The sequence below is a fragment of the Staphylococcus pseudoxylosus genome (assembly GCF_003697915.1).
Taxonomy (GTDB): domain Bacteria; phylum Bacillota; class Bacilli; order Staphylococcales; family Staphylococcaceae; genus Staphylococcus; species Staphylococcus pseudoxylosus.
The window spans coordinates 1-57,671 of sequence record NZ_RCVN01000010.1 but is presented as its reverse complement, the minus strand read 5'-3'; the positions used below and the strand labels follow the sequence as shown (position 1 = coordinate 57,671).

At 33.2% G+C, this 57,671-nt stretch carries 49 protein-coding genes and 2 pseudogenes (1 of these 51 running past the window's edge); 48 read left to right on the top strand and 3 right to left on the bottom strand.

Annotation, left to right across the window (positions count from 1 at the left end):
- From nusA to D9V42_RS10075, 5 genes are all read left to right on the top strand, one after another.
- On the top strand, window positions 1–809 hold the 3' portion of the coding sequence (gene nusA / locus D9V42_RS10095) for a transcription termination factor NusA (RefSeq protein WP_122064807.1). The gene continues 364 nt to the left of window position 1, outside the view; 809 of the gene's 1,173 nt are visible here — the last part of the coding sequence; its start codon lies beyond the left edge, outside the window; it ends in the stop codon at window positions 807–809.
- 17 nt (window positions 810–826) lie between these two features.
- The gene (rnpM, locus tag D9V42_RS10090) at window positions 827–1,111 is read left to right on the top strand and encodes an RNase P modulator RnpM (protein ID WP_038678381.1); all 285 of its coding nucleotides are present in this window, start codon (window positions 827–829) and stop codon (window positions 1,109–1,111) included.
- Complete coding sequence (locus tag D9V42_RS10085; protein ID WP_101094237.1) at window positions 1,108–1,425, top strand: L7Ae/L30e/S12e/Gadd45 family ribosomal protein; 318 nt, start codon at window positions 1,108–1,110, stop codon at window positions 1,423–1,425. The genes rnpM and D9V42_RS10085 overlap by 4 nt, the downstream gene beginning before the upstream one ends.
- Window positions 1,426–1,429: 4 nt before the next feature.
- Complete coding sequence (infB, locus tag D9V42_RS10080) at window positions 1,430–3,562, top strand: translation initiation factor IF-2 (protein ID WP_122064805.1); 2,133 nt, start codon at window positions 1,430–1,432, stop codon at window positions 3,560–3,562.
- 399 nt (window positions 3,563–3,961) lie between these two features.
- Complete coding sequence (locus D9V42_RS10075; RefSeq protein ID WP_122064803.1) at window positions 3,962–4,960, top strand: hypothetical protein; 999 nt, start codon at window positions 3,962–3,964, stop codon at window positions 4,958–4,960.
- Window positions 4,961–5,406: 446 nt separating this feature from the next.
- On the opposite strand, the gene D9V42_RS10070 is transcribed toward D9V42_RS10075, so the two are convergent.
- The gene (locus D9V42_RS10070; RefSeq protein WP_122064801.1) at window positions 5,407–6,279 is read right to left on the bottom strand and encodes an HTH domain-containing protein; all 873 of its coding nucleotides are present in this window, start codon (window positions 6,277–6,279) and stop codon (window positions 5,407–5,409) included.
- A 610-nt stretch (window positions 6,280–6,889) separates the two neighbouring features.
- Between D9V42_RS10070 and rbfA the strand changes: the two genes are divergently transcribed.
- The 18 genes and pseudogenes from rbfA (at window position 6,890) to rny (ending at window position 27,707) form a co-directional block, all read left to right on the top strand.
- A complete protein-coding gene (gene rbfA / locus D9V42_RS10065) occupies window positions 6,890–7,237 on the top strand; it encodes a 30S ribosome-binding factor RbfA (RefSeq protein WP_026113574.1) in 348 nt (115 codons plus the stop codon).
- Between the two features lie 260 nt (window positions 7,238–7,497).
- A complete protein-coding gene (gene truB / locus D9V42_RS10060) occupies window positions 7,498–8,415 on the top strand; it encodes a tRNA pseudouridine(55) synthase TruB (protein ID WP_107554845.1) in 918 nt (305 codons plus the stop codon).
- A gap of 13 nt (window positions 8,416–8,428) precedes the next feature.
- A complete protein-coding gene (gene ribF / locus D9V42_RS10055; protein WP_122064800.1) occupies window positions 8,429–9,400 on the top strand; it encodes a riboflavin biosynthesis protein RibF in 972 nt (323 codons plus the stop codon).
- 103 nt (window positions 9,401–9,503) lie between these two features.
- Entirely contained in the window at window positions 9,504–9,773 is a 270-nt protein-coding gene (gene rpsO / locus D9V42_RS10050; protein ID WP_017724310.1) for a 30S ribosomal protein S15, read from the top strand.
- 340 nt (window positions 9,774–10,113) lie between these two features.
- Complete coding sequence (gene pnp, locus D9V42_RS10045) at window positions 10,114–12,207, top strand: polyribonucleotide nucleotidyltransferase (protein ID WP_017724311.1); 2,094 nt, start codon at window positions 10,114–10,116, stop codon at window positions 12,205–12,207.
- Window positions 12,208–12,621: 414 nt separating this feature from the next.
- Window positions 12,622–14,295, top strand: coding sequence for a ribonuclease J2 (gene rnjB / locus D9V42_RS10040; protein WP_122064798.1), 1,674 nt, complete (start codon window positions 12,622–12,624; stop codon window positions 14,293–14,295).
- 308 nt (window positions 14,296–14,603) lie between these two features.
- Window positions 14,604–15,281: pseudogene (locus D9V42_RS15705) on the top strand (DNA translocase FtsK 4TM domain-containing protein); the annotation flags it as partial.
- A 330-nt stretch (window positions 15,282–15,611) separates the two neighbouring features.
- Window positions 15,612–17,066 (top strand): annotated as a pseudogene (locus tag D9V42_RS15700) (DNA translocase FtsK); the annotation flags it as partial.
- A gap of 2 nt (window positions 17,067–17,068) precedes the next feature.
- Window positions 17,069–17,782 carry a GntR family transcriptional regulator gene (locus D9V42_RS10030; protein WP_107554847.1) on the top strand — a complete coding sequence of 238 codons (714 nt, stop codon included), beginning with the start codon at window positions 17,069–17,071 and terminating at the stop codon, window positions 17,780–17,782.
- 10 nt (window positions 17,783–17,792) lie between these two features.
- Window positions 17,793–19,082 (top strand): EF-P 5-aminopentanol modification-associated protein YfmF, encoded by a 1,290-nt coding sequence (gene yfmF, locus D9V42_RS10025; protein ID WP_107554848.1) that lies wholly within the window; start codon window positions 17,793–17,795, stop codon window positions 19,080–19,082.
- A complete protein-coding gene (gene yfmH / locus D9V42_RS10020; RefSeq protein WP_122064794.1) occupies window positions 19,082–20,374 on the top strand; it encodes an EF-P 5-aminopentanol modification-associated protein YfmH in 1,293 nt (430 codons plus the stop codon). The genes yfmF and yfmH overlap by 1 nt, the downstream gene beginning before the upstream one ends.
- Before the next feature lie 2 nt (window positions 20,375–20,376).
- A complete protein-coding gene (gene ymfI / locus D9V42_RS10015; RefSeq protein ID WP_122064792.1) occupies window positions 20,377–21,081 on the top strand; it encodes an elongation factor P 5-aminopentanone reductase in 705 nt (234 codons plus the stop codon).
- A gap of 131 nt (window positions 21,082–21,212) precedes the next feature.
- Window positions 21,213–22,043, top strand: coding sequence for a YmfK family protein (locus tag D9V42_RS10010; RefSeq protein ID WP_017724318.1), 831 nt, complete (start codon window positions 21,213–21,215; stop codon window positions 22,041–22,043).
- A gap of 31 nt (window positions 22,044–22,074) precedes the next feature.
- Complete coding sequence (locus D9V42_RS10005) at window positions 22,075–22,467, top strand: helix-turn-helix domain-containing protein (protein WP_107554851.1); 393 nt, start codon at window positions 22,075–22,077, stop codon at window positions 22,465–22,467.
- Between the two features lie 51 nt (window positions 22,468–22,518).
- Window positions 22,519–23,094 carry a CDP-diacylglycerol--glycerol-3-phosphate 3-phosphatidyltransferase gene (pgsA, locus tag D9V42_RS10000; protein WP_107531837.1) on the top strand — a complete coding sequence of 192 codons (576 nt, stop codon included), beginning with the start codon at window positions 22,519–22,521 and terminating at the stop codon, window positions 23,092–23,094.
- Window positions 23,095–23,299: 205 nt separating this feature from the next.
- On the top strand, window positions 23,300–24,442 hold the full coding sequence (locus tag D9V42_RS09995; RefSeq protein WP_122064790.1) for a CinA family nicotinamide mononucleotide deamidase-related protein: 1,143 nt from the start codon (window positions 23,300–23,302) through the stop codon (window positions 24,440–24,442).
- A gap of 173 nt (window positions 24,443–24,615) precedes the next feature.
- On the top strand, window positions 24,616–25,665 hold the full coding sequence (recA, locus tag D9V42_RS09990; protein ID WP_039066722.1) for a recombinase RecA: 1,050 nt from the start codon (window positions 24,616–24,618) through the stop codon (window positions 25,663–25,665).
- A 482-nt stretch (window positions 25,666–26,147) separates the two neighbouring features.
- A complete protein-coding gene (gene rny, locus D9V42_RS09985) occupies window positions 26,148–27,707 on the top strand; it encodes a ribonuclease Y (RefSeq protein WP_122064785.1) in 1,560 nt (519 codons plus the stop codon).
- Window positions 27,708–27,926: 219 nt separating this feature from the next.
- Here the strand turns inward: rny and D9V42_RS09980 are convergent, their stop codons facing one another.
- Window positions 27,927–28,142 carry a hypothetical protein gene (locus tag D9V42_RS09980; RefSeq protein WP_029377442.1) on the bottom strand — a complete coding sequence of 72 codons (216 nt, stop codon included), beginning with the start codon at window positions 28,140–28,142 and terminating at the stop codon, window positions 27,927–27,929.
- Between the two features lie 166 nt (window positions 28,143–28,308).
- Between D9V42_RS09980 and D9V42_RS09975 the strand changes: the two genes are divergently transcribed.
- The 21 genes from D9V42_RS09975 (at window position 28,309) to hfq (ending at window position 52,097) form a co-directional block, all read left to right on the top strand.
- Window positions 28,309–29,097: a TIGR00282 family metallophosphoesterase gene (locus D9V42_RS09975; protein WP_017724325.1), complete on the top strand. Its 789-nt coding sequence runs from the start codon at window positions 28,309–28,311 to the stop codon at window positions 29,095–29,097.
- Between the two features lie 115 nt (window positions 29,098–29,212).
- Entirely contained in the window at window positions 29,213–30,973 is a 1,761-nt protein-coding gene (locus D9V42_RS09970) for a 2-oxoacid:acceptor oxidoreductase subunit alpha (RefSeq protein WP_122064783.1), read from the top strand.
- Window positions 30,974–31,840, top strand: a complete 867-nt coding sequence (locus D9V42_RS09965; RefSeq protein WP_122064781.1) for a 2-oxoacid:ferredoxin oxidoreductase subunit beta — start codon at window positions 30,974–30,976, stop codon at window positions 31,838–31,840. It begins immediately after the preceding gene.
- Between the two features lie 487 nt (window positions 31,841–32,327).
- Window positions 32,328–32,960, top strand: coding sequence for a poly-gamma-glutamate hydrolase family protein (locus tag D9V42_RS09960; RefSeq protein WP_122064779.1), 633 nt, complete (start codon window positions 32,328–32,330; stop codon window positions 32,958–32,960).
- Window positions 32,961–33,076: 116 nt separating this feature from the next.
- The gene (locus tag D9V42_RS09955; RefSeq protein WP_122064777.1) at window positions 33,077–33,703 is read left to right on the top strand and encodes a poly-gamma-glutamate hydrolase family protein; all 627 of its coding nucleotides are present in this window, start codon (window positions 33,077–33,079) and stop codon (window positions 33,701–33,703) included.
- 69 nt (window positions 33,704–33,772) lie between these two features.
- Entirely contained in the window at window positions 33,773–34,162 is a 390-nt protein-coding gene (locus D9V42_RS09950; protein ID WP_107554857.1) for an RrF2 family transcriptional regulator, read from the top strand.
- 65 nt (window positions 34,163–34,227) lie between these two features.
- Window positions 34,228–35,124, top strand: coding sequence for an NAD(P)/FAD-dependent oxidoreductase (locus D9V42_RS09945; protein ID WP_122064775.1), 897 nt, complete (start codon window positions 34,228–34,230; stop codon window positions 35,122–35,124).
- A gap of 108 nt (window positions 35,125–35,232) precedes the next feature.
- Entirely contained in the window at window positions 35,233–35,529 is a 297-nt protein-coding gene (locus D9V42_RS09940) for a thiamine-binding protein (protein ID WP_107530919.1), read from the top strand.
- A gap of 474 nt (window positions 35,530–36,003) precedes the next feature.
- Entirely contained in the window at window positions 36,004–37,545 is a 1,542-nt protein-coding gene (gene miaB, locus D9V42_RS09935) for a tRNA (N6-isopentenyl adenosine(37)-C2)-methylthiotransferase MiaB (protein WP_122064773.1), read from the top strand.
- The gene (locus tag D9V42_RS09930) at window positions 37,545–37,904 is read left to right on the top strand and encodes a YlbF/YmcA family competence regulator (RefSeq protein WP_122064771.1); all 360 of its coding nucleotides are present in this window, start codon (window positions 37,545–37,547) and stop codon (window positions 37,902–37,904) included. The genes miaB and D9V42_RS09930 overlap by 1 nt, the downstream gene beginning before the upstream one ends.
- A gap of 41 nt (window positions 37,905–37,945) precedes the next feature.
- On the top strand, window positions 37,946–38,434 hold the full coding sequence (gene thiW / locus D9V42_RS09925; RefSeq protein ID WP_107554861.1) for an energy coupling factor transporter S component ThiW: 489 nt from the start codon (window positions 37,946–37,948) through the stop codon (window positions 38,432–38,434).
- Window positions 38,435–38,870: 436 nt separating this feature from the next.
- Window positions 38,871–41,525: a DNA mismatch repair protein MutS gene (gene mutS, locus D9V42_RS09920; protein ID WP_122064769.1), complete on the top strand. Its 2,655-nt coding sequence runs from the start codon at window positions 38,871–38,873 to the stop codon at window positions 41,523–41,525.
- A 12-nt stretch (window positions 41,526–41,537) separates the two neighbouring features.
- The gene (gene mutL, locus D9V42_RS09915) at window positions 41,538–43,535 is read left to right on the top strand and encodes a DNA mismatch repair endonuclease MutL (protein ID WP_122064766.1); all 1,998 of its coding nucleotides are present in this window, start codon (window positions 41,538–41,540) and stop codon (window positions 43,533–43,535) included.
- A gap of 11 nt (window positions 43,536–43,546) precedes the next feature.
- Window positions 43,547–44,080, top strand: coding sequence for a glycerol-3-phosphate responsive antiterminator (locus tag D9V42_RS09910; protein ID WP_122064764.1), 534 nt, complete (start codon window positions 43,547–43,549; stop codon window positions 44,078–44,080).
- Between the two features lie 169 nt (window positions 44,081–44,249).
- Window positions 44,250–45,290, top strand: coding sequence for a S66 family peptidase (locus D9V42_RS09905; protein ID WP_122064762.1), 1,041 nt, complete (start codon window positions 44,250–44,252; stop codon window positions 45,288–45,290).
- A gap of 171 nt (window positions 45,291–45,461) precedes the next feature.
- Window positions 45,462–46,280: an MIP/aquaporin family protein gene (locus D9V42_RS09900; RefSeq protein WP_122064760.1), complete on the top strand. Its 819-nt coding sequence runs from the start codon at window positions 45,462–45,464 to the stop codon at window positions 46,278–46,280.
- Between the two features lie 182 nt (window positions 46,281–46,462).
- Window positions 46,463–47,965 (top strand): glycerol kinase GlpK, encoded by a 1,503-nt coding sequence (glpK, locus tag D9V42_RS09895; RefSeq protein ID WP_107530911.1) that lies wholly within the window; start codon window positions 46,463–46,465, stop codon window positions 47,963–47,965.
- Between the two features lie 144 nt (window positions 47,966–48,109).
- Window positions 48,110–49,783 (top strand): glycerol-3-phosphate dehydrogenase/oxidase, encoded by a 1,674-nt coding sequence (locus tag D9V42_RS09890; RefSeq protein WP_107530910.1) that lies wholly within the window; start codon window positions 48,110–48,112, stop codon window positions 49,781–49,783.
- 194 nt (window positions 49,784–49,977) lie between these two features.
- Complete coding sequence (locus D9V42_RS09885; RefSeq protein ID WP_107554867.1) at window positions 49,978–50,904, top strand: alpha/beta hydrolase; 927 nt, start codon at window positions 49,978–49,980, stop codon at window positions 50,902–50,904.
- A gap of 19 nt (window positions 50,905–50,923) precedes the next feature.
- A complete protein-coding gene (gene miaA, locus D9V42_RS09880; RefSeq protein WP_107554868.1) occupies window positions 50,924–51,871 on the top strand; it encodes a tRNA (adenosine(37)-N6)-dimethylallyltransferase MiaA in 948 nt (315 codons plus the stop codon).
- A 1-nt stretch (window position 51,872) separates the two neighbouring features.
- On the top strand, window positions 51,873–52,097 hold the full coding sequence (gene hfq / locus D9V42_RS09875; RefSeq protein ID WP_107554869.1) for an RNA chaperone Hfq: 225 nt from the start codon (window positions 51,873–51,875) through the stop codon (window positions 52,095–52,097).
- A 517-nt stretch (window positions 52,098–52,614) separates the two neighbouring features.
- Here the strand turns inward: hfq and D9V42_RS09870 are convergent.
- Complete coding sequence (locus tag D9V42_RS09870) at window positions 52,615–53,088, bottom strand: glutathione peroxidase (protein ID WP_107554870.1); 474 nt, start codon at window positions 53,086–53,088, stop codon at window positions 52,615–52,617.
- A 104-nt stretch (window positions 53,089–53,192) separates the two neighbouring features.
- On the opposite strand from D9V42_RS09870, the gene hflX reads away from it, so the two are divergent.
- The 4 genes from hflX to glnA all read left to right on the top strand — a co-directional run.
- A complete protein-coding gene (gene hflX / locus D9V42_RS09865; RefSeq protein ID WP_122064758.1) occupies window positions 53,193–54,428 on the top strand; it encodes a GTPase HflX in 1,236 nt (411 codons plus the stop codon).
- Window positions 54,429–54,444: 16 nt separating this feature from the next.
- Complete coding sequence (locus D9V42_RS09860) at window positions 54,445–55,683, top strand: methionine gamma-lyase family protein (RefSeq protein ID WP_122064756.1); 1,239 nt, start codon at window positions 54,445–54,447, stop codon at window positions 55,681–55,683.
- A 262-nt stretch (window positions 55,684–55,945) separates the two neighbouring features.
- Entirely contained in the window at window positions 55,946–56,314 is a 369-nt protein-coding gene (locus tag D9V42_RS09855) for a MerR family transcriptional regulator (RefSeq protein ID WP_017724349.1), read from the top strand.
- Window positions 56,315–56,334: 20 nt separating this feature from the next.
- The coding region (gene glnA / locus D9V42_RS09850; RefSeq protein WP_122064754.1) for a type I glutamate--ammonia ligase at window positions 56,335–57,671 on the top strand (1,337 nt) is incomplete at its 3' end.

Sequence of the window (57,671 nt, the reverse complement as noted above, 5' to 3'; positions counted from 1 at the left end):
CAGAGCGTGAAATTTTATATGATGAATTTATCGATAAAGAAGATGATATTGTAACAGGCTTAATTGATAGAGTAGATCATCGCTATGTTTATGTGAATTTAGGACGTACTGAAGCTGTTTTATCTGAAGCGGAAAGAAGTCCAAATGAAAGCTATATTCCGAATGAAAGAATTAGAGTATACGTAAACAAAGTTGAACAAACTACAAAAGGTCCACAAATTTATGTATCAAGAAGTCACCCAGGCTTATTAAAACGTTTATTTGAACAAGAAGTTCCGGAAATATTTGACGGTACAGTAATTGTTAAATCTGTAGCACGTGAAGCAGGAGATCGTTCTAAGATCAGTGTACACTCTGACAATCCTGATATTGATGCAGTCGGAGCATGTGTAGGTGCTAAAGGCGCTCGTGTTGAGGCTGTAGTAGAAGAACTTGGTGGAGAAAAAATTGATATCGTTCAATGGAACGAAGATCCAAAGGTATTTGTTAAAAATGCTTTAAGTCCATCACAAGTTTTACAAGTTATTGTTGATGAAGCAAACCAATCTACAATTGTTGTCGTACCAGATTACCAATTATCATTAGCAATTGGTAAACGTGGTCAAAATGCTCGTTTAGCTGCAAAATTAACAGGTTGGAAGATTGATATTAAATCTGAAACTGATGCAAGAGAAGCAGGGGTTTATCCAACAGACGAAGGTATCATTGAAGAAACTGATACGGCTTCAAAAACAGTTGATACAGAAGTAGCACATTCTGAGGATACTACAAGCGAAATCATTGAAGAAGATGTAGATACTGAAAAATAAATTGGAGTGATTACTTTATGAAAAAGAAAAAAATTCCAATGCGTAAATGTATACTATCAAATGAAATGCATCCGAAAAACGATATGATAAGAGTTGTGATAAATAAAGCAGGCGAAATTTTTGCCGATGCAACTGGAAAACAACAAGGTCGTGGTGCATATGTATCAAAAGATGTTAAATTAGTAGAAGAGGCACAGCAAAAAGGTGTATTAGAAAAATATTATAAAGCTGATGCTGAAACACTAGAACCTGTTTATAAAGAAATTATACGTCTTATTTATCGTGAAGAGATTCCTAAATGACCAAGGAGAACATCGTAAATTTTTTAGGTTTAGCAATGCGTGCTGGAAAAGTTAAAACAGGTGAATCTGTCATTTTAAATGATTTAAAAAAGAACAAGTTAAAGCTCGTAATCATTGCAACAGATGCTTCTGATAACACAACTAAAGTGATACAGAACAAATGTGAAAGTTACCATATATCATTACGCATATTTGGAACGAGAGCTGAATTAGGACAAGCTTTAGGGAAAGCAGAACGTGTAAACATTGGAATCACTGATCAAGGCTTTGCTAAAAAGTTATTGTCAATGATTGATGACTATCGTAAGGAGTGACTATATGAGTAAAAAAAGAATTTACGAATACGCAAAAGATTTAAAATTAAAAAGTAAAGATATTATAGATGAGTTAGCTAAAATGGACGTTGAGGTAACTAGCCACATGCAAACGTTAGAAGACGACCAAATTAAGGCTTTAGATAAAATTTATAAACCAGAACAAGCACAGCAAGCTGCTAAATCAGAGCAGAAAAGTGCTCAAAATAAACAATCAACGACGAATCATAAAAACAACCAAGCCAACAAAGGTAATCAAAATAATAAACCAAACAACAAGAAAAATAACAAAAATAATAACAAAAATAATAAGAACAATAATAAAAACAATAATAAAAACAATAAAAATACTAAACAACCTAAACAAGAAGAGCCGAAGGAAATACCTTCTAAAATTACGTATCATGATGGTATCACTGTAGGTGAACTTGCTGAGAAATTAAATATAGATTCATCAGGTATTATTAAAAAATTATTCTTACTAGGCATAATGGCTAACATTAATCAATCTTTAGATGATGAAACATTAGAATTAATCGTAGATGATTATGGTGTAGAACTTGAAAAAGAAGTTATCATTGATGAAGAAGATTTATCAATTTATTTTGAAGATGAAGCTGATGAAGAAAATGGAATTGAACGTCCAGCTGTTGTTACAATCATGGGACATGTTGACCATGGTAAAACAACATTATTAGACTCAATTCGTCATACTAAAGTAACTGCTGGTGAAGCAGGCGGTATCACACAGCATATCGGTGCATATCAAATTGAAAATGATGGTAAAAAAATCACTTTCCTTGATACGCCAGGTCACGCGGCATTTACAACAATGCGTGCTCGTGGTGCCCAAGTTACTGATATTACAATTTTAGTAGTAGCAGCGGATGATGGTGTAATGCCACAAACAATTGAAGCGATTAACCATGCTAAAGAAGCAGAAGTACCTACAATTGTTGCTGTAAACAAAGTTGACAAACCAACAGCCAATCCTGACCGTGTAATGCAAGAATTAACAGAATACGGTTTAATTCCTGAAGCTTGGGGTGGCGATACAATTTTCGTACCACTTTCAGCTTTAAGCGGAGATGGTATTGAAGACTTACTAGAGATGATTGTCCTAACTTCTGAAGTTCAAGAATTAAAAGCAAATCCAAGTAAACATGCTGTAGGTACTGTAATTGAAGCTGAATTGGATAAATCACGTGGACCATCTGCGTCATTATTAGTTCAAAACGGAACGCTTAATGTTGGAGATTCACTCGTAGTAGGAAACACTTATGGTAGAATCCGTGCTATGGTCAACGATTTAGGTCAACGTATTAAGTCAGCTGGCCCTTCTACACCTGTAGAAATTACTGGTATCAATGATGTACCACAAGCTGGCGATAGATTTGTTGTCTTCAAAGATGAAAAACAAGCAAGACGTATTGGTGAAGCGCGTCATGAAGCAAATGTGTTGCAACAGCGTCAAGAAAGTAAGAGCGTTTCATTAGATAACCTGTTCGAACAAATGAAACAAGGTGAAATGAAAGATCTTAACGTAATTATCAAAGGTGATGTACAAGGTTCAGTAGAAGCACTTGCAGCATCATTAATGAAAATAGATGTTGAAGGCGTAAATGTAAGAATTATTCATACTGCAGTAGGTGCGATTAATGAATCAGATGTTACACTTGCTAATGCTTCGAATGGTATCATTATCGGCTTTAATGTACGTCCTGATACTGGTGCGAAACGAGCTGCAGATAATGAAGGCGTAGATATGCGCTTACACCGTGTTATTTATAACGTTATCGAAGAAATTGAATCTGCAATGAAAGGTATGCTAGATCCAGAATTTGAAGAAAAAGTTATTGGTCAAGCAGAAGTTCGCCAGACTTTCAAAGTTTCTAAAGTAGGTACGATTGCTGGTAGTTATGTGATAGATGGTAAAATCACACGTAATGCTGGTGTTCGTGTAATCAGAGACGGTGTAGTACAATTCGAAGGTGAATTAGACACATTAAAACGTTTCAAAGATGATGTTAAAGAAGTAGCTCAAGGCTATGAATGTGGTATAACAGTTGAAAAATTCAATGACCTAAAAGAAGGCGACATTATTGAAGCATTCGAAATGGTTGAAATTAAAAGATAACTTTTAAGCTTTTATGATATTTTCTTTTTGGGAATAAACTTATATATTAGAAACAAAGCAAACTTTTATTACGTTGTTTGCTTTGTTTTTTTGTCCTAATTTCTTAAATTAATTTCCAGTGATATTCTGTAAACAATTAATAAAAAAGGCTGTTAATTTTAACAATTAAATAAAATTAGATTATGTACAATACACATGCTTATACTTTTCTTTTTTGAACAATAATAAAATACAAAAATTGAATCTTGCAAATGTTGACGTATTAATTTATATAAATTATATACCTATTTATAGTTGTAAATTAGATTAAAAAATTATTGTAAATATGCACTTGTTGAGATGGGCTGACAATAGTTGTCTATCCTTTTAATTATAATCAAGTTAAATGGGAGGTTATAAATGATGAGTGAATATTTAAAAGATATAAATGAATTTTGGGAACAATATTTTAGTCAGTATAACTCTATTTATGACGAATCAACATTAAAGGCAATTATTAAAAATAATGATACAACAGCGTTTTTACATCCTATGGATTATGCTTATTTTCAAGAACACTTCGGAGATAATTTTACTGACATACCAAGGTTTAAAAAAATGATAGACTTTGCGAACGGCAAAGTTACTTTAAATAAAAATAGACAAAGAGTTACATTTGAGAATGCTGATTTAAATCCAGCTATTGCAAGACCTTATTTTGGTAATCCAGAAACTGCAGATATAGTCATATTAAAGAAGCAACCAGAAAATGATTTTAAAACATACCAACTAAATCTAACTGATGATGAAGCGATTGAATATAGAAAAAGAATTTTATTAGACATTAAAGGCAAATTATTGTTTGATGGACAAAAATTATTTTTACCTTATATAGATAGACATAGATGGTTTGTGAAATATTTATATAGTAATGCGTCGACATTAAAGCAATTTAATATCGATCCTAACAGGGTTATGGTACTCAATTTCTTTCCATACCAGACTGGACATTCTGCAGGTATACCTAAAGATTTTTTAACATTTAATCATAAACTTCCATCACAAGTAAAAACTTATGAGTTATTAATAAAAATGTTGAAAGATGATAAACCACGAATCTATATCGTTAGTGAGGAAGAACTATATATTTCTATATTTAAGAATTTTGCAGATAGTGAATTATGTCAGTATTTAATTGACCATTTATTCGTACTATCATCGAAGCAAAATCGTCATCTTACAGTATGTAATGTGTTAAGTTATAGGGAACAACGTATTCGTATTAAGAAAAAGCAGGAACTTAGTAAAATCGAATATTATAAATGGAATCAAGAACAAAAAATAGCACGTGAAAATGGCAATTCTGATTTTCATGAAAAAATAAAAACTTTACAACATACATTGGAAAGACAACATTAATACACGGATAAAGTGTCCTAAGGAAAGTACTATTATTAATCAATAAATGTATGAGTAGTAAAATCGTTAATACCTGGATACTTGCATTAATACGAGTCATCTAGTGATCATAATAAATATAAATATGAGAGATGAGTATTTAAATATCTCGTACAAAGAACAAACGTCAATTTCTATTGAGATTATAGAAATTGACGTTTTCTTATTTTTATGACATTTGTTGATTGTTCAACGGAGAATTTGGAATATTATCGTACGCTTGTAACTTAAAAATCTTTTTAACATAACGTTGCCATTTGGATAAACGTATCTTTTAAAGCTTAATTGTCTATAATTTAAACCAAAAAATCATCGTTAATCTACCATAAATAGTGGACGCTTATTAATTAAATTAGCACTAGCTATTAATTAAAGCGCTTTAGTTAATATGTTCCTTATTATCTAATTTAAATATTGTAAGAGTTGAACAATGATTTTAAAATTGCTTTGAAATCATCGACATAATGTTGAGGTTTTAGTAATGTGATTTGAGTTGGATGCTCATAAGCAATGTGCATACATTCTTCTTTTGAAATAATGATATCTGCAATTCGTCCATTATCTACAGATTTCGTATTTACAATGATAAATTGGCGTTTAATTTTTGGCCAAATATGATCTTGAATAAGCATCGTTACACTATTGATATCTTCAAATACAGATTGATCATAAACATCGTTAAGTTGATCTACTTCTTTTACAGCAGATAAATCAAGCGTATAAATGATTCCGTTAGCTAAATATGTGAACCAATATTTATCGGAAAAATAACGTGTATAAATAGGGATAATGTCTGTAAGATGTGTATTTTGTAATTGAATCGAAATCTTATGATTGTTTTCAATCGCTAACTGTATTCTGAAAATTAAAGTTGATTCACTAAATTCACGATGTATATTGAATTGACTTAGCATTTTATTAGACAAAAGTTTTTCGGCTAAGTTTGAATTAGCATTTAGCCCTCTTATAAGATTATATGTATCTTCATGAATGATAGGTGTGAAGTTTTTCATACGAAAAATCAAATTAAGTAATCTATTATTCTTAAATTTATACCTATCAATTTTTAAACGATGCTTTTCTATGGTATTGTCGTATACAATTTGACCTTCTAGTCCATGCCATTCTTGATCTTCGTATAAAAAATTATTTATATCACTTATGTCTCGTTGGATAAATCTTACATTTACATTGAGTTGTTGTGCGAGTTCTTCTTTATTTAATGCTTTTCCGTTTAAAAATCGTGTATAAATGTACAAAAGGCGTTCTGGTTTCTCCAATAATATACGCTCCTATGGTTTTGAAAATAAGGTCGAGTTATTAAAAAGCTTCGACCAGTAAAGTGGCGCTTAAGCATAAGTAATATACATGTAATCTGCTAATTAAAGCGAGAGGTGCTCATATATTTATGTGTAAGACCATTAAATTAAGTCATGCATTTGAGGAAAGGCAATAATATATATTTGAAAATATATAGGTACTGTCTCGCTCCCTAGAAGTATACCATTATAAATTATGGAATGTGTAATATTTTATTTTTTAATCACATAAATAGTGAGAAAATGTTCTATTACAAAGAGTTACTGAACTAAATTTAACACTAAGGCAAAAAAATTAACAGTTAGGCAATTTAAAATGAAATTTATAGCGTTTTCATGAAAAAATATTTCATAATTTAACAGTTAGGAAATAAAATTATGCCCAACTGTCATAAGATGTTTAGATTTTATTGATAATATACAATTTATCTTTTCAACGATGATATCTAATTACAATATATTATTTTAGGCACTGAATAAGTGAAATTTGTTTGACGTTACGAAATAAACTGTCATATAATCTGTAAGTAAGGGAAAGATTAACGGACTTATAAACAATGAGAGGTGAAATATAATGAATATGAGAGCAGAGCGTGTAGGCGAACAAATGAAACAAGAAATCATGGATATCGCTAATAATAAAGTTAAAGATCCGAGAATAGGATTCTTAACAATTACGGAAGTTCAATTAACTAATGACTTATCTATTGCAACGGTTTATCTAACTGTTTTAGGAAATGAAAAACAAAAAGCAGACACATTTAAAGGTTTAGAAAAAGCGAAAGGTTTTATTAAATCTGAGCTTGGTTCTAGAATGAGACTTAGAATTATTCCTGAGTTAAATTTCGAATATGATGAATCAATCGATTACGGTAATAAGATAGAACGAATGATCCAAGATTTGCATAAGAAAGATTAATCTTTCGTAATAACTAGTACATCCTTACAGCATGAGATATTCATGCTGTAAATTAGAACTTGCGTATTTGTCGAACTAATTTTCTAAATTCTAATTAAATGAGCCTAATTAGATGTTTTGACAAAATTGTGGGGCGGGAATACGAAATCAAATTTAGTTTTGATTTCTGTCCCGCTCTTTTTACATAACTTTTTATTACTTATTACATGTTAATATGAAATTAAAGATTTAAAAAAACAGACTTTGAAGGTGAAATAAGAATGTATAATGGTATATTACCTGTATTTAAAGATCGTGGATTGACAAGTCATGATGTGGTTTTTAAATTGAGAAAAATATTGAAGACTAAAAAAGTAGGACACACTGGAACATTAGATCCGGAAGTTTCTGGTGTGTTACCAATATGTATAGGAGCTGCGACAAAAGTTAGTGATTACATAATGGAAATGGGTAAAACTTATGAAGCGACAGTTAGTTTAGGTAGTGCAACCACTACTGAAGACCAAACTGGTGATGTTATAGAAGAGAAAGATATATTAAATGGTGAAATTACTGCGGAAAATGTTGATTCAATACTCCAACAATTTGAAGGTGTTATTACACAAATACCACCAATGTATTCTTCAGTCAAAGTAAATGGGAAAAAATTATATGAATATGCTAGAAATAACCAAGAAGTTGTTCGACCTGAACGTCAAGTGCATATTTATAAAATCAAGCGTACATCTGAACTACGTTTTGACAACAACAACTGCCAATTTGATATAATTGTAGAATGTGGTAAAGGTACATATATACGCACACTTGCAACAGACATAGGTAGATCATTACAATTACCTGCACATATGTCAAAGTTAACACGTACTAAGAGTGGTGGATTTGACATTAAGGACAGTTTAACTTTAAAAGATGTAGCAGCATTACATGAGCATGAATCATTACAAGACAAGTTATTTCCTATAGAATATGGTTTGAAAGGATTACCACAAATTATAATTTCAGAAGAAAATATTAAGTCTAAAATTTTAAATGGACAAAAATTTGAAAAAACAATGTTCAAGCAAAATATAGACGATATGGTTACAATGGTAGATGAGCACACACACAAAGTGTTAGCAATTTATGAACCTCATCCAGAAAAACAAGATGAAATTAAACCTAAAAAGGTGTTTAACTAAAGGAGAAATACGCATGAAAGTGATAGAAGTAACTCATCCAATTCAGGAAGAACAATATATAACAGAAGATGTTGCTATGGCTTTTGGATTTTTTGATGGGATGCATAAAGGCCATGCAAAAGTATTTGATATTTTAAATCAAAAAGCAGAAGCGGCGAATTTAAAGAAGGCAGTAATGACATTTGATCCACATCCTTCGGTTGTATTAAATCCTAAACTAAAGAGAACTGATTATTTAACGCCGATTCAAGATAAAATAGAAATTCTAGAATCCTATGATATTGACTATTGTATAGTCATTAATTTTTCATCTAAATTTGCAGAAGTAAGTGCTGAGGATTTTATACAAGATTATATTATCAAGAATCATGTTAAAGAAGTCATTGCTGGTTTTGACTTTACTTTTGGAAAATACGGCAAAGGCAATATGATGATTCTAGATGAGATGACTGAATTTAAATCGACAGTAGTAAGCAAACAAGAAATTAATTCTGAAAAAATTTCTACTACTGATATCAGAAAATCATTGAAAACTGGAGAGTTACAAAAAGCTAATGATGAATTAGGCTATCGCTATCGTATTAAAGGTACGGTTGTGCAAGGGGAGAAACGAGGTAGAACGATTGGTTTCCCTACAGCAAACGTACAACCAAGCGGTGATTATGTATTACCTAAGAATGGTGTTTATGCAGTTAGCATGGAAATAGGTGCTGATAAACAGATTTATAGAGGGGTTGCTAATGTAGGGGTAAAACCAACATTTCATGATCCTTCTAAAGCGCAAGTTGTCATCGAAGTGAATTTATTTGATTTTGGAGAAAATATTTATGGTGAACGCGTAACAGTATTTTGGCATCATTATTTGAGACCTGAAATTAAATTTGATGGTATTGATCCGTTAGTGGAACAAATGAATAAAGATAAAGAAAAAGCGAAATACTTGTTATCGGTTGATTTTGGTGATGAAGTATCATATAATATTTAAGTCGAATGTGTATAGCACATTTTAGCACCTTTACCTTGGCACATCGAAACTCCGACGATTTGCTCGGATAAAGGCGAATAAAAATTAAAGGAGGAAATTGACAATGGCAATTTCACAAGAGCGTAAAAATGAATTAATTAAAGAATATCGTACACACGAAGCGGACACTGGATCTCCAGAAGTTCAAATCGCTGTATTAACTGCAGAAATCACTGCATTAAATGAACACTTACGTGAGCACAAAAAAGATCACCATTCACGTCGTGGATTATTAAAAATGGTAGGTCGTCGTAGACACTTACTTAACTATTTACGTGAAAAAGATGTTCAACGTTACCGTGAATTAATTAAATCATTAGGTATCCGTCGTTAATTTTAGGGCGTATATTGATAGAGGCTGGGGCATAATTAAATGTCTCAGCCTCAACTTTGATATAGGCACTGACAGATTTGAAAAGCATTGGTTAAACATACTACTGTTAATGTAAACGACTTAATTTATGATATGAGTAGTGTTGATACAAGAATTCAAACGCTTTTTTACTCATCTTTGCTTGGGGTGGGATAATGAAATCTTATTTGAATTATTAGATTTCTGTCCTGCTCCTTTTTTATAATTTGAAATGAGCATTTTTAAAAAATAATATACTAATATAAATATTTTCTAAGAAATGATATGATAGTACTATTAGATATATGAGAGGAGATTTGTAATGTCTCAAGAGAAAAAAGTTTTTAAAACTGAATGGGCAAACAGATCATTGACGATTGAAACTGGTCAACTTGCTAAACAAGCCAATGGTGCTGTACTCGTTCGTTATGGTGATACAGTTGTCTTATCAACTGCGGTAGCTTCAAAAGAGCCGCGTGATGGTGACTTCTTCCCACTAATGGTTAATTATGAAGAAAAAATGTATGCTGCTGGTAAAATTCCAGGAGGATTCAAGAAACGTGAAGGTCGCCCAAGTGATGAAGCGACGTTAACTGCACGTTTAATCGATAGACCAATTCGTCCATTATTTCCTAAAGGTTATAAATATGACGTTCAAATCATGAATACTGTATTAAGCGCAGACCCTGATTGTTCGCCTGAAATGGCAGCAATGATAGGGTCATCAATGGCATTAAGTGTTTCTGATATTCCATTCCAAGGACCAATTGCTGGTGTAAATGTTGGTTATATTGATGGAGAGTACATTATCAATCCAACAGTTGCACAAAAAGAAGTATCACGTTTAGACTTAGAAGTTGCTGGTCATAAAGACGCTGTAAACATGGTTGAAGCTGGTGCGAGTGAGATAACTGAAAGTGAAATGTTAGATGCCATTTTCTTCGGACATAGTGAAATTCAACGTTTAGTTAATTTCCAACAAGAAATTGTAGATCATATTCAACCTGAGAAGAAAGCATTTGTTCCTGTTGAAAAAGATGAATCACTTGTAGAAAAAGTGACTCAATTGACTGAAGCGAATGGTTTGAAAGATGCTGTTTTAACTTTTGATAAACAACAACGTGATATTAACTTAGATAATTTAAAAGAAAAAGTGGCAGCTGAATTTATCGATGAAACTGATGCTGACAATGAAGCTTTAATTAAAGAAGTTAATAGCATTTTGAATGATTTAGTTAAAGAAGAAGTAAGAAGATTAATTGCAGATGAAAAAATCAGACCAGATGGCCGTAAGACGGACGAAATTCGCCCGCTAGAATCTGAAGTTGGTGTGTTGCCGAGAGCACATGGTTCGGGATTATTTACACGCGGACAAACACAAGCACTTTCAGTATTAACGTTAGGCTCTATGAGCGAATATCAAATTTTGGATGGTTTAGGCGAAGAAGAACAAAAACGCTTTATGCATCATTATAATTTCCCTAACTATTCAGTGGGTGAAACGGGACCAGTACGTTCTCCAGGACGTCGTGAAATCGGACATGGTGCACTAGGTGAACGTGCATTAAGTCATATTATTCCTGATGTAAAAGATTTCCCTTACACTGTGAGAATTGTAAGTGAAGTTTTAGAATCAAATGGTTCTTCATCACAAGCGTCAATTTGTGGTTCTACGTTAGCATTAATGGATGCAGGTGTACCAATTAAAGCGCCAGTAGCAGGTATTGCGATGGGCTTAGTAACACGCGATGATAGTTATACAATCTTAACTGATATTCAAGGTATGGAAGACGCATTAGGAGATATGGACTTTAAAGTTGCCGGAACTTCTGAAGGTATTACTGCTATTCAAATGGATATCAAAATTGATGGTTTAACAAAAGAAATTATTAAAGAAGCTTTAGAGCAAGCACGCGTAGGTCGTCTTGCAATTCTAGATCATATGTTACAAACAATCGATACACCACGTAACGAATTAAGCGCATTTGCGCCAAAAGTAGTAACTATGACAATTAAACCAGAGAAAATTAGAGACGTCATTGGACCTGGTGGTAAAAAAATCAATGAAATTATTGATGAAACTGGCGTTAAATTAGACATTGAACAAGATGGTACAATATTCATTGGCGCAGTTGATAAAGACGCGATTGATCGCGCGCGTAATATTATAGAAGATATCACGCGTGAAGCAGAAGTGGGCCAAGTATACGAAGGAAAAGTAAAACGTATTGAGAAATACGGCGCTTTCGTTGAATTGTTCCCAGGTAAAGATGCACTTGTTCACATTTCACAAATTGCTAATGAACGCATTGAAAAAGTAGAAGATGTGTTGAAAGTCGGAGACACATTTAAAATAAAAGTAACTGAAATTGATAAACAAGGACGCGTTAATGCATCACATAAAGTCTTGTTGTAAAATCAAAATCTAATATGCATTGAATTTTTAATTAGAGGCTAGTCATTGATTTGTGCTTTTATAGTAGAATGCCGTTAATTCTATTGTAAAAGCATGCTTAAAATCAGTATAAACTAGTTTCTTTTTTATTATATAAAAGGCTATGATTACATCTTTAACATAAATTTATACATAAAATCACAATATTATGAAATTATTACCATACAATATAGGTTTATAATAAATATTTATTACTATTATGAAATTTAAACTTATTTTTCTCTATGAACAATTTAAGTTAATTGAATTGTGATTACATTTATAAGTTTTTAAGCTATATCAGTTATTACTTTAATAGTGTACATAAAGCCTATTTTAACTTATAATAAATTATGAGTTTATATATGGACGGGAATTTAAATAGGAGGTAACATTTTGAGTTTAATAAAGAAAAATAATAAAAATATTCGCATCATTCCACTCGGCGGAGTTGGAGAAATAGCGAAAAATATGTATATCGTCGAAGTAGATGACGAAATGTTCATGCTTGACGCTGGCTTGATGTTCCCAGAAGATGAGATGTTAGGTGTAGATATTGTTATACCAGACATTCAATACGTTATTGAGAACAAAGATAAATTAAAAGGGATCTTTTTAACACATGGACATGAACATGCAATTGGTGCTGTTACGTATGTATTAGAACAAGTTGATGCGCCAGTTTATGGATCAAAGCTTACGATTGCTTTAATTAAAGAGAATATGAAAGCGCGTAATATTAATAAAAAAGTGAGATATTATACAGTTAATAACGAATCTATCATGCGTTTCAAAGGTGTTAATGTAACATTCTTTGATACAACACATAGTATTCCGGATAGTTTAGGTGTATGCATTCATACTTCATACGGTGCGATTGTATATACAGGTGAATTTAAATTTGACCAAAGCCTACAAGGTCATTATGCACCAGACTTAAAGAAAATGACTGAAGTCGGTGAAGCAGGTGTGTTTGCATTAATCAGCGATTCTACTGAAGCAGAAAAACCTGGATACAATACACCTGAAAATGTAATTGAATCACACATGTATGATGCCTTTACAAAAGTGAAAGGTCGATTGATTGTGTCTTGTTACGCATCTAATTTTATTCGTATTCAACAAGTTTTAAACCTTGCACAAAGATTGAATAGAAAAGTATCATTCCTAGGTCGTTCATTGGAGAGTTCTTTCAATACGGCTAGAAAAATGGGGTACTTCGATATATCAAAAGACTTATTAATTCCGATTAATGAAGTTGAGAATTATCCTAAAAATGAAGTTATTATTATTGCTACTGGTATGCAAGGTGAACCTGTAGAAGCTTTAAGCCAAATGGCTCAGAAAAAGCACAAAATAATGAATATTGAACCAGGAGATTCTGTATTTTTAGCTATTACTGCTTCTGCTAATATGGAAGTTATTGTCGGAAATACGCTTAATGAATTAGTACGAGCTGGTGCAGAGATTATTCCAAACAGTAAAAAGATTCACACTTCAAGCCATGGTTGCATGGAAGAATTGAAGATGATGATTAATATAATGAAACCTCAGTACTTTATTCCGGTTAACGGTGAATTTAAAATGCAGATTGCACACGCTAAATTAGCAAATGAAGCAGGCGTGCAACCTGAAAAAATCTTTCTTGTTGAAAAAGGCGACGTAGTTAATTACGATGGGGAAGAAATGATTTTAAATGAAAAAGTTCACTCAGGTAATGTCCTGATTGATGGTATCGGTGTCGGTGATGTCGGCAATATTGTACTAAGAGATCGTCACCTGTTAGCAGAAGATGGTATCTTTATCGCTGTTGTAACACTCGATCCTAAAAACAGACGAATCGCTGCTGGTCCAGAAATTCAATCTAGAGGTTTCGTATATGTCAGAGAAAGTGAAGCCTTATTAAATGAAGCTGAAGAAAAAGTTCGTGAAATCGTTGAACTAGGTTTACAAGAGAAACGTATCGAATGGTCTGAAATCAAGCAAAACATGCGCGATCAAATTAGCAAACTTTTATTTGAAAATACAAAACGTCGTCCAATGATTATTCCAGTAATTTCTGAAATTTAATAATTTCTGTACTAAACAAAGAGGTTAAGACAAGCGCTTAGGTAAATATTTTGAAAGGTAAAATGCGGTTGAATGTTTTGAAGTGAAATGACATTCACGCGACCTTTGAAATAGCTATAGGCGTTAAATGTCTTACCTCTTTTATGTTATTATAGATGGAAGGATTAAATATTAATCATACATAAATTTATATATATTTAACTGATAAAATTATTATTATTGCCAATATGAAATGATTTATTTTATACAGTAATGTGTGAATATATATAAACTGATTTTGAGCACAGTTGAAAAAGAAGGTGGTAAATTTGGCACAAACAAAAAAGAGACAAACAACAAAAAGAAAACCTACTAATACAAGAAAGAAAACGACTAACAATAAGAAAAAACAAGGGGATAGTCCATTAAGGTATATTGTGGCAATCGCTATATTTGTAATAGTGACGTTAGGTGCCTTTCAACTCGGTATTATTGGAACGATGATAGATAGTTTCTTTAATTATTTATTTGGTACAAGTAGATTCTTAACTTACATTCTTATTTTAATAGGTACAGTTTTTATTACATATTATAAAGCACTACCTAAAACAAGACGTACGGTTGGCGCTTTTGTATTACAAGTAGCCTTACTATTAGTTACTCATATTATCTTTTACTTTACACATAAAGTTCAAGCCCAACGTGAACCAGTTTTATCTTTTGTATATAAATCTTATGAGCATTCTAATTTTCCAGTATTTGGTGGTGGTTTAATAGGTCATTACCTGTTAGCACTGTTTATACCGCTTATATCTATTGTGGGTATCATTATAGTGACAATACTACTAATCGCTTCAAGTATCATTTTATTACTTAAGCAAAAACATCGTGACGTATCTAAGTTATTATTTGAAAAGCTGAAAGTTAAAGGTAAGGATGCTTCGGAAAATTATCAAGAACGTCGTAAGCAGAATAAAGTGAAAAAAGAAGCTAAAGCGCGTGTTAAGGCTGAGAAAAAAGCGGAACAACAGGCAGAACAACAAGCAAGATCTGAAGCGCAACAATCGGATGACAATGTTACAGATGTTAGCGATTTAAAAGAAATTCCTAGTTCAAAATCTGAGCAGCAATTATCTATTCCTATATATGGACATAGTGATAGTGAAGATGACCACAAGCAAACCTCAGAAAAGCCTATAGGTAAACGTACTAAGCGCATGTTTGATCAAGAAGGACAGCTAGATCAAACAGCAATACAACAAAACGCTAACTTAAATCAGGCATCACTCGATCAACAAATAGATGACATGGAGCCCGAACAAAGTGAACAAGGTGAAGCGATTAATTCAATTTCTGAAGCAGGAGAAGTGGAAAATGAAGCCTATACTCTACCTCCACTCACTTTGCTAAAGCAACCAGCAAAACAAAAAGCGACTTCTAAAGCAGAAGTTCAGAAAAAAGGACAACTATTGGAAACGACGCTTAAGAATTTTGGTGTCGATGCAAGAGTTACGCAGATAAAAATAGGACCCGCAGTAACACAATATGAAATTCAACCAGCACAAGGGGTTAAAGTTAGTAAAATTGTTAACTTGCATAATGATATTGCACTTGCACTTGCAGCCAAAGATATTCGCATAGAAGCGCCAATCCCTGGTCGCTCTGCTGTTGGTATTGAGGTTCCTAATAATAAGATTTCTCTTGTTTCATTAAAAGAAGTTTTAGATGAAAAATTCCCTGCTAAAAATAAATTAGAAGTAGGCTTAGGTAGAGATATATCAGGTGATCCTATTACAGTCGAATTAAACAAAATGCCACATATGCTTGTTGCTGGTTCAACAGGAAGTGGTAAGTCTGTTTGTATCAATGGCATAATTACAAGTATTTTACTTAATGCTAAACCACATGAGGTAAAACTTATGTTAATTGACCCAAAAATGGTAGAATTGAACATATACAATGGCATTCCACATTTACTGATACCAGTTGTGACTAATCCTCACAAAGCATCACAAGCACTAGAAAAAGTAGTTGCTGAAATGGAACGTCGTTATGATTTATTCCAACACTCTTCGACTAGGAATATAGAAGGTTATAATGAGGCAATTAGACGTCAAAATGCTGAATTAGAAGAGAAACAATCTGAATTACCATATATTGTTGTTATTGTCGATGAATTGGCAGACTTAATGATGGTTGCTGGTAAAGAGGTAGAAAATGCTATTCAACGTATTACGCAAATGGCACGTGCAGCCGGCATTCATTTAATTATTGCCACACAAAGACCTTCTGTAGATGTAATTACTGGTTTGATTAAAAATAATATACCATCTAGAATAGCTTTTGCAGTAAGTTCGCAAATCGACTCTCGTACGATTATTGATAGTGCTGGCGCCGATAAATTATTAGGTAAAGGTGACATGTTATATGTTGCTAACGGTGGCTCTACTAGAACACGTGTACAAGGTGCCTTTTTAAGTGACCAAGAAGTACAAGATGTTGTTGATTATGTCGTAGAACAGCAAAAAGCCAATTATGTAAAAGAAATGGAACCAGATGCACCAGTTGATAAATCAGAAATGAAAAGTGAAGATGCACTTTATGATGAAGCATATTTGTTTGTGTTAGAACAACAAAAAGCGAGTACTTCTTTATTACAAAGACAATTCAGAATTGGTTATAACCGAGCTTCAAGATTAATGGACGATTTAGAACGTAATCAAGTTATTGGACCACAAAAAGGTAGTAAACCTAGACAAATTTTAGTGGATATTGATAGTGATGAGGTGTAAATATGGAACTAACTTCAGTTTATAAAGTAAAAGAATGGATGATTCAACAAATTAAAGAAGGCAAATTACAACATGGGGAGCCACTTCCGAGTAATTTAGCCATAGCAAGAACCTTAAATGTAAAAACAGATGATGTTTATGATGCAGTAGACGAACTAATTACTGAACAAGTATTATCCAATAATTTAGAAGAAGGTGCACGTGTTAAATCACTGCACCCATTCTATTACCCATTAGGAGAAGTTGTGAGTATTAGTAGAATGATTAAAGATCAAGGTTACACACCGGGGACAGAATATATTAGTTTTGATGAAAAACCAGCGACCTCTTTAGATTCTAAAAGATTAAATATTACAGACAAGGCGCCTGTAACAATTATAGAACGTTTAAGAACTGCAGATAGAAAGCCAGTCGTTTATTGTTTAGATAAAGTGCCTGCAAATTATCTAACTTGTGCACAATATCAAAGTAGCGATGAGTCACTTTTAGGTGCAATAGAAGCTTATACCAATAAAAAGGTTTCATATGCAGATACTGAAATGGAAGCGATTAGTTATGAACCCCATATCTCTGATATCTTAGGAGCTTCACCACACGAAGGACTCATGTTATTAAAATTAGTGCATTACGATACAGATGATCAACCCATATTATATTCATTCAATTATTTCAAAAGTAGTTTAGTTACGTTTAAAACGGTTAAAAATAGATTATAATAATAAATTTATGAAAGTGAGGTATGACAATTTGAAAATAGAAAATTCACAAAAAGATTTACATGTTAAAGTATTGCCAACAACAAAGTTTAAAACCACAACGATTACGCTAAAATATATGGCACCGTTAGACAGTGAAACAATGACTGCGCGATCTATTTTAAGTAAGGTTTTAGTACGTGCTACAAAACAATGGCCGTCAGACAAGGATTTTAATCGACACTTATCACATTTGTATGGTGCGTATGTTAATAGTTTTGTTTCCAAATTTAAAGATAAGCATGTTATTACCATATCTTTAGAATTAGTAAATGAACGTTATTTAAAAGATCAAACGCCGCTTTTTGAGAAAGGCTTAGAATTGCTCAAAGAAATGATATACAATCCTTTAATATCAGATAATAAATTTGATGAAACATTTGTCGCTCAAGAAAAATCATTATTATCTAAAAAATTAAACGCTATGATCGACAACAAATCACAAATTTCATTTTTAAACTTATTGAAATATATGTTTGGAGAACAACCATATCGACATTTAGCAACTGGGCAAGTTGAATACATAGCTGACATTACATCAGAAAATCTATATCATACATATCAATCTATGTTGGAAAATGACTACTGTGCAGTATATGTGGTAGGCAACGTAGATGAACAACAGGTGAAATCCCAAATTCAAACATATTTTAATATTAATCCATTCTCTTTTGAATTATCACAGTCTAATCCAGTAGGACAAGACCATCATACACCTCAAGTTATTGTAGAAACAGACGATGTTGACCAAGCTAAATTAAATATGGGCTTTAAATTACCAGCAAAATACGGAGATCCAGAATATTTTGCGATGATTGTGTTTAATGTTATGTTTGGCGGCGACCCATCTTCTGTATTATTTAATGAAGTACGAGAAAAGCAAAGTTTAGCATATTCTATCCATTCCCAAATAGACGCAAAAAATGGTTTTTTATTTGTATTAAGCGGTGTTTCAACTGATAAATATGAAGTTGCTAAAGAGACGATTGTGTCTGAGTTTGAGAAATTCCAACAAGGTGATTTTGAAGAAGAGAAAATTGCACTTGCCAAAAAAGTGATACTATCTCAAAGACAAGAATCTCATGATAGAGCTAAAAGTATTATAGAAATTATGAATAACAATATATTATTAGATGAACCGATGTCGGAAGAAAGTTATATTTCGGGGATTCAAAACGTTAAAAAATCAGATATCCAACAGCTAGCACAGGCAACTACATTAGATACAATATATATTTTGACAAAAGGAGGCGATGACTAATGAATGAAACCTACTATGATCAAATAGACGAACGCGTATTTGAAGCTGAATTAAAAAATGGTCTAAAATTATTCATAATTCCTAAAAAAGGATTTCAGAAAACCTTTGTGACTTATACTACGAAATTTGGGTCGTTAGATAACAAATTCAAGCCACATGGTAGTGATGATTTTGTTACGGTTCCTGATGGAGTGGCACACTTTTTAGAACATAAATTATTTGAAAATGGTGACGACGAAGAAGATTTGTTTACAGCATTTGCTGAAGACAATGCACAGGTCAATGCTTTTACGAGTTTTGATAGAACAAGCTATTTATTTAGTGCAACTGATAATATAGAACGTAACATCAAACGGTTGTTAACTATGGTAGAAACACCTTATTTCACTAAAGAAACAGTAGATAAAGAAAAAGGTATCATTGCTGAAGAAATCAAGATGTACCAAGAACAACCAGCCTATAAGCTAATGTTTAATACTTTAAGAGCTATGTATGATACACACCCAATACGTGTTGATATTGCTGGTAGTGTTGAAAGCATTTATGAAATAACTAAAGACGATTTATATCTATGTTATGAAACATTTTATCATCCTTCGAATATGGTATTGTTTGTCGTTGGTGATGTGGATGTGGACCATATTTATAATGTCATTGAAGCACATGAGAATCAACGTGATAAAGAAGCACAGCCGCAAATTGTAAGAGACCCATTGATTGAACAAGCTTCAGTGAAAGAACCAAACATTTCGGAAACGATGAAATTACAATCACCAAGATTAATGTTAGGTTTTAAAAACGAACCATTATCCGACGAGCCTAATGAAGCTTTTGTTAAACGTGATTTAGAAATGACTTTATTCTATGAATTGATATTTGGTGAAGAAACAGATTTTTATCAGTCACTTCTCAATGATGAATTAATAGACGAAACTTTTGGATATCAATTTTTATTAGAACCTACATACAGTTTTTCAGTTATAACAAGTGCGACGCAATATCCAGATAAATTGAAAACGCTATTATTAAATGAAATTAAAAATAATTTAGGGAAACTTGATGATTTAGAAGCCTTTAGTCTGTTGAAGAAACAGTTTATTGGAGAATTTATTTCAGGGTTGAACTCTCCGGAATACATCGCGAACCAATATACAAAATTATATTTTGAAGGCGTAAGTTTGTTCGACTTATTAGATATTGTTGAAAGTATCACTTTAGAAAGTGTGAATGATACAGCACAAACATGCTTGAATTTAACACAAGTAGTAGATAGTCGCTTGGAGATGAAATAATAGTGAAAGCATTAGTTATAGGTGGTTCCGGAACGATTGGCAAAGCAATTGTTAACAGATTATTATCAGATGGTTTTGAAGTAATTGTACATTATAATAGTACGAATATTGAAACACTTCAAAGTGATTATATTGGAAAACCAGTTGAATTTTTACAATGTGATTTAAATCAAGACATTGATTTAGAATCATATTTTTCTTGGATCACAAAACTGGATTGTTTGGTTTATGCAAGTGGGACGGCTTTATATGGTCAATTACAAGATGTGACTGATAAAGAAATAGACGATTGTTATCAAATCCATGTCCGCCAACTAATTAGAATTTGTAGGTTTTTCATAGATCAATTGCGACAAAGTAGTCAAGGTCGTATTGTTGTCATATCATCTATTTGGGGAGAAACTGGTGCAAGCATGGAGAGTATATACTCTACAATGAAAGGTGCTCAAATTGCGTTTGTAAAAGCTTTAAGCCAAGAGCTAGCCATGACAACGGTGACTGTAAATGCGATTGCTCCTGGATTTGTCAGTGGAAATATGGCTCAAGTATGGTCGGAAGAAGAATTACAGGCAATTACTGAAGAATTGCCACAGCAAAGGCTTATTGATCCTATTGAGATTGCACATACTTGCAGTTATTTGTGTCATCCAATGGCACGAAGCATCACCGGAACGATCCAGAAAGTTAATGGTGGATGGTACGTATAGATTTTTAAATAATGTACAAAAAATAAACCAACTATGAAACATTCAATGATATAATATCATTACAATAAATGGTTATATGTTCACGTATAAATGATTTGTACGTGGTTTCTAAATAAAGGGGTGCTTATTTCATGACAGTTGCTACTAAAAAAGAATGGTATTTAGAGTATGAGATAACAATGAACCGAGCAGGGCTTTTAGGTGATATCTCAAGTTTGTTAGGTATGATGGGGATTAGTATCGTAACAATCAATGGTATTGATGAAGGTCGTAGAGGTCTATTAATTAAATCTGATAGTCTAGAAAAAGTAAGTCGTTTCGAAAATATTGTAACCGAAATAGATGATATTTCTATTACTAAGTTAAGAAAGCCAGAGTTAAGAGATCGCTTGGCAGTTAGACATGGTAGATACATAGAGCAAGATGCTGATGATAAAAAGACATTTCGTTTTGAAAGAGAAGATTTAGGCTTACTAGTTGATTTTATGGCAGAATTGTTTAAAGAAAAAGGTCATAAATTGATTGGTATTCGTGGAATGCCCAGAGTTGGTAAAACTGAATCAATCGTAGCAGGTAGTGTCTGTGCACATAAACGTTGGTTATTTATTAGTTCTACACTTATTAAACAAACTGTGCGTAGTTCATTAATTAAAGGTGAATATGATTCAGATCATGTCTATATCATTGATGGTGCTGTTACAGCAAGAGAATCTAGTCAAAAACACCAGGAATTAGTGAAAGAAGTTATGAGTCTTCCTGCGATTAAAGTAGTTGAACACCCTGACTTATTTGTTGAAGCAAGCGACTACAAGATGAGTGATTTTGATTATATTATCGAATTAAGAGAAAATAAAAATCAAGAAATTCATTATGAAGAAATGAAAAAACAAACAGTTAAGAGTAAAAACAATTTGGATTTTGGTAATGATCCATTTGGTGGCGGATTTGGTTTCTTTGAATAATACAGATTGTTGATTGAGGAGGGCTGATATCGTGAGCTTAGTTGGTCAGACATTAAAAGGACGACGAGAACGTTTAGGTATGACATTAAACGAACTAGAATCGCGTACACAAATTAAACGGCAAACGTTAGTGATGATTGAAAACAATGATTTCGAATCATTAAAAAAAGCTGAGTATGCGGAAGGTTTTATTAGAAAATATGCAAAAGCAGTGAATATTGATTCAGTGCAGTTGATTAATGCGCACAGAGAAGAAATTCCCAATAATGATGAAGCGATACATCAAACAATTGCAGCCTTCGCTAATGATGACAAACCAACATACCGCAGCAAAAATAAAGAACCTTTACAAGTTGGTGTTGTGATTAGTTTAGTGATTATTATCACAGCATTGTTGTGGGTATTTTCAATATTGATATTTTAAAATGGCAAACAAATGTAAGCTATAAGTTATAAATAGAAAAGAGGACTTTGTATGAATATACCGAATTGGATAACTGTGTTTAGAGTTATACTAATTCCAATATTTCTTGTTTTTGCATTAGTAGATTTTGGATTTGGTAACGTTTCATTTATCGGTGGATATGAAATTAAAATTGAATTATTAATAAGTGGTGTTATCTTTATTGTTGCATCCCTTAGTGATTTCTTAGATGGTTATTTAGCAAGGAAGTGGGGACTTGTTACTAATATGGGGAAATTTTTAGACCCACTTGCAGACAAATTATTAGTTTCCAGTGCATTAATTGCTTTAGTGCAATTAGGCCTAACAAATTCAGTTGTTGCTATTATTATTATAGCACGTGAATTTGCTGTTACTGGTTTACGTTTATTGCAAATTGAACAAGGCTTTGTAAGCGCTGCTGGTCAATTAGGTAAGATTAAAACTGCAGTTACAATGGTAGCAATCATTTGGATACTATTTGGTGATCCGTTAGTTACATGGGTTGGTTTCCCAATAGGACAAGTATTGTTGTATATTGGTGTGTTCTTTACGATTTTATCAGGTATAGAATATTTCTATAAAGGTAAAGATGTTTTTAAAGTATAATTTAAAATTATTAATAAACTGGAAGATGTGCTTATAGTAAAGACATCTTCCAGTTTTTTGATGTTTTAATGATATGAAGTCAGATTTTTCGTTTTTTCGTGGTTTTCATTTTATAATTAAGGGAAGTAAAAATGTATTGTATAAACAGAGTGCATTAAAATGATAAATTTGATAATGGGAACTTTGTTTTTGAGGAGGAGTATTTGTGAATATATCAATCATCGCAGTAGGGTCAGAATTGCTACTAGGACAAATTGTTAATACAAATGGCCAATATTTATCAAAACTATTAAATGGTGTCGGTCATAGTGTTGTAGAGCATTCTGTAATTGGTGACAATCCACAGCGTCTAGAAAGAGTGGTTAATCAAGCCCTTCATCAATATGATACTGTGATTTTAACGGGTGGCTTAGGTCCAACAAAAGATGACTTAACCAAACATACTGTAGCTAAAATATTAGGGCGTGAATTAGTAATTGATGAACATGCACTCAATTATATTGAATCATATTTTAGAGAGCAGGACATCGACATGACGCCAAATAATAGACAGCAAGCGCTTGTGATTGAAGGTGCACATATTTTAGAAAATAAAGTCGGTATGGCGCCGGGTATGCTCGTTAATCACGGAAATAAAAAAATTGCTTTGCTACCAGGACCACCTAAAGAAATGCAACCAATGGCGAAACATGAGTTATTACCTTATCTACTTAATGGGGAGCAAACTATATTTTCAGAACTACTACGTTTTGCCGGAATTGGTGAGTCAAAGGTGGAAACTGAATTAATGGATTTGATAGATCAACAAACAAATCCAACTATTGCGCCGCTTGCTGGAACACATGAAGTAAATATAAGATTAACTGCAAACGGGGCATCGCAACAAGCATGCAAGGATTTAATCGCACCTCTGAAAAGCACAATACTAAATCGCATTGGTAAATATTATTATGGTTCTGACGACATACTGCTAGAACAAGCTGTTATGTCATTAGTTAATGAATCCTTTGCGATATATGATGGTGTGACTGACGGTGAGTTATATTCTAGAATGAAAAATTTTGATGATAGTGAAATGTTGAGTGGTATGTTACCACATCATTCACAATTTATAAATGAACATGATACAATTGAATCTCAACTTTCGATAACAGCGCAAATTATAAGAGATGTTTATAATGCAAAAGTTGGTATTTCGATATTGAGTCAAGGTGACATTGTATATTTAGGCGTTTTAACAGGCGAAAGCTTAACGATACAATCATTTAAAATGACGCGCAAAAGAAATTTAATGAAAAGTAGAACACAAAATTATGTGTTAATTAGGTTACTAAATTTATTTAAATAGCTAGTAACGCCTTGCTAAAAGTTAAAAATATAGCACGTGTGTTCTCTTTTTGGGTGATTAACGCTTTTCTTTAGCGAACAAATATTCGCAAAATACTTGCGGAATAATCTAAATCAAGGTATAGTATGGTTAAGATATTTTTCAGAGAGAATTCTCATATAGGAGGTCCAACATTGGATAACGATCGTCAAAAGGCTTTAGATACAGTAATAAAAAATATGGAGAAATCATTTGGTAAAGGCGCGGTAATGAAATTGGGTGATAACGAAGCACGCAAAGTTTCAAGTGTTTCAAGTGGTTCTGTAACATTAGATAATGCTTTAGGAGTAGGTGGTTACCCTAAAGGTAGAATTGTAGAAATTTATGGTCCAGAAAGTTCTGGTAAAACGACTGTGGCACTACATGCCATTGCGGAAGTTCAGAGAAATGGTGGCGTGGCAGCTTTTATTGATGCTGAACATGCATTAGACCCAGTTTACGCAGAAGCATTGGGTGTTGATATTCAAAACTTATATTTATCACAGCCTGACCATGGGGAACAAGGATTAGAAATTGCAGAAGCATTTGTAAGAAGTGGTGCTGTTGAGATAGTTGTTGTTGACTCTGTTGCAGCATTAACACCTAAAGCAGAAATTGAAGGTGAAATGGGAGATACACACGTTGGTTTACAAGCACGTTTGATGTCACAAGCCCTAAGAAAACTTTCAGGCGCGATATCTAAATCAAATACGACTGCAGTATTCATTAACCAAATCCGTGAGAAAGTCGGTGTTATGTTCGGTAACCCTGAAGTTACTCCAGGTGGTCGTGCACTGAAATTCTATAGTTCTGTTCGTTTAGAAGTACGCCGTGCGGAACAATTAAAACAAGGACAAGATATTGTCGGTAATAGAACTAAAATTAAAGTTGTTAAGAATAAAGTCGCACCACCATTTAGAGTTGCTGAAGTTGATATTATGTATGGTAAAGGCATCTCTAAAGAGGGAGAATTAATTGATTTAGGTGTTGAAAACGAAATCGTTGATAAGTCAGGTGCTTGGTATTCTTATAATGGTGACAGAATGGGACAAGGTAAAGAAAATGTCAAATCTTACCTCAAAGAAAACCCTGCTGTCAAAGCAGAAATAGATAGAAAACTAAGAGAAAAATTAGGTATATTTGATGGAGATGTTGAAGAGTCGGAAGCTGAAAATACAGCGACACTTTTTGACGAAGAAGAATAGGTTAAATAGTTACAATAATATATTGTGGAGCATTAAATTATTGTTTTTATTTAGCAACAAAACAAACTAAACCCGTAACAAGGTGTTTAGTTTGTTTTTTGTTTAATATAGGTGAAAATTTAAACTATATTATTCTTTGGGCGTCGTTTCTATCGTATTTTAAAGTAATATATCTTAAAAATAATATGATTAAGGATAAAATATATTATATTTCACCCTTATGTACAATGTTTATATAAGAATATAAAAATATTATGTTAAACGATTTCGTTTCAAAAACAAGATGAATTAAGGTCTAGCAAACATTAAAGTAAATTTAGTGTAAAAGAGATGCCTCAAATATTGAATTATTGTGTAGTCAAACCTTGACACTTCTTAGTTTAAAACCGTACAATTACATTGTATGATTCTTATATAACTTCATATAATCATATTGAATTTTGATATACAGAGCAAAATCCTAGATAAAAGGGGGTGTTTGTGTGAATTTGTTAAGCCTCCTACTCATTTTGCTAGGTATTATTCTCGGAGTTGTTGTAGGGTACGTTGTTGCCCGAAATATATTGCATCAAAAGCAATTACAAGCAAGACAGACTGCCGATGATATTATCGAACAAGGTAATAAAGAAGCAGAGAATATCAAGAAGGAAAAGCTTCTAGAAGCTAAAGAAGAAAACCAAGTCATACGAGAAAAAGCTGAAAATGAGCTTCGTGAAAGACGTGCAGATCTTCAAAAGCAAGAAGCAAGACTTCTACAAAAAGAAGAAAACTTAGAGCGAAAATCTGACCTGTTAGATAAAAAGGATGAGATTTTAGAGCAAAAAGAGTCTAAACTTGAAGAACGACAACAACAAGTAGATGCAAAAGAGAGTAGTGTTCAAACATTAATAAATAAGCATGAACAAGAATTAGAACGCATCTCTGGTCTCTCTCAAGAAGAAGCTGGACAAGAGCAACTTCAAAGAGTTGAAGAGGAATTGTCACAAGATATTGCTATACTTGTTAAGGAAAAAGAGAAAGAAGCAAAAGAAGCAGTCGATAAAAATGCAAAAGAGTTATTAGCAACTACTGTTCAAAGATTAGCTGCAGAACATACATCTGAATCAACAGTTTCAGTTGTTAATTTACCAAATGACGAAATGAAAGGTCGAATCATTGGTAGAGAAGGAAGAAACATTAGAACTTTAGAAACGTTAACTGGTATTGATTTAATTATAGATGATACACCAGAAGCGGTAATTCTCTCTGGTTTTGACCCAATTAGACGTGAAATTGCAAGAACTGCATTAGTTAATCTTGTTTCAGATGGACGAATCCATCCTGGACGTATAGAAGATATGGTAGATAAAGCTCGAAAAGAAGTAGACGATATCATTAGAGATGCTGGGGAACAAGCTACATTTGAAATAAATGTGCATAACATGCATCCGGATTTAGTGAAAATCTTAGGTCGTTTACAGTATCGTACTAGCTATGGACAAAATGTATTGAAACATTCTATTGAAGTTGCACACCTTAGTGGTATGTTAGCAGCAGAACTAGGAGAAGACGTTACATTGGCTAAACGTGCTGGACTACTTCATGACGTTGGTAAAGCAATTGATCACGAGGTTGAGGGAAGCCATGTTGAAATTGGTGTTGAATTAGCTAAAAAATATGCTGAGAATGAAACAGTTATTAACGCAATTCATTCTCATCATGGTGATGTCGAACCGACTTCTATTATTTCTATATTGGTGGCAGCTGCAGACGCATTATCAGCAGCAAGACCAGGTGCTCGTAAAGAGACTTTAGAAAACTATATTAGAAGACTGGAAAGACTAGAAACACTTTCAGAAAGCTACGATGGTGTTGAGAAAGCATTTGCAATCCAAGCGGGTAGAGAAATTCGAGTTATCGTATCACCAGATACTATCGACGACTTAAAATCACATCGCTTAGCAAGAGATATTAAGAGCCAAATTGAAGATGAACTTCAATATCCTGGTCATATAAAAGTGACAGTTGTTCGTGAGACTAGAGCAATTGAATATGCAAAATAAGATTAAAAATATTTAACAATGAATTTGTAAACAAACTAAACGAAATGATTGTTTAGTTTGTTTTTTTATATTTAAATTAGCATATAGATTTGATAGTTACATAATGCTTAATAAATGAAAACACCTCATACGCTAAAAGTACGTATAAGGTGTTAAAAATCATTTATATTCATTTCCAAATTAACTTTAAATGTTTTGTGCTAAAAGACTAATATAAAACTAAGTTAGTTCTAAATCAGCATTTTTAACTTCTTGAATAATTTCAGCTGTATCATAACAGTTTGTTGAAATATTAGCATATCTTTCGGCTAAACGATAAGCATGGATATAGAGTTCTAAACTTTCTTTTGCTATATCCTCTGGATCTTCACTTTTGGATGGATTTGCTGTAACAACTAAGTCAGCAAAATGTTGTGGGTCAATATTAATTGCCATGTATTACTTCCAACTCCTATATTTTGAATTATTTAATTCCTATTATCATTTATACCACCAATTTTATGATTAAAACTTAGTGAAATTAATGAAATTTTTATAATGATACTTTTCATCGTAAATAAATTGCATTAAACTAACATTAAGAGAGAGGATGAACATGTAAATGAGATTATTATTTATCGGAGATATAGTAGGTAAAGTAGGTCGTGAAGCTATTACAACTTATTTACCTAAATTGAAACAAACGTATCGTCCTACAGTTACTATTGTAAATGCGGAAAATGCTGCACATGGTAAAGGATTAACTGAAAAGATATATAAAGATCTATTGCGAGAAGGCGTAGATTTTATGACAATGGGTAATCATACTTTTGGCCAACGTCAAATTTATGATTTTATTGAATCGGCAAATCGTATGGTGAGACCAGCGAATTTCCCAGAAGAAGCGCCAGGAGTAGGTATGAGATTTATTCAAATCAATGAAATTAAATTAGCGATTATCAATTTGCAAGGTCGAGCATTTATGCAAGATATTGATGATCCTTTTAAAAAAGCTGATGCGCTGATCAAGGAAGCTCAAAAAGAAACAGACTATATTTTTGTAGATTTTCATGCTGAGACTACTTCAGAAAAAAATGCAATGGGATGGTTCTTAGATGGTAAAGTGAGTGCGGTTGTGGGTACGCATACGCATATTCAAACCTCAGATGAACGTATCTTACCCGGCGGCACAGGTTATATCACAGATGTAGGGATGACGGGTTTCTATGATGGTATATTAGGGATTAATAGAGATGAAGTAATTACTCGATTTATAACAAGTTTACCTCAAAGACACGTCGTGCCAGACGAAGGCAGAAGTGTATTATCCGGTGTTATTATTGATATCAATAAAGAAGGGAAAACAACACATATTGAACGTGTGTTAATTAATGATGATCACCCCTTTTAAAAAGTATCGTCCATTAGTATGAATTTGAAAAATACCACTCTTAACATAGTAATAGAGTGGTATTTTTTGATATGATGAATAATGAATTATTATAACCACTAGGAGGCAAGATGATATGAAATCACAAGTATCATGGAAAGTGGGCGGACAACAAGGCGAAGGTATTGAATCTACTGGAGAAATCTTCGCGACTGCTATGAATCGTAAGGGATACTACTTATACGGATATCGTCATTTTTCAAGTAGAATTAAAGGCGGCCACACAAATAATAAAATAAGAGTTTCTACTACGCCAGTACATGCAATTAGCGATGATTTAGATATCTTAATTGCATTTGATCAAGAAACAATAGAGTTAAACCATCAAGAAATGCGCGAAGATAGTGTGATTATTGCGGATAGTAAAGCAAAACCTGAAAAACCAGAAGATTGTCGCGCACAATTAATAGATTTACCTTTTACTGCGACTGCAAAGGAATTAGGTACTGCTTTAATGAAAAATATGGTTGCAGTAGGTGCGACTTGTGCAATCATGGATTTTGATATTTCAGATTTTGAAACGCTAATTACAAATATGTTTACTAAAAAAGGTGACAAAGTTGTAGAAATGAACATAGAAGCATTGAATGAAGGTTATCGTTTAATGCATGAACAATTAACTACTGTGGATGGTGATTTTGTTTTAGAGGAAACAAAGGGTGCACCTCACTTATATATGATTGGAAATGATGCAATTGGACTAGGCGCTTTATCAGCTGGATCTAGATTTATGGCAGCTTACCCAATCACACCTGCGTCTGAAATCATGGAATATATGATTGAAAACCTACCCAAGGTTGGCGGCACGGTTGTTCAAACTGAAGATGAAATTGCAGCGGCAAATATGGCTATTGGTTCAAACTATGCAGGTGTGCGTTCGTTCACAGCGAGTGCAGGACCTGGACTCTCATTAATGATGGAAGCCATTGGCTTGTCAGGTATGACAGAAACACCATTTGTAGTTATTAATACACAACGTGGTGGACCATCTACAGGTTTACCTACAAAACAAGAACAATCTGATTTAATGCAGATGATATATGGCACACACGGTGATATCCCTAAAATTGTAGTAGCACCGACTGATGCCGAGGATGCCTTTTATTTAACTATGGAAGCATTTAATTTAGCAGAAATGTACCAATGTCCTGTAATTGTATTAAGTGACTTACAATTATCGTTAGGTAAACAGACTGTTGAAAAGTTAGATTATAGTAAAATTGAAATCAATCGTGGCGAAATTATCCAATCAGATATTGAACGTGAAGAAGATGATAAAGCATACTTTAGACGTTATGCACTTACAGACAGTGGTGTATCACCAAGACCTATCCCAGGCGTTAAAGGTGGTATACACCATGTAACTGGTGTTGAACATAATGAAGAAGGAAAAACAAGTGAAGCTGCAGACAATAGACAACAGCAAATGGATAAACGTATGCGAAAAACAGAACACTTACTTATTCAAGACCCTGTTGAGCTAGCTGCAGAAAATGAAGTAGCAGATATTTTATATTTAGGCTTTATTTCAACAAAAGGTGCAATTCAAGAAGGGAAAGCTAGATTAGAAGAAGAAGGGCTAAAAGTCAATCATCTTCAAATTAGACAATTACATCCTTTCCCTAGTGAATCGATACAAAAAGAAGTAGATAAAGCTTCTAAAGTTGTTGTTGTGGAACATAATTATCAAGGACAACTTGCTAGTATTTTAAAAATGAATGTAAATTTAGGTGACAAACTAATTAATCAGGCCAAGTATGATGGTACACCATTTTTACCAAGAGAAATTGAAGCTAAAGGACTAGAAATTGCTAAAGAAATAAAGGAGTTGGTATAAATGGCAACATTTAAAGACTTTAGAAATAACGTGAAACCAAATTGGTGCCCTGGTTGTGGTGATTTTTCAGTTCAAGCAGCGATTCAAAAAGCAGCAGCAAATGTTGGATTAGAACCTGAAGAGGTAGCTATTATTACTGGGATTGGCTGTTCAGGACGTTTGTCAGGGTATGTAAATTCTTATGGTGTACATGGTATACATGGACGTTCATTGCCACTTGCTCAAGGCGTGAAAATGGCTAATAAAGATTTAACAGTAATTGCTTCAGGCGGTGACGGTGATGGTTATGCGATTGGTATGGGGCATACAATCCATGCTTTACGTAGAAACATGAATATGACTTACATTGTAATGGATAATCAAATTTATGGTTTGACCAAAGGACAGACATCACCATCTTCAGCACAGGGATTTGTAACTAAATCCACACCAAAAGGGAATATTGAACAAAATGTTGCGCCATTAGAACTTGCACTTTCATCAGGAGCAACATTTGTAGCACAAGGATTTTCAAGTGATATCAAAGGACTTACGAAAATGATTGAGGACGCAATTAATCATGATGGATTTTCATTTGTAAATGTATTTTCACCTTGTGTGACATACAATAAAGTCAATACTTATGACTGGTTTAAAGAAAATTTAACAAGTATTGAAGAAATCAAAGACTTCGACGCAACTGACAAACAGAAAGCGACTCAAAAAGTATTAGAATATAATTCACTGCTTAAAGGTATTGTTTATCAGGATACAGAAACGCCATCTTATGAATCACAAATTGAAGAAATGAATGGCACGCCGCTTGCTAAACAAGACCTTCATATTGATGAAGCTCAATTTGAGGCCTTAACAAAACAATTCGTTTAATTATATATAGTAAAACTTAACTACGTTGAGTAACAGATTGTCTACAAAGTCTCTAACTTTGTAGACAGTTTTTTTTGTGCACGCGTTCCGTGGATACTGCCTTAGCCCGTTGTAATCAGCTAATACGGTTCACGTAGGAGCTGGCCCCAATCACTGCCAATATTACACAAAAAAGATTATAATTCATAATTTAAAAAGTGAAATATTTATTATGTTAGATAAATCAATTGATAAAAGACCACGGTTATTTTGAAAAATAACTATACAAATATAAATAAGCAAGCCTTAGAGGAACTATCATCTAAAGTTTGTCTATGCTCTAAAACTTAACATCGTTAAGAGATAGAACTGTTACATTATAGATCAATGAGATTAGGCAATTATGGCAGAATACAATTAGCGATACTGCATCGTGTTTTTTGCTTTGATTTAAATATGAAATTACTATAAAATTTCATAGTGTTATTAATTGACGGAGGCAATAGTTATGGTAGATAAATTTAAGTCGATGACTGAACTGATTGCAGAGACTACAGAACATAGAGAATGGGAAATACAAACAGCAAGTAAGAAATCAACAACACTCATAACTGCAATACATGGCGGGGCGATAGAGCGAGGAACCACAGAAATAGCACAGTTAATTAGTGAGCAAGGTGACCATAGTTTTTATTCTTTTAAAGGTATAAGAAACAATAAGAATAATGAATTACATGTTACATCAAGACATTTTGATGAACCACAACTAGCACAAATGGTGTCTAGTCATCATAACATTATATCCTTGCATGGATGTATGGGTGATGTGCCTGAAGTTTATATTGGTGGTAGAGACTTTGAACTGGCATCTGAAATAAAATCACAACTTGAAAAAGTAAACATCATTGTTAAACCTGCGCCTTCACATATATCTGGTATGCATATGGATAATTTTGTTAATGCTGGCCAAAAAAATGCTGGTGTTCAATTAGAATTAACCGTAGCATTAAGAAAACAATACTTTAACAATAACAAGTATAATTTAAATGATAGAGAAAATAGGCAGAATTGGTCACAGTTTATGTATGTATTTTCGACAGCTGTAAATAAAGCGATAAACAATGTAGAGGAAACAAAATAATTATAATTGTATTGCGTTGGATAATTAAAAATATTAAGTTGCCCTTTACAAAATCTTAAGTTAATAGGAATGATGTGAGGGAAATACAAATATAGAAACTTTGGAAGGGGTTTTATATGGCTGATAAGTATAATTCAATGTCAGAGTTAGAAGCGGAGACAATTGAAAATAAGGACTGGGAAGTTGTAACGCGTGACTTAGATAGTCAAGTAATTATTACTGCGATACATGGCGGAGGTATCGAACCAGGTACAACTGAAATTGCTGATTTAACTGCGCAAAAAGGTGAGTATGATTATTTTTCTTTTAAAGGTACTAAATCAAAAGGGAATGAAGATTTACATGTAACTTCTCGAAATTATGATCAGTCTGTATTGATGGAAATGATAAAGAACAAAACATATGCCGTAGCAATTCATGGTTGTGAAGGTGATGAAGATATTGTCTATATAGGAGGAAAAGATCAAAAACTTATTCATGAAATGACTAGACAATTTGAACAATTAAATATAAGTGTAGAGCAAGCACCAGAGCATATTTCAGGTGCTCATGATGATAATATTATTAATTGTTGTAAAACAGGGGCAGGCGTACAATTAGAGTTAACTCCTGGATTAAGAAAAATGTGTTTTGACAACCAAAAATATAATAAAAAAAGTCGTGAAGATCAACATAATTGGAGTCGATTTATGGATGAATTTACTACTACTATCGTGAAATCTATACAGAACATTCAATCATAGTGATTGCAAATTATCACTAATTGAGTTATTGTAGACTAACGATATCTACAATTAGGAAGTTGATAAAATATGAAATGTTCTAAAGCGACAGATTATGCATTACATGCACTTTTATATATGATTAAAAGTAATGGTGAATCAAGCAAGATTCCAGTACAAGATTTAGCAACAGCGTTAAAAGTCTCAACGACATATTTATCGAAAATATTGACACGTCTTGTAAAGGTGGGCATTATTTCAGCTAGTAGTGGCGCGAAAGGTGGCTATCAATTAAAAACTGGTTGGGAAGACGTTTCAATATATGAAGTCATTATTACCATTGATGGCAAGCAAAGCTTATTGGAAGATAGTTTTAATCATGCTAAAGAATGCCCAATTAAACAAATTATGGACGAAGCAGAGCATAGTTTAATTACCAATTTAGAAGGTAAGACTTTAAAGGACTTGGCTGATAGCTAAGTTCTTATAATTTAAACCAATTATAGATATTAAGAGTCTTCAAAAGTTGCAAAGGAGCGAATCAAATGTATTATGACGTAATTATTATTGGTGGAGGTCCGGCAGGCTTAAATGCTGCATTAAATTTCGGTAGAAGTATGAAACGAACACTTATAATCGACGAGGATAAACCGCGTAATAGGGTTACTCAACTGTCGCATGGTTTTTTAACGCAAGATGGTGTTAAACCAACCGAATTTAAAAGAAAATCTAAAGCAGACGTGGTTAAATATAATGATGTTACTTACTTGGAAGCACATGTAGAACAAATAGAGAAAATAGATAAGGAATTTATAGTTAAAACACAAGTCCAAACTTATAATGCAAGACAAGTGTTATTAGCTACAGGATTAAGGGAACATGGCCCTGATATTACAAATTTTAATGACTTTTATGGCCGATCTATCTTTTATTGCCCTTGGTGTGATGGGTATGAAATGCGTAATAAAAAACTTGCGGTTATTTATTCAGGTGAAATGCTGCTTCATATGGTCAAATTGTTAAGTAACTTTTCACAAGAATTAGTCGTGTTTACAAATGGAGAAAAGGAGGTTCTTGAAGCAGACAAAGCATTGTTAAACAACAAAGGTATTGATATCTATACAGAACCTATTGCACGATTGATTGGAAACAATGGACATTTAGATGGCATTGAGTTAATCGATGAGCAAATTGTTTCAGTAGAAGGTGCATTTGCAAAGATGTATTGGGATACACAATTTGATTTCTTAAATCAATTAAGTATAACGCGAGACGGAGATGGTAAATTCGAAACTGATATATACGGAGAAACATCTGTTGAAGGATTGTATGTAGCTGGTGAAGCTAAAGATAATTTTGCGGGTCAATTATTAGATTCAGCTGCTAATGGTGGCATGATTGCAAAAATGATGATGATGAAACAGATAGAAGAAGATTTTTGATTATTAGGGACTAAAATGCATTAATATGTTCATTCACTTTTAACTATGCCTTTAACTTATAATTTGATAAACTGACAATAAGTTAAATAATTAAGGGGTTGTAATAACATGAATGATACTTTGATGAGTATTCAGATTATTCCTAAAACCGCCAACGGAGAAGATGTTATTCCATACGTAGATGAAGCAATTAAAGTCATTGATGATTCGGGATTAACCTACAGAGTGGGTCCATTAGAAACAACTGTTCAAGGCGAAATGAATGAATGCCTAATTTTAATTCAAAAATTAAACGAGCGTATGGTTGAATTAGAGATACCTAGTACAATAAGTCAAGTTAAGTTTTATCATGTGCCAGAAGGTATTACTATTGAGACACTTACTGGAAAATACGACGAAGTTTAAATTTAACACGTGAAATGATGCAAAAAGACAAACTGTAAATACGGTATTTGTTTATGACCTCTGTTTATGTTTAATAGAGGTAGATTAGTCAAAATAATATAAATGGTCTAAAATTCAGATAAAATACATGTATAAAGTGAATTGGAACTTAATTATATTTAAGGGAGCAGGAAGTGGAGCCCAGACGTAATCATTTAAGAAAGATATGATTTCAGTCAGAAGCTCTTTACCGCTCCCTCATTTGCATTTTAAAACGCTAAATTGTGATTGGATGATCTCAGTATTGAAAATATTGTGCAATAGACTGATTATTTGTTAGTCTTTTTGCACTTTGAAGTCAAATTTAATATAATGTAGTAATGACTATGGATAAATTTAAAGAACTTTGAACGTCAAGGTTGAAAAAACAGAACCTTGAGGGATATTTTAAAATACTTGTTCTTAGTTTTTATGATATAGAAAGGGTTTTGTAGAGTGAATGAAGAACAAAGAAAAAGTACTTCTATAGATATTTTAGCGGAACGAGATAAAAAGGAAAAAGACTATAGCAAGTATTTTGAACACGTGTATCAACCGCCAAGTTTAAAAGAAGCGCGTAAACGCGGAAAAGAAGAAATTAATTATAACCGTGATTTTCAAATAGATGAGAAATATAGAAATATGGGACAAGGAAAAACATTTTTAATTAAAACATATGGTTGTCAGATGAATGCGCATGATACAGAGGTAATGGCTGGTATCCTAGGGGCATTAGGTTATACACCAACGGAAGATATTAATCAGGCAGACGTTATTTTAATTAATACATGTGCCATTCGCGAAAATGCGGAGAATAAAGTGTTTAGTGAAATCGGTAACTTAAAGCATTTGAAAAAAGAGAAACCAGAAACAGTAATTGGTGTCTGTGGATGTATGTCTCAAGAAGAATCTGTCGTAAATAAAATCTTAAAATCATACCAAAATGTAGATATGATTTTTGGTACACATAATATTCATCGTTTACCAGAAATACTTGAAGAAGCGTATTTATCAAAAGCGATGGTAGTTGAAGTTTGGTCAAAAGAGGGCGATGTCATTGAAAACCTTCCAAAAGTAAGAGAAGGCAATATCAAAGCGTGGGTAAATATTATGTATGGTTGTGATAAGTTTTGTACATACTGTATCGTTCCATTCACAAGAGGGAAGGAACGTAGTAGACGACCAGAAGATATTATCGAAGAAGTAAGAGATTTAGCACGTCAAGGGTATCAAGAAATTACATTGTTAGGCCAAAACGTTAATGCATACGGCAAAGATATAGATGGTTTAGCATATGGTTTAGGTGATTTGTTAGAGGATATCTCTCAAATTGATATTCCAAGAGTAAGGTTTACAACGAGTCACCCATGGGACTTCACGGACAGAATGATTGAGGTTATTGCTAACGGCGGAAACATTGTTCCTCATGTTCATCTTCCAGTTCAATCGGGTAATAATGCCGTGCTTAAAATTATGGGACGTAAATACACACGTGAAAGTTACTTAGACTTAGTTAATCGCATCAAGTCAAGAATTCCTAATGTTGCTTTAACAACTGATATCATCGTCGGTTATCCAAACGAGACAGATGAACAATTCGAAGAAACATTAACACTTTATGATGAAGTTGAATTTGAACATGCTTATACGTATATTTATTCACAAAGAGATGGTACGCCTGCAGCTAAAATGAAAGATAATGTACCTTTAGACGTGAAAAAAGATAGATTACAACAATTGAATAAAAAGGTTGCATACTATTCTGAACGTGCTATGCAAACATATGAAGGCGAAGTTGTACAAGTCTTATGTGAAGGATCTAGTAAAAAAGACGAAACAGTCTTAGCCGGTTACACTTCAAAAAACAAATTAGTCAACTTCAAAGCGCCTAAATCTATGATTGGTAAAATTGTAGATGTACAAGTAGATGAAGCGAAACAATTTTCTCTTAATGGTACATTCTTAAATGTAAGTAAACAAGAGATGGTGACACCATAATGTATGAAAAAGAAGAAATTTTAGCAGAAGCGGATCGTATTAGTGAACGCATAAAATCTTTAGATACAGTTAAGGAATACCATAATGTTGAATCGCAAATACATCAAAATAAAAATATAGAGCAGCGAATGAAAGAATTAAAAAAAAATCAAAAGCAATCGGTTAACTTACAAAACTACGGTAAGACACAAGCATTAAAAGATTCTGAGGATAAAATTCAGCATATTGAGGAAGATATTAATATTTTACCTATTGTAGAAGAGTTTAGGGAATCACAGACTGAAGCGAATGATTTATTACAAATGATGATTAGTACCATGTCAGATCGTTTGAATCAACAACTGGAAGATAAAGATTAACAGAGATTGTGGTGGAACTTGTTGGAAAGGAAATGAGCCATATGAAGACGAGAAAGTTAACGCTAACTGCAATTTTTATTGCTATCAACGTTGTGTTAAGTAGTATTATTGTAATTCCATTAGGCCCAGTTAAAGCAGCACCAATTCAACATTTGGTTAATGTGTTGTGTGCTGTTCTAGTAGGGCCATGGTTTGGGCTTGCGCAAGCTTTTATTTCATCTATCATACGTATGATTTTTGGGACAGGGAGTTTCTTTGCTTTTCCAGGGAGTATGGTAGGTGTATTACTTGCTAGTGGGTTCTATTTTTATCGTAAACATATCTTTATGGCGGCAGTGGGAGAAGTAATAGGTACAGGCATTATTGGTAGTATCATGTGCATACCGTTAGCATGGCTGTTAGGCTTTTCAAACTTTGCTGTTAAACCTTTAATGACAGCCTTTATTGTATCGAGTGTCATTGGTGCCATCATTAGTTATATCATTTTAATGATATTGAAAAGAAAAGGTATATTAAAAAAATATTTATAATCAATCTTAATAAATCAAGTTAAGGCACTTTGTTACTCATATGAGTTTGGTTTGATAGATATACTGCAGAAGTAGATCTATTAAATCAATCATTTACAAAGTTGCCTTAATTTTTTTGTTCTTAAATTAATCTTTAACTTATGAAAATGTGAAGTTAATAAATGAGTGCCTGTATATTAATTTAATAAATGGGCGAAAATTGAAAACATATGTTAAAATTTAAGAGTTAAATTAACTAAATTAGTTAAAGAAAATGAGCGGGTATGATTAAAAAATCAATGGAAGTATTCAGAAATGCACGGGATCACGTCTATATTCAGTAAGTAAATGTGCCTGACTATTGATGAAAATTGATCATTAATTTAATTTATAAACCAACAAATATTAAGTGAAAACAAATACATAAGAATTTAAAAAAGGACTGTGACATATTAATATGACAAATCAAACGCCAATGATGCAACAGTATTTAAAAATCAAATCGCAATATCAAGATTGTCTCTTATTTTTTAGATTAGGAGACTTTTACGAAATGTTTTTCGAGGATGCTAAAGTTGCATCTAGAGTTTTAGAAATAACATTAACAAAACGTGACGCCAAAAAGGAAGATCCAATACCAATGTGTGGCGTACCTTATCATTCTGCGGATGGTTACATTGAAACGTTGATTAGTAATGGATATAAAGTAGCTATTTGTGAACAAATGGAAGATCCAAGGCAGACAAAAGGTATGGTTCGCCGTGAAGTGGTACGCATCGTTACACCTGGTACAGTGATGGACCAAGGCGGCGTTGATGAAAAGCAAAACAACTATATATTAAGTTTTATTCAAGGTGCATCAACATACGCATTAAGTTATTGTGATGTGTCTACAGGTGAATTGAAGGCTACTCATTTTGAAGATGAAGCGACATTAATTAATGAAATTACAACAATTAACCCTAATGAAATCGTTGTTAATGAAGAAATAGGTGAAACGTTAAAACGCCAAATTAGTTTGACTACGGAGACAATTACTGTGTTACCAGATATTTCTGATGCGAGTTATGAAGTTAATAATATGACGGAAACATATTTGTTTAATGCAACTCAACTATTATTAGATTATATCCATCATACGCAAAAAAGAGATTTATCACATATTGAAACTGTAATTAAGTACGAAGCGATTGACTTTATGAAAATGGATTTCTATGCAAAACGTAATTTAGAATTGACTGAAAGCATACGTTTGAAAACTAAAAAAGGTACATTGTTATGGTTAATGGATGAAACTAAAACACCTATGGGGGCTAGACGCTTAAAGCAATGGATTGATCGCCCGCTTATTCAAAAATCGCAAATCGAATCTCGTTTAGATACAGTTAGTCAATTTATAAATCATTTTATTGAAAGAGACACTTTACGTAATCATTTAAATCAAGTATATGATATTGAGAGATTAGTGGGACGTGTTAGCTATGGCAATGTCAATGCACGTGATTTGATTCAGTTAAAACATTCAATCTCAGAAATTCCAAATATTAAGCACTTATTAGAAGGTTTCGATGAACAAATGACTGCACAATTTAAAGCATTAGAACCTTTAGATGATTTATTAGTTTTATTAGAAGAAAGCTTAAAAGAAGAACCACCGATTTCAGTTAAAGAGGGCGGTCTGTTTAAAACAGGTTTTAACAGTGAATTAGATAGTTATTTAGAAGCTTCAAAAAATGGTAAAACATGGTTAGCAGAATTACAAGCCAAAGAACGCGAGAGAACTGGCATTAAATCACTTAAAATCAGTTTTAATAAAGTGTTTGGTTACTTTATTGAAATCACACGAGCTAACTTACAAGGTTTTGACCCGACAGCTTATGGTTATCACAGAAAGCAAACACTTTCAAATGCCGAACGTTTTATAACAGATGAGTTGAAAGAAAAAGAGGATATTATCTTAGGAGCTGAAGACAAAGCAATTGAATTAGAGTATCAATTGTTTGTAGCGCTTAGAGAACAAATTAAATCATATACAGAGCGATTACAAAAACAAGCAAAAGTGATATCAGAACTTGACTGTTTACAAAGTTTTGCAGAAATTGCTCAAAAATATAATTATGCACGACCTACTTTTAGTGAAGATAAAACGTTAGAACTTACCAATTCGAGACACCCTGTGGTAGAACGTGTAATGGATCATAATGACTACGTGCCTAATGATTGTGCACTTAATCAAGATACATTTATATATTTAATTACTGGTCCAAATATGTCAGGTAAATCCACTTATATGAGACAAGTAGCCATAATTAGTATCATGGCGCAGATGGGTGCTTATGTGCCATGTGAATCGGCAACCTTACCTGTTTTTGATCAAATTTTTACTAGAATTGGTGCTGCCGATGATCTAGTTTCAGGTAAAAGTACGTTTATGGTTGAAATGTTAGAAGCACAAAAAGCCCTTGCTCATGCTACTGAAGACAGCCTAATCATTTTTGATGAAATAGGACGTGGTACATCTACTTATGATGGTTTAGCATTAGCTCAAGCAATGATTGAGTATGTTGCACATACTTCGAATGCTAAGACGTTATTTTCAACACATTATCATGAATTAACTACGCTAGATCAGTCGTTGCCTTGTTTGAAAAATGTACATGTTGCAGCAAATGAATATAAAGGTGAATTGATATTCCTTCATAAAGTGAAAGATGGCGCAGTTGATGATAGTTATGGTATACAAGTAGCTAAATTAGCAAACTTACCAGATGCAGTGATTGATAGAGCGCAAGTCATATTAGATGATTTCGAACAAAGCAATAAACAAGAAACTAAAGTTGATGTTAATACCGTGGAATTAGAGCATAGTAGCAATGAGCCATTTAATGATTCAGTAAATGAGTCACGTGCAACGTACCAATCTCAAACACCAGATGCTAAGGAATCTGCTAGCCAAGAGCAAAGTCAATTTGAACAGGCGGCATTTGATTTATTCGATACATCTGCAAAACAAAGTGAAGTTGAAAATGAAATTAAAACATTGAACTTATCTAATATGACACCTATAGAAGCACTTGTGAAACTAAGTGAATTACAAAGACAATTGAAATAGAGGTGAAGTCAAATGGGTAAAATTAAAGAGTTACAGACATCATTAGCAAATAAAATTGCTGCTGGAGAAGTTGTTGAACGTCCAGGATCAGTAGTTAAAGAATTATTAGAGAATGCCATTGATGCCCAAGCGACCGAAATCAATATAGAAGTAGCGCAGTCAGGTGTTGAGTCTATCCGTGTAGTCGATAATGGTACAGGGATTGCCATAGATGATTTAGGGCTCGTATTTCATCGCCATGCTACGAGTAAATTAGATCAAGATGATGATTTGTTCCACATACGTACGTTAGGTTTCCGAGGAGAAGCCTTAGCAAGTATATCTTCAGTGTCGAAAGTGACACTGAAGACTTGTACAGATAATGAAGAAGGGCAAGAAATTTATGTTGAAAATGGTGAAATTCTTAATCAAAAACCAGCAAAAGCTAAACGTGGTACAGATATTTTAGTTGAATCACTATTTTATAATACACCTGCACGTCTCAAATATATTAAAAGTTTATATACAGAATTAGGTAAAATAACAGATATTGTGAATCGTATGGCAATGAGTCATCCTGATATACGTATTTCATTGATTTCTGATGGTAAGACTATCATTAAAACAAATGGCTCTGGCCGTACAAATGAAGTTATGGCTGAAATATATGGTATGAAAGTAGCTAAAGATTTAGTGCATATTACTGGAGATACGAGTGATTACCATTTAGAAGGTTATGTCGCAAAACCTGAGCACTCTAGAAGTAACAAACATTACATTTCTATTTTTATAAATGGTAGATATATTAAAAACTTTTTACTTAATAAGGCAATTCAGGAAGGTTATCATACGCTATTGATGATTGGCCGATTCCCTATTTGTTACATTAATATAGAAATGGACCCTATACTAGTAGATGTCAATGTACATCCGACGAAACTAGAAGTAAGACTTTCCAAAGAAGATCAACTCTTTGAATTAATAGTTGAAAAAATTCGTGAAGCATTTCAAGATCGTATTTTAATTCCGCAAAACGACATGGATAAAATCACTAAGAAAAATAAAGTGCTGGATAAATTTGAACAGCAAAAAATGGATTTTGAAAAACGTAAACAACAAAACGAACTTCAACAACCTCTTCGTGATGAGATACAAGCTTATGGAAGTCATGAAAATAATGACAATCATGAATCCAAATCGCAAACACAATTACAATATAATAATGAGAATACACATAATAATGATTTTCAATCAACTGTACAGGAAACAGAAGTCAATAATGACGATTATGCACAATCACAAAGAACATTATTAAATGAAATGGATACTTACGAACAAGCATCAACGCTTGATCAAAAGAACCGACACGAAACTTTTAACCAAGATGACATGGAGCAAGATATCGCAAGTCAAGATATCAAAGGTAGTATTAGTAAAGATGCCTCAAGACGTGTACCTTATATGGAAGTAGTTGGTCAAGTCCATGGTACATATATAATTGCTCAAAATGAACAAGGTATGTATATGATTGATCAACATGCTGCTCAAGAACGGATTAAATACGAGTACTTTAGAGAGAAAATTGGCGAAGTTTCAAATGAAATTCAAAATTTACTAATTCCTTTAACGTTCCATTTTTCAACAGACGAACTGATGATTATCAATCAACATAAAGAAGAATTAGACAAAGTTGGCGTGCATTTAGAACCATTTGGTGGTAATGATTATATAGTAGATAGTTATCCAGTTTGGTTCCCAGCATCCGAAGCGGAAGAAATTATAAAAGATATGATTGAATATGTATTAGAGCATAAGAAAGTTAATGTCAAAAAAATACGTGAAGAAGCTGCAATTATGATGAGTTGTAAACAATCTATTAAAGCCAATCACTATTTGAAAAATAATGAAATGGCTGATTTAGTTAATCAATTAAGAGAAACTGAAGATCCTTTTACTTGTCCACATGGCAGACCGATTATTATAAACTTTTCAAATTATGAATTAGAGCGACTGTTCAAACGAATTATCTAGGAGGTTAGTGGATGAAGCCACATATTTTACCAGCTATTCGATCAATGAAAGACTTGGAGAAAATGATACAAACGGATTATAAAGAATGTGTGTTACTAGATACACATATTGGACATGTTAAAAGCATCATGGAATTACTTAAGAAGAATAAAATTGAAACGTATATGCATATCGATTTGATTAAAGGTATGAGTCATGATGAATTTGCATGCGAATATATCATACAAAATTATCATCCTAAGGGTATAGTTTCTACTAAAACAAAGGTAATCAATAAGGCGAAATCATTGAATACAACGACTGTTTTTCGAGTCTTTATATTAGATAGTCATGCTTTATCACGCAGCATAGAGCTAATTAAACGTGTAGAGCCTGATTATGTAGAAGTATTACCTGGAATTGCCAGTAAAGCAATTCAAATTATTAATGAAGAAACAAATACTTCTGTAATAGCTGGAGGCTTAATTAACACAGTAGATGAAGTTGAAGTTGCGGTCGAAAATGGTGCTAAATATATTACCACAAGTGACAGACATTTATGGTAAGTCAATCGTACTTAATTAATTCAAATTAAAACAATTGCACAGCATTTTTCAAAAATTAATTCAAAAACAACAAATGAAATTCAAAAGTTAGCCATTTAAGCATTAGGTAATCTCATTGCCGCATTAAATGAGCTAACTTTTTTATAAAATTTTTAAAGGGGGATTAATGATGTTAAAACCGCAAAAGTTAAAACGGGGAGATACGGTTGCTATTGTATCGCTATCATCAGGTATCGCAGGTGATGATGCGATTATATGGAGAACATATCAAGGAATACAAAGGTTACAAGAGGTTTTCGGTTTGAAAGTAAAAATAATGCCACATGCACTAAAAGGCAGTGAGTTTATACAACAACATCCAGAATTGCGTGCCTCAGACCTAAATGAAGCTATAAGAGATAGAGAAGTTAAAGCGATTATAAGTTGTATTGGTGGAGATGATGCGATTAGGATATGGCCCTATGTAGATCGTGAAGCGCTCCAAAAATTCCCGAAAATTTTCTCAGGGTATTCATATTCAACAACAGTACATATGATGTTTTATAAAATGGGTATCACTAGTTTTTACGGTCCAGCGTTGTTAACAGATTTCGCAGAGAATATTAACATGGATTGTTATACGATAAAGGATATAGAAAACAATTGGTTTAATAGTGAGCCAATAGGTGAAGTGAGACCTGCAAAATATATTAGGCCTTATGGATTGAGTTGGGATGTTGAAAATAAAACCATAGCGAGACCGGTTATACAACAACAAGGATATATTTTCCTGCAAGGCCAAGGAAAAGTTAATATCAAAGGACACTTAATAGGTGGGAATTTGGAAACACTTGTAGATATTAAAGATTCTGAATTGTTTCCACAATTAAATGATTTTGAACAGGCTATTTTATTTTTAGAAACTTCAGAAGATATGCCTAATCCTGAAGAATTTAGAGACATGTTATTTCAATTGCTTAAAAAAGGAGTGTTCCATAGCGTTAACGGTATAATATTTGGTAAACCATTTAACAATACTTATTATGAGCAATATAAAAATGAAATACTGACATTTTTTAACATAGAATCGCTCAAGCAATTACCTATATTATATAATTTGTCATTTGGTCATAACGAACCTAAACATATATTGCCTTATGGTGTTGAAGCACAGATTAATTGCGAAACTAAACAATTTTTTATTACTGAAAATGCTGTTACTGAGGATTAATTTGTGACAAGATTTTAACAAAATGTTTGACAACGCTTACAAAATCGGTGTAAGATGAATTCAAGTTAATAATTAGAACAGAGATGGGAGATTTCTACAGTAATTAAACCGGTGGTTCGAAACTGGCTATAATTGTAGGGGTCTCTCTATCTATTTTTAGGAGGAGTCTCTATGAGTGTATATTTTGCTGAATTCTTGGGAACAGCAATATTGGTATTATTTGGGGGAGGCGTTTGTGCCAACGTCAATTTGAAAAAAAGTGCTGGTAACGGTGCGGATTGGATTGTTATTGCATTAGGTTGGGGGCTTGCAGTTACAATGGGAGTCTATGCTGTCGGTAATATTTCAGGCGCACATCTTAACCCCGCGGTAACACTTGCTTTCGCTATGGATGGTGCTTTAAGTTGGGGTATGGTACCAGGGTATATCATTTGCCAAATCCTAGGTGGTATTACTGGTGGTATCGTTGTTTGGTTAATGTATTTAGCACACTGGAAACAAACAGAAGATCAAGGAGCAAAATTAGGTGTATTCTCTACTGCGCCTGCGATTAAAAATTATTTTGCAAACTTCTTAAGTGAAATTATTGGTACTGCTGCTCTAACATTAGGCTTAATGTTTATCGGTATGAATAAAATCGCTGATGGTTTAAATCCATTAATCGTTGGTAGCTTGATTATTGCAATCGGTTTAAGTTTAGGTGGTCCAACAGGTTATGCGATTAATCCGGCTCGTGACTTAGGTCCACGTATTGCACATGCAATATTACCAATTGCAGGTAAAGGTAATTCGAATTGGAGTTATGCAATTGTACCTGTTTTAGGTCCTATCACAGGCGGAATGATCGGTGCTGTTATTTATAGATTAGTTTACAAAGGGGCATTTGATATGATGTCAGTCGTAGCAATCGTATTACTAATAATTACAATTGCTCTTGGTATTGTGTTAAATAAATCTAAAAGTGCAAAAGGTATCGAATCGGTTTATTAATTACGTTTCAACAGTCCTGTTTATAAGTTAAAATATAAACAGGCTTTATAATATATAAATATAAGTAACAAAAGCATGTTTGTAGAGTAAGATATTTGGCAATGTGTAAATTAGACGTGTAAAGTGTCAAATTTTACATACACTATGTGGAAAGCGAACATGATAAAAGGGAGATTATAATTATGGAAAAATATATCTTATCAATTGACCAAGGAACTACAAGTTCAAGAGCAATTCTTTTTGACCAAGATGGAAAAATCAAAGGTGTAGCACAACGCGAATTTAAACAATTCTTCCCTAAATCAGGTTGGGTAGAACACGATGCAAATGAAATTTGGACATCAGTTTTAGCGGTTATCGCTGAAGTTTTAAATGAAGAAAATGTCGGTGCAGATCAAATCGCCAGTATCGGTATTACGAACCAACGTGAAACAACAGTAGTATGGGACAAAGCAACATCACGTCCTATCTACCATGCAATTGTATGGCAATCTCGTCAAACTCAAGGCATTTGTCAAGATTTGAAGGATCAAGGTCTAGAAGATAAATTCCGTGAGAAAACAGGTTTATTATTAGATCCTTATTTTGCTGGTACAAAGGTAAAATGGATATTAGATAATGTTGAAGGTGCGAGAGAAAAAGCTGATAATGATGAACTATTATTCGGAACAATTGATTCGTGGTTAGTTTGGAAATTATCTGGTGGTAAAGCACATATTACAGATTATACAAATGCAAGCCGTACATTAATCTATAACATTCACGACCTAGAGTGGGATCAAGAATTGCTTGATATTTTAGAAATTCCTAATTCTATGCTACCTGAAGTGAAAGCATCAAGTGAAGTCTATGCAAATACTATTGATTATCACTTCTTCGGTAAAGAAGTACCTATTTCTGGTATTGCTGGTGACCAACAAGCAGCTTTATTTGGACAAGCTTGTTTTAATCGTGGTGACGTGAAAAATACTTACGGTACTGGTGGATTCATGTTGATGAATACTGGTGAAGAAGCGGTTACATCTAAGAGTGGTTTGTTAACAACTATTGCATATGGAATAGATGGTAAAGTGAATTATGCACTTGAGGGTTCTATTTTCGTATCTGGTTCTGCAATTCAATGGTTACGTGATGGTCTTAGAATGATTAATTCTGCCCCACAATCAGAAAATTACGCAGAGCGAGTTGAATCTTCAGAAGGTGTATATGTCGTACCGGCGTTTGTTGGTTTAGGTACACCTTATTGGGATGCAGAAGCACGAGGTGCAATCTTCGGCTTAACACGCGGTACAGAAAAAGAACATTTCATCCGTGCAACGTTAGAGTCATTATGTTATCAAACGCGTGATGTATTAGAAGCAATGGAAAAAGATTCTGACATTACAGTAAATAATCTACGTGTTGATGGTGGCGCTGTAAAAAATAATTTCATAATGCAATTCCAAGCTGATTTATTAAACGTTGGTGTAGAACGCCCAGAGATTAATGAAACGACAGCTTTAGGTGCTGCATACTTAGCAGGACTTGCTGTAGGATTCTGGGATAGTAAAGATGAAATTGCCAATCGTTGGAAACTTGAAAAAGACTTTACACCGAATATGGAAGATAAAGAAAGAGAAAAATTATATAAAGGCTGGAAAAAAGCTGTAGAAGCAACTCAAGTCTTTAAATTAGAAGATGAATAAAAAAATAGACTAAAAGTTGTTATGTATGCTACAATATGGGTAAGTTAATAATACAGAGATGAGAAATGAGAGATTCAGTTCGTACAATTATATATGTATGGGATGAGTCTCTCTTTTTTTATTATTTTAGGAGGCCTAGTTTTTATGAGTTTATCAACATTAAAAAGAGAACAGATCAAGAAAGATTTGAAAAATAAAGATTTTGACGTTGTCATTATTGGTGGCGGTATTACTGGAGCAGGTATTGCTTTAGATGCTAGTCAAAGAGGTATGAAAGTTGCTTTAGTAGAAATGCAAGACTTTGCACAAGGTACAAGCTCACGTTCTACTAAATTAGTACATGGTGGCTTACGTTACTTGAAACAACTTCAAGTTGGAGTGGTAGCAGAAACTGGTCGTGAACGTGCAATTGTATACGAAAACGGACCACACGTAACAACACCTGAGCGTATGCTTTTGCCAATGCACAAAGGCGGTTCAATGGGTAAATTCACTACTGCTATCGGTTTAACAATGTATGATAGATTAGCTGGTGTTAAAAAAGCAGAACGCAAAACAATGCTAAATGCTAAAGAAACATTAGAAAAAGAACCACTTGTTAAAAAATCTGGTCTTAAAGGTGGCGGTTCTTACGTTGAGTATCGTACTGATGACGCGCGTTTAACAATAGAAGTTATGAAACGTGCAGAAGAAAAAGGCGCAACGATTATTAACCATACAAAATCTGTTCATTTCACTTATGATTCCAATGAACAAGTTAATGGTATTCAAGTAGAAGATCAAATTAACAATGAAACTTATCCAGTTAAAGCTAAAAAAGTTATCAATGCAAGTGGTCCATGGGTAGACGAAGTTCGCAGTGGTGACTATGCAAGAAATAATAAACAATTACGCTTAACTAAAGGTGTTCACATTGTTATTGATCAATCTAAATTCCCATTAGGTCAAGCTGTTTATTTCGATACTGAAAAAGATGGCCGTATGATTTTTGCTATACCACGTGAAGGTAAAGCATATGTAGGTACAACAGATACATTCTACAATAACGACAAAGCTTCACCACTTGCTACACAAGAAGACAGAGATTACTTAATTGATGCAATTAATTACATGTTCCCAGATGTAGACGTTAAAGATGAAGACATTGAATCATCATGGGCTGGAATTAGACCATTAATTTTAGAAGAAGGTAAAGACCCATCTGAAATTTCTCGTAAAGATGAAGTTTGGGAAGGTAAATCAGGCCTATTAACAATTGCTGGTGGTAAATTAACTGGTTACCGTCACATGGCTTTAGAAATTGTAGATCTATTATCAAAACGCTTGAAAGAACAATATGGTATGAAATTTGCTAAATGTGCTACAAAACATTTAACAATTTCTGGTGGAGATGTTGGTGGTAGTAAAAACTTTGAACAATTCATCGACCAAAAAGTTGAAGAAGCTAAATCATATCAAATAGATGAAGCAACAGCGCGTCACTTTGCTTCTAAATATGGTTCTAATGCTGAAGAATTGTTTAAAATTGCACAAACAGCGCAACATCAAGATACTGGATTGCCATTAGACATTTATACGGAATTAATTTATTCAATACAAAATGAAATGGTGTACCGTCCAACAGACTTCTTTATTCGTCGTACGGGTAAACTTTATTTCAAAATTGATGATGTATTAAATTATAAAGAGCAAGTGATTGAAGTTATGAGCGACTTATTAGGTTATACTAATATTCAGAAAGAAGCTTATACAAAAGAATTACAAATTGCTATTGATGAAGCACAAACTGGTAACCAACAACCAGCAGAAAAAGAATAATCATTTAAGCTTTTGTGCTACAAAGTTTATAAGAAAAGCAGCTACTGACTCTATTATGTTGGTAGCTGCTTTTTATGCTATAGAAAATGTCACTTATCACTAAACGCTTAGCATAGTATTTGATAACATGATATTTTGAAGGTATATTGTATAATATAGATAATGATAATCGTATGGTATGGGAGGCTAAACACATGAGTAAAAACGAATTTAAAATAACAGTTTCAGACGGGACAATGCTAGAAGTTAAATTGGATAAGGCTAAAAATGAAACGATTGGTATCGTGCATTTACTTCATGGCATGGCTGAGCATATGGATAGATACGATCATCTAGTTGAATCGTTAAATCAACAAGGCTATGATGTATTACGTCATAATCATAGAGGTCATGGTAAAGAAATTGACAATAGTGAAAGGGGACATATTGATCATATGTCACAAGTAGCTGATGATACATATGAAATAGCACAAACAATGTGTGCACATTATTATAATATACCTTACATTGTAATCGGACACTCTATGGGGTCAATTATTGCACGCATTTTTGTTCAAAACTATCCCGATGCTGCACAAGGGGTAATTTTATCAGGAACTACACAATATCCTAAGTATAAAGCTGCATTGTTAAGAATCATTTTGAAATTAATTACGCTAATTACAGGAAAAAAACGGCGTTTAAATTGGTTGAATCGTATGATGTATAGAACATTTAATAAAAATATAGTCAATCAGCAAACAACAAGTGATTGGTTATCTAGCGATCCTAAAGAGGTGGAACAATTTATCAAAGATCCTTACACTGGTTTCTTGGTATCTAACCAATTGATTTACGAAACAATGAAACATATGTTACTCACAAGTAGCAGTAAAAATATGAAAAAGCTTAATCCAAATCTTCCGATTTTATTAATATCTGGCAAAGAAGATCCATTAAGTGAATATGGCAAGGGGATAAGAAAATTAGGAAATTTATATAAAAAAGCAGGGGTTAAGCATATCACTGTACACTTATATAAAAATAAGAGACATGAAGTATTATTTGAGCAAGGTTATACAGAAACATGGCAACATATGTATGAGTGGATAGAAAAACAAATTTTAAAAAAGTACAAATAGAAAAAGAGAGTTGATACACGTGCAAAGCGACAAACCATTTTTAATCGTATTAGTAGGACCAACAGCTGTGGGGAAAACAGAATTTAGCATTGAATTAGCGAAGAAAGTGGACGGTGAAATTATTAGTGGTGATTCAATGCAAGTTTATAAACAAATGGATATTGGAACTGCTAAAATTACGCAAGACGAGATGTCAGGTATCCCTCATCATATGATTGATATTTTAGAACCGGATGAAAACTTTTCAGCATATGAATTTAAAAATAGAGCACAACGGTTAATTAAAGAGATTACAGCAAGAGGACGTGTGCCTATAATTGCAGGCGGTACGGGTCTATATATTCAATCGCTTATCTATAATTATGACTTTGAAGATGAAACTATTTCTGAACAAAAAAGTTTAGAAATTGAAGCAAAGTTATCTGAGCTTGATCAATTATCAAATGAGGCGTTGCATCAATACTTAGCGACTTTTGATGAGGTGTCTGCACAAGATATACACCCAAATAATCGAAAAAGAGTTAGAAGAGCGATACAATATTATTTAAAAACGAAAAAACTTTTAAGTTCTCGCAAGAAAGTACAACAATTTACTGAAAATTATGATACATTATTATTAGGGATAGAAATGTCGCGTGACATATTATATCAAAGAATTAATAAACGCGTAGATATAATGTTGGAACGTGGATTAGTTAGTGAAGTGCAACAACTCGTTGATAATGGATATGAAACGAGTCAAAGTATGCAAGCGATAGGATACAAAGAAATTGTACCGGTCATCAAACAAGAATTAAGTTTAGATGAAGCAACTGAAAAATTAAAACAACATTCTAGAAATTACGCTAAGCGACAAATGACTTGGTTTAAAAACAAGCTCGACGTGTTGTGGTTAGATAGAGAGAGAAAGTCACTATCATTGATGTTAGAAGAGGTTTCAGTCCAAATACAGAAAAGGAGAACATAATATGAATACAACAGAGAACATCCAAGATAAATTCCTTGGGCAATTTAAGGCTGATCAGACGAAGGTAGTTGTGTTTTTAGTGAATGGTTTTCAAATGAAAGGTATTATCGAAGATTATGATAAGTATTTAGTATGCTTATTATCACAAGGTAAACAGCATTTGATTTACAAACATGCGATCAGTACATTTACGATTGACGATTCAAACACTGATGAGGAAGCATAAATACTACGTTTTAGAAATTTACATTTAATATGATACTTTATGTATAAAGTAGAAGAGACAGGGTATAAATAGTTCTGTCTTAAGTATGAACGCCAGTTACTATTGAGATGCAATAGAAACTGGCGTTTTTTCGTTTTTTGAAAATATATGGCTTATGACCTACGCTTACGCTTATACTTGATATTATGCTAGTCAAAATAAGTTTTTTGATTTTAATTATAAACTGCATTATAAGATATGCTCAATTTATATGCTAAACAAGTATGCAAATTTAAAGTAGTGAGATTTGTGTGTAAAAAGGACTAATCCATTTTTGATAACTGGATTAGTCCTTTTTGAGATAGAGTATTTAAGTCCCTATCTTTCGTGTTTTATCATAAGTAGTGATTACTAAATCTATATCAATCCGCGGTTTAAAATGTAATTTATCAAATTGTATAGTATGAAAATAAGCTTATGCTTTTAAAAATAATTCGAATATTTATTGATAGGCTTATTCTAACTGTTTCAAGTTATATTAAAGTAGTGCTTCAATCTCAGATTCAATTTGAGTTGGTTTCTTCTGCGGGGAGAAGCGGTGAACGACGTTTCCTTGTTTATCAACTAAGAATTTTGTGAAATTCCATTTAATTTTTTCGTTGAATAACCCATTTTGGGCTTCTGTTAAAAATTTATAAAGTGGGTGTTGATTTTCCCCTTTAACATCTATTTTTTCATGCATTGGAAAAGAAACGCCGTAATTAATTTTGCAATTTTGTGTTGCTTCTTCACCGCTACCAGGTTCTTGGCCACCAAACTGGTTACATGGGAATCCTAAGACGATGAAATCTTGATCTTTATATTTCTCATACAATGCTTGTAAACCTTCAAACTGGGGTGTGAATCCACATTCACTAGCAGTATTCACAATCAGCATAACTTTATCTTTATATGTGTCTAATTGATACGTTTCTCCATTTGGCTGTTGAACTTCTATGTCATATATAGTCATTTTAATTCACCTCTTATTATTAATTTAACACAATTTGAGTTTATAGTCTTTATATTGGCACTATGATAGAATGACTAAGAAAACTTGGAAAAGAGGTGCATGTAATGACCCAATATCAAACGCATACAACCGAACAAAAATTAGAGACAGCAATAATGGTTGGAGTACATGCTCAAACAGACAATGATTTTAATTTCGAATCTACGATGGAAGAGTTAGCATCTCTTTCCAGAACCTGTCAATTGGATGTTCAAGAGCAATTTACTCAAAATAGAATAAACGTTGATAACAAATATTATGTTGGTAAAGGTAAATTAGATGAGATAAAAGCATATGTTGAATTTCATGATATTGACGTTATTGTTGCGAACGATGAATTGACCACAGCGCAATCTAAGACGCTTAACGGTAATTTAAATGTTAAAATCATTGATAGAACACAGCTTATATTAGAAATTTTTGCTTTAAGAGCACGTAGTAAAGAAGGGAAATTACAAGTAGAATTAGCTCAATTAGATTACTTAATGCCTAGGTTGCAAGGACACGGGAGAAGTTTATCGCGTTTAGGTGGCGGAATCGGTACAAGAGGTCCTGGTGAAACAAAGCTTGAAATGGATCGCAGACACATAAGAACGAGAATGAATGAAATCAAGCATCAGTTAGAAACTGTAGTAGAGCATCGTGAACGTTATCGTAACAAACGTGAACAAAATCATGTATTTCAAGTTGCGCTGGTTGGCTACACTAATGCTGGTAAATCATCTTGGTTTAACGCATTAGCTAAAGAAACAACATATGAAAAGAATTTGTTGTTTGCAACGCTTGACCCTAAAACGAGACAAATTCAAATTAACGATGGGTTTAATCTCATTATTTCTGATACGGTTGGTTTTATACAAAAACTACCAACAACGCTCATAGCTGCTTTTAAATCAACGTTAGAAGAAGCTAAAAATGCAGACTTACTTTTACATGTAGTAGACAGTAGCCATCCAGAATACCGAGCGCAATATGATACAGTGAATCAAATCATTGGTGATTTAGAAATGGGACAAATCCCTCAAGCGATTATCTTTAATAAAAAAGATTTACATGAAGGAACATTGCCAGCTACAAATAAACCACATGTTTTTGTTTCAAGCAAAGAACAAGAAGATGTAGAAAAGGTTAAAGCACTTTTATATAATGAAGTGAAAAAAGTATTAACTTATTATGAGGAGCATGTACTGAGTTCAGATGCCGATCGTTTATATTTTTTAAAGCAAAATACATTAGTGTCTGAATTGAATTTTAATGAAACAACTGCGACTTATGAAGTGAAAGGTTATAAAAAAGAGTAGAAGGAAGTAATGATTAATGGAAGAGATGAAACAACTGATTGCAGAAACTGAAGAAACATTAGCACCTTATTTTAAATATATTGAAGAGGTTGCCTATGAGAACCAAGAAAAAGTATTAAATGCTTTTCATGCAGTCAAAGCAACAGAAAACGACTTACAAGGTACTACAGGCTACGGTTATGATGACTTAGGTCGAGATCACCTTGAAGCAATTTATGCACATGCTTTTAAAGCAGAAGATGCCATTGTAAGGCCTCAAATTATCTCTGGTACACACGCGATTACAATTGCCTTGCAGAGTGTGTTGAAATATGGAGACGAACTTTTATATATTACAGGGAACCCATATGATACATTGCTAGAAGTAATAGGTATTAATGGTAATGGGATAGAAAGTTTGAGAGAACATGGTGTGAGTTATGATAAAGTCGATTTAAAAGAGGGCGACATCGATATTCAAGCTGTGTTTAAACAAATTAAACCACAAACAAAAGTAATTGCTATCCAAAGATCGAAAGGTTACGATCAACGTCCTTCAATTAAATTAGATTTAATCGAACAGGCAATACAACAAATAAAAGCGCAATATCCGGATATAATCATTTTTGTAGATAATTGCTACGGTGAATTTGTTGAGAAACGTGAGCCTATTGAATGTGGTGCAGACTTAATTGCAGGATCATTGATTAAAAATCCAGGTGGTGGCTTGGCAAAAATTGGTGGTTATATTGCAGGTGAAAAATCGCTAGTCGAAAGATGTGGTTATCGATTAACAGCACCAGGTATAGGTAAAGAAGCAGGCGCTTCGCTAAATTCACTTCAGGAAATGTATCAAGGATTCTTTCTTGCACCACATGTAGTAAGCCAAAGTTTAAAAGGTGCATTGTTTACTAGTTTGTTATTAGAGAAAATGGACATGCGTACGGCACCACGCTATGACGTTGATAGAACTGATTTGATACAAACTGTGTCATTTGATACAAAAGAACAAATGATTCTATTTTGCCAAAGTATCCAACAAGCTTCTCCAATAAATGCACATTTCAGTCCAGAACCTGCTTACATGCCTGGTTATGAAGATGATGTAATCATGGCGGCAGGCACCTTTGTGCAAGGGTCTTCTATAGAACTGTCGGCAGATGGCCCGATAAGATCACCGTATGAAGTGTATGTCCAGGGTGGTTTAACATATGAACACGTTAAATTAGCTGTTACTAGAGCGGCACAAAAATTAAAAACACAACAACTTGTATAAATAATAACTATTTACCATATATTTTATTTTATGATGAACTGATATTGAGTACTAATTTTAGGAATCATAGGTAAAATGTATGGTATTTTTTTGAAAAAATTTAAGGAATTTTCTAAAAACTTAGCTGATTAATGGATTGAAAGTGTTTTGAGAGTAGTTATAGCAAGGGATTCAAAGTGATGTAAGGAAACCTAACATATCTTTGAATTAATTTAGTTATTATGCTAAATTTATTACAAGTTCAAAAATAGAGGTGATCGGATTGAAGTCAAATGATACATTAAGACGAAGTATGCCGGTTTTCCCTATGAGTGTTGTAACAAAATTAAGCGAATTGACTGCAAGACAAATTCGTTATTATGAAACACATGAACTGCTTAAACCACATAGATCAGACGGGAACAAAAGACTATTTTCATTAAATGATTTGGAACGACTTTTAGAAATTAAAAGCTTAATTGAAAAAGGTTTTAATATAAAAGGAATTAAACAAATTATAAAAAATGATCAAGATCACCTGACTGATGATGAACAAGAAACAAGAAAACAAATGATAGTTGAAGCCACTCAGAAACCGCAGCGAGAAGCAATTCCGATAAACCGTGGAGATTTATCACGCTTTATCAAATAAAATAATGGGGGACATTTACAATGCCAAAACGTTCATTTACCAAAGAAGATATTCATAAGTTTGCTAAGGAAGAAAATGTAAGATATCTAAGATTGCAATTTACTGATATTTTAGGAGTTATTAAAAACGTTGAAGTACCAGTTAGTCAATTAGAAAAAGTTTTAGATAACGAAATGATGTTTGATGGTTCTTCAATCGAAGGATTCGTACGTATCGAAGAATCGGATATGTACCTATACCCTGATTTAGATACATGGGTTATTTTCCCATGGACTGCTGGGCAAGGTAAAGTTGCTCGTTTAATTTGTGATGTATACAAAACAGACGGTACACCATTTGAAGGTGACCCTCGTGCAAACTTAAAACGTGTGTTAAATGATATGAAAGAGTTAGGATTCTCAGAATTAAACTTAGGACCTGAACCTGAATTCTTCTTATTCAAATTAGATGAAAAAGGTGAGCCAACATTAGAACTAAATGATGATGGTGGTTATTTCGATTTAGCACCAACAGATTTAGGTGAAAATTGTCGTCGTGACATCGTATTAGAGTTAGAAGATATGGGCTTTGACATTGAAGCGAGTCACCACGAGGTTGCACCAGGACAACATGAAATTGACTTTAAATACGCAGATGCGATTACAGCATGTGATAATATCCAAACATTTAAACTAGTTGTAAAAACAATTGCTCGTCAACATAACCTACACGCAACATTTATGCCAAAACCATTATTCGGCGTGAACGGTAGCGGTATGCACTTTAACATGTCATTGTTTAAAGGCAAAGAGAATGCATTCTTTGATCCAGATGGTGATATGCAAATGACTAAAGATGCGTTCCACTTTGTTGCAGGTATCTTGAAAAATGCACGTGGATTTACAGGTGTATGTAATCCGTTAGTAAACTCATATAAACGTTTAGTTCCAGGTTATGAAGCGCCTTGTTATATTGCATGGAGTGGTAAAAACCGTTCTCCATTAATCCGCGTACCATCATCTCGTGGATTATCAACACGTGTTGAAGTACGTTCAGTCGATCCAGCAGCAAATCCATACTTAGCATTAGCAGCAATCTTACAAGCTGGTTTAGATGGTATTAAAAATAAATTAGAAGTACCAGAACCAGTTAACCAAAACATTTATGAGATGAACCGTGAAGAACGTGAAGCAGTTGGCATTGAAGATTTACCTTCAACTTTATATACAGCAATTAAAGCTATGAAGAACAATGAACCAATTAAACAAGCACTTGGTAATCATATTTATCACCAATTCATTAATTCTAAATCAATTGAATGGGATTACTACAGAACTCAAGTTTCTGAATGGGAAAGAGAACAATATATCAAACAATA

What these genes read in the sequence shown, in the direction of transcription:
- rnpM (WP_038678381.1), top strand. Translation starts at nt 827, where the DNA reads ATGAAAAAGAAAAAAATTCCAATGCGTAAATGTATACTATCAAATGAA.
- D9V42_RS10085 (WP_101094237.1), top strand. Translation starts at nt 1,108, where the DNA reads ATGACCAAGGAGAACATCGTAAATTTTTTAGGTTTAGCAATGCGTGCT.
- infB (WP_122064805.1), top strand. Translation starts at nt 1,430, where the DNA reads ATGAGTAAAAAAAGAATTTACGAATACGCAAAAGATTTAAAATTAAAA.
- D9V42_RS10075 (WP_122064803.1), top strand. Translation starts at nt 3,962, where the DNA reads ATGATGAGTGAATATTTAAAAGATATAAATGAATTTTGGGAACAATAT.
- truB (WP_107554845.1), top strand. Translation starts at nt 7,498, where the DNA reads ATGTATAATGGTATATTACCTGTATTTAAAGATCGTGGATTGACAAGT.
- ribF (WP_122064800.1), top strand. Translation starts at nt 8,429, where the DNA reads ATGAAAGTGATAGAAGTAACTCATCCAATTCAGGAAGAACAATATATA.
- rpsO (WP_017724310.1), top strand. Translation starts at nt 9,504, where the DNA reads ATGGCAATTTCACAAGAGCGTAAAAATGAATTAATTAAAGAATATCGT.
- pnp (WP_017724311.1), top strand. Translation starts at nt 10,114, where the DNA reads ATGTCTCAAGAGAAAAAAGTTTTTAAAACTGAATGGGCAAACAGATCA.
- D9V42_RS10030 (WP_107554847.1), top strand. Translation starts at nt 17,069, where the DNA reads ATGGAACTAACTTCAGTTTATAAAGTAAAAGAATGGATGATTCAACAA.
- yfmF (WP_107554848.1), top strand. Translation starts at nt 17,793, where the DNA reads ATGAAAGTGAGGTATGACAATTTGAAAATAGAAAATTCACAAAAAGAT.
- yfmH (WP_122064794.1), top strand. Translation starts at nt 19,082, where the DNA reads ATGAATGAAACCTACTATGATCAAATAGACGAACGCGTATTTGAAGCT.
- D9V42_RS10010 (WP_017724318.1), top strand. Translation starts at nt 21,213, where the DNA reads ATGACAGTTGCTACTAAAAAAGAATGGTATTTAGAGTATGAGATAACA.
- pgsA (WP_107531837.1), top strand. Translation starts at nt 22,519, where the DNA reads ATGAATATACCGAATTGGATAACTGTGTTTAGAGTTATACTAATTCCA.
- D9V42_RS09980 (WP_029377442.1), bottom strand. Translation starts at nt 28,142, where the DNA reads ATGGCAATTAATATTGACCCACAACATTTTGCTGACTTAGTTGTTACA.
- D9V42_RS09975 (WP_017724325.1), top strand. Translation starts at nt 28,309, where the DNA reads ATGAGATTATTATTTATCGGAGATATAGTAGGTAAAGTAGGTCGTGAA.
- D9V42_RS09970 (WP_122064783.1), top strand. Translation starts at nt 29,213, where the DNA reads ATGAAATCACAAGTATCATGGAAAGTGGGCGGACAACAAGGCGAAGGT.
- D9V42_RS09965 (WP_122064781.1), top strand. Translation starts at nt 30,974, where the DNA reads ATGGCAACATTTAAAGACTTTAGAAATAACGTGAAACCAAATTGGTGC.
- D9V42_RS09960 (WP_122064779.1), top strand. Translation starts at nt 32,328, where the DNA reads ATGGTAGATAAATTTAAGTCGATGACTGAACTGATTGCAGAGACTACA.
- D9V42_RS09955 (WP_122064777.1), top strand. Translation starts at nt 33,077, where the DNA reads ATGGCTGATAAGTATAATTCAATGTCAGAGTTAGAAGCGGAGACAATT.
- D9V42_RS09950 (WP_107554857.1), top strand. Translation starts at nt 33,773, where the DNA reads ATGAAATGTTCTAAAGCGACAGATTATGCATTACATGCACTTTTATAT.
- D9V42_RS09945 (WP_122064775.1), top strand. Translation starts at nt 34,228, where the DNA reads ATGTATTATGACGTAATTATTATTGGTGGAGGTCCGGCAGGCTTAAAT.
- D9V42_RS09940 (WP_107530919.1), top strand. Translation starts at nt 35,233, where the DNA reads ATGAATGATACTTTGATGAGTATTCAGATTATTCCTAAAACCGCCAAC.
- D9V42_RS09930 (WP_122064771.1), top strand. Translation starts at nt 37,545, where the DNA reads ATGTATGAAAAAGAAGAAATTTTAGCAGAAGCGGATCGTATTAGTGAA.
- thiW (WP_107554861.1), top strand. Translation starts at nt 37,946, where the DNA reads ATGAAGACGAGAAAGTTAACGCTAACTGCAATTTTTATTGCTATCAAC.
- mutS (WP_122064769.1), top strand. Translation starts at nt 38,871, where the DNA reads ATGACAAATCAAACGCCAATGATGCAACAGTATTTAAAAATCAAATCG.
- mutL (WP_122064766.1), top strand. Translation starts at nt 41,538, where the DNA reads ATGGGTAAAATTAAAGAGTTACAGACATCATTAGCAAATAAAATTGCT.
- D9V42_RS09910 (WP_122064764.1), top strand. Translation starts at nt 43,547, where the DNA reads ATGAAGCCACATATTTTACCAGCTATTCGATCAATGAAAGACTTGGAG.
- D9V42_RS09905 (WP_122064762.1), top strand. Translation starts at nt 44,250, where the DNA reads ATGTTAAAACCGCAAAAGTTAAAACGGGGAGATACGGTTGCTATTGTA.
- D9V42_RS09900 (WP_122064760.1), top strand. Translation starts at nt 45,462, where the DNA reads ATGAGTGTATATTTTGCTGAATTCTTGGGAACAGCAATATTGGTATTA.
- glpK (WP_107530911.1), top strand. Translation starts at nt 46,463, where the DNA reads ATGGAAAAATATATCTTATCAATTGACCAAGGAACTACAAGTTCAAGA.
- D9V42_RS09890 (WP_107530910.1), top strand. Translation starts at nt 48,110, where the DNA reads ATGAGTTTATCAACATTAAAAAGAGAACAGATCAAGAAAGATTTGAAA.
- D9V42_RS09885 (WP_107554867.1), top strand. Translation starts at nt 49,978, where the DNA reads ATGAGTAAAAACGAATTTAAAATAACAGTTTCAGACGGGACAATGCTA.
- hfq (WP_107554869.1), top strand. Translation starts at nt 51,873, where the DNA reads ATGAATACAACAGAGAACATCCAAGATAAATTCCTTGGGCAATTTAAG.
- D9V42_RS09870 (WP_107554870.1), bottom strand. Translation starts at nt 53,088, where the DNA reads ATGACTATATATGACATAGAAGTTCAACAGCCAAATGGAGAAACGTAT.
- hflX (WP_122064758.1), top strand. Translation starts at nt 53,193, where the DNA reads ATGACCCAATATCAAACGCATACAACCGAACAAAAATTAGAGACAGCA.
- D9V42_RS09860 (WP_122064756.1), top strand. Translation starts at nt 54,445, where the DNA reads ATGGAAGAGATGAAACAACTGATTGCAGAAACTGAAGAAACATTAGCA.